The sequence below is a fragment of the Stenotrophomonas sp. STEN033 genome (genome assembly GCF_056856655.1).
On sequence record NZ_JBXFWM010000023.1, the window covers coordinates 1 to 57671 of the forward strand.

A 57671-nucleotide genomic window follows, 5' to 3' on the forward strand; every position below is an offset into this window, starting at 1 on the left:
AACGATAACCGGGCGATCGATATCGCCCTCCAGGAAGGCAACCAGCACTTCCTGACCGCGCCGAGGCAACACCACCCCGCCCCAGTTGTCGCCGGCCCAGGGGGTCATTACGCGCACCCAGGTCCAGGCGTTGCCGTCGGCGGGCGCGTTGTCATCACCGCCTGGGTGGGCGAGGCCGTTGCTGGCGTTGCCGCCACGCTGCCACGGGAATTGCACCTTGACCCGATGATCGCGATCAGAAAGCAGGGGATCGCCATCGCTGACCACGATCGCGCTCAATGTGCCGGTAATGCTGGGACGCGGGTGCAGGTGCACGCCGTGGCCATCCTCGGTCTGCGGACGATAGTTGACCTCGGCAGGAATCACCGCGAACTGGTTGTCGTAGAACCCCGTGTCGATGTCATTGCGTTCAGCGCCATGGGCGATGCCGACCAATGCGCTGGGTAGCGCCATCACCCGCTGATTGATTGGGCCCAGCGTATGTTCCAGCGCATCGAAGACGTCGGCATCCAGATTATTTCGGGCCTGGTGACGCACCGAGATGCACAGGAACGCCGCATCATCAGCCACTTGCGGATGCTGCGTCAGCGCCAGCCGTGCGCCAGGCGCCAGGGCGCGCCACTGGCCAATTCCTTCTATCAGGTGTGAACGCACCCGCAATGCATCAAGGTGCTGCTGTGCGCGGCGCTGGCCGCGGGCATTGTCCTGCCAGCCATAAGGCCCACTGGTGTCATGGTCAACAATGCCCAGATCCGCCGCCTGCTCCGCCTGCGCACTGGCTTGGCGGCGCTCCAGGCTTCGATAGTCCCAGGTGGCGCGTTCCACTTTCGCGGTGCACCACCTGCGGCCTTCCTGCCAACGCTGGATGGTGTCGCTGCGCTCGCTCTCATCCCTGCGATGGAAACGTACGCTGCCCAGGTCGGTGACGTCGTGGCTGTGGTCGGCGAGCACCAAGGCGTGTTTGCCGAATGCTGATGCCTCGACATCGCCCTCATGCTCAAACCAATAGAAGATGCCTTCTTCGGCCAGCAGGCGCTGCACGAACGTAAGGTCGCTCTCCTGATACTGCGTGGTCAGGCTGCGCTTGGCATATTGACTGGCATCGGTCAGCACCCAGCGCCACTCCGGCGCCAATGTTCCGTAGTCGGCGAAGATGTCTTCGATGATCTCAACCACGGTCTTGTCGTGGAATACATAGCTGTCCACGCGCTGCGACAGAAATGCCAGCCATGGCTGCAGCCGCAGGCGGTAACGGGCCAGGCCGCCATTACTGCCAATCCGTTCGGCGGCGTTGATGCGTCCGTGCAGGGGGCGATGGCTTCCATCAGCCTGCTGAAGCTGAAGCAGTGCCGGTTTGCCGATCAATGGTTGCAGCTGCAGAGCCGCATCAACAGATAGCGCGGTGATCGTCCATTGAAAGCCGATGCCGTCGATCTGCTCGACGCCATCCAGAGTTTCCGCGATCAATACTTCGCTGCCAAGCGCGGTATGCAGCTGCAGGAAGCGCTGTGTCTGTGCGGGCCCGGCCAGGGACGCCAATACGTTCTTTACCAAATCCATGGTAGTTATTTGCCTTCATGCGAAGAGGACGCTCCGGCGGGCCTGGATGGTCTGCTCACATCTACGCGGCGCGCTTAGTTACCGCGCTCCATGGCGCCTATTTCCAATCGATGATGGCCAATCTGTTCCAGGTCCGTTGCAGCCCTTGATCATCCCAAGCATGGTGCGCAGCTAAAACAGGAACAATCTCAAAATTCTGTAGGGAAACCTGCAGTGCAGTGATGGCAAATCACGGCCCTGATAAGCGCTGCACGCCAGGAAGAAAGCCTCTATTGGCATTTTCCGGCACGGTCATGTTGCCGGCCGAGTGAAGGTCAGCCGGGCGATTCCAGTCTGCCAAATGTGCTGTGCGTGGGTGGCTCGTGGTTGACCACGCGAACTTTTACAGGCGCGCGATTGGGCGAGGATTGAGAAACTGGCGCGGGCTGTGGCGGTGTTGCCGGGTTGATGCGGGGATTGAGAATTGAGGATTGGATCAAGATCAAGATCAAGAGCTGACCCCTCCCCAACCCTCCCCTTGCCTTCGGCAAAGGGAGGGGGCTGAAGCTGCAGTTGCGCTGGATGCCGCAGGCCGCCGGAACTTCCCCCTCCCTTTCGCGCAGCGAAGGGGAGGGCCGGGGAGGGGTGCTGTTGCTGTTGCTGTTGCTGTTGCTGTTGCTCAGCTTTAGAGCTTCAAGCGCCGATACAAGGTACTGCGGTTAACCCCCAACCTTTTCGCTGCCAGGCTCACATTGCCATCGCAGGCCACCAAGGTCTGCCGCATCACATCCAAGGCCAGTTCCTGCAGGCTGCCATCCACCACCGGCACAGCAGCAGTGCGTCGCGCAGCTTGATGCAGATACTCCGGCAGCAATTCCCTATCAATCACCGTCCCCGGCTCGGTCAACGCCACCAGGGTGCGCAGGCAGGCCGCTAGCTGGCGCAGATTGCCCGGCCAGTCGTACGCGACCAGCGAATGCTCTGCCTCCACGCTCAACACCCGCCCCTGGGCCAAGGGCTGCCACATCGCCTGCAGCAGCTGCGCGCGATCCTGCGCCTCACGCAGCGGCGACAAGCGCAGCACATGATCGGCGATGCGGTAGTACAAATCCGAACGGAACCGGCCTTCTTCCATCGCCTGCTGCAGGTCGCAATGGGTGGCGCAGATCAGCATGAAATCCAGCTTGACCGGCTTGCCGCCGCCCAACGGTGACAGCTCGCGGTCCTGTAGTACGCGCAGCAGGCGCGGCTGCAGCGCCAGCGGCATGTCGCCAATTTCATCGAGGAACAAGACGCCCCCCTGCGCCTGCCGCAGCAGGCCCTGGCTGCCTTGTCGACGCGCGCCGGTGAAGGCACCTTCCTCGTAACCAAACAACTCCGATTCGATCAGGCCTTCGGGCAGGGCCGCGCAGTTCACCGCGACGAAGGGCTTGCCGCTACGGCTGCCTTGCGCGTGCAGCGCGCGCGCCGCCACTTCCTTGCCGGTGCCGGTTTCGCCCTGCAGCAATACCGGCAGGCCTGCTTCCAACACGCGACCGGCGCGCAGCAGTTGTTCGCGCTGGCCTGCATCGAATACCACGGCGGGCGCGGCGACCGTGGATGGCGTCGGCCGTGCCAGCGGTGACGCGGCGCTGGCCGTCCGCGTGCGAGCTGCCGATGCTGGTACATCCAACTGGCCATGCAGCACGCGACCGCTGCGATCCTGCAACATGCCTTCATCGCGCATCCGCGACAAAGGCATCTCGAACAAGGCCTCATACGATGCGCGGCCGATATCGCCACGTTCCAGCCCGAACAGGTGCAGGCCAACGCCATTGGCGGCCACCAGTCGGCCATTGCGGAAGCCGAGCACCGCTTCGCCTGCGGTACCCAGCAAGGTGCGGTCGTGGTGCAGGCGCAATAGTTCGCAATCACCAAGACCATTCTCGAAGAAGCGGTGCTCGATGCGATTGGCGGCCAACCGCGCCAGGCCCATCGCATGCATCTGCTGCACGCTGGCAGGACCGCTGATGTCGAGCACGCCAGCCAATTGCCCATGCGGATCGTGGATGGGCATGGCCGAGCAGCTGAGGATGCCGTGGGGTGCGAAGTAATGCTCGCCGCCACGCACTTCCACCGCGCGGCCTTCCACGATCGCGGTGCCGATGGCATTGGTGCCGACGGCTGACTCACTCCAGCACACGCCCGGCATCAAGGCCACGCGCCCGGCCTTGTCGAGGAAGCCGGCGCTGCCCTCGGCATTGAGGATCCAGCCGCTCTCGTCGGTCAGCAGCACGATGCTGCCAGTGCTGGCGGTGTGTGCGGCCAGCCCGTCGAGCTCAGCGCGCGCCAGCCGCCACAAGCGTTCATGGCGCTCACGCAGTTCACGCAGGTTGTGGCCGGGCAGGGGTTCCAGCGCAGGTTCGGCATCCACCAGCAGGCCGCTGCGCTGGCAGCGCCGCCACGACTGCAGGATGGTGTCGGGCACGGTGCCCACGGGCGTGGTGCCGCGCTCGAAGAACGAGCGGCGGGCGTTGCCCACGCGATGCTGCAGTGCCAGTGCCATGAGCGCTCCTGTGTCGCATTTTGCGACAGCTGTTCAAACCACTGTTCCGATTAACACCACACCGGAGCGGGCGCTGCAATCACCTGCGATTTCGCAGTGCAGCAAATCTGCCGCCGAGCCTCCGTAGTCAATGGCGTTTCATCGTGCCGCAACGCAACAGGCAGAACTTGGCATCGCTCTTGCGCCTGTTGTAGCCACCGCCACACACGCGGCCCACACACCGCTGAACCGGAGATTCCACAGATGAACGCAGTCCTGTCCGCCAAACCGCATGCCACCGACCCGCAGTCCCTGTTCAAAGCCCGCTACGGCAACTACATCGGCGGCGAATGGGTGGCCCCGCGCAGTGGCCAGTATTTCGACAACATCACGCCGGTCACCGGCAAGGTGTTCACCCAGGTGGCACGTTCCAACGCCGAGGACGTGGAACTGGCGCTGGATGCCGCCCACGCCGCCAAGGACGCCTGGGGCAAGCGCTCCACCACCGAGCGCGCCAACATCCTCAACCGCATTGCTGACCGCATTGAGGAAAACCTTGAGCTGATCGCCCATGCCGAGACCTGGGACAACGGCAAGCCGATCCGCGAGACCCTCAATGCCGACGTGCCGTTGATGGCCGATCACTTCCGCTACTTCGCCGGTGCGCTGCGCGCGCAGGAAGGCAGCCTGTCGCAGATCGACAACGATACCGTCGCCTATCACTTCCACGAGCCGCTGGGCGTGGTCGGGCAGATCATCCCGTGGAATTTCCCACTGCTGATGGCAGCGTGGAAACTGGCACCGGCACTGGCCGCCGGCAACTGCGTGGTGCTGAAGCCGGCCGAGCAGACCCCGGCCTCGATCCTGGTGTTGATGGAAGTGATCGGCGACCTGCTGCCGCCGGGCGTTCTCAACATCGTCAACGGCTTCGGCCTGGAAGCCGGCAAGCCGCTGGCCAGCAGCCCGCGTATCGCCAAGATCGCCTTCACCGGCGAGACCAGCACCGGCCGGCTGATCATGCAGTACGCCAGCCAGAACCTGATCCCGGTAACGCTGGAGCTGGGCGGCAAGTCGCCGAACATCTTCTTCGCCGACGTGATGGCCGAGGACGATGATTTCCTCGACAAGGCGGTGGAAGGCTTCGTGATGTTCGCCTTCAACCAGGGCGAGGTCTGCACCTGTCCGTCGCGGGTGCTGATCCAGGAGTCGATCTACGAGAAGTTCATCGAGCGCGCCTTGGCGCGGGTGGCGGCGATCAAGCAGGGCAATCCGCTGGACCCGAACACCATGGTGGGCGCACAGGCTTCGCAGGAGCAGCTGCAGAAGATCCTGTCCTACATCGAGATCGGCAAGGCCGAGGGTGCCGAAGTGCTGATCGGCGGTGAGCAGAACCAACTTGGCGGCGACCTGACCGACGGCTTCTATGTGAAGCCGACGGTGTTCAAGGGCCACAACAAGATGCGCGTGTTCCAGGAGGAGATCTTCGGGCCGGTGGTGTCGGTGACCACCTTCAAGACCGAAGAGGAAGCGCTGGAGATCGCCAACGACACCTTGTACGGCCTCGGTGCCGGCCTGTGGAGCCGCGATGCTTCACGCCTGTACCGCATGGGCCGTGCGATACAGGCAGGGCGGGTGTGGACCAACTGCTACCACGCCTATCCGGCACATGCCGCGTTTGGTGGCTACAAGCAGTCGGGCATCGGCCGCGAGAACCACAAGATGATGCTCGACCACTATCAGCAGACCAAGAACCTGCTGGTCAGCTACTCACCGAAGAAATTGGGCTTTTTCTGAACCAGGCCCGGATGCGCCCCTTGCTGAATAGACGGGCGTGATCTGGATCAAGGCGCCAGGCCACGCTTGGCGCCAAGCTGGACTTATCCCCCCACAAAGGAGATCGATTGATGGACAAGACGATGAAGGCGGCAGTAGTCCGCGAATTCGGCAAGCCGCTGGTGATCGAAGAGGTCACCGTGCCGCGCCCGGCCGCTGGCGATATCCTAGTCAAGATCGAAGCCTGTGGCGTCTGCCACACCGACCTGCACGCCGCCGAAGGCGACTGGCCGGTGAAGCCCAATCCCCCGTTCATTCCCGGTCATGAAGGCGTCGGCCATGTCGTTGCGGTCGGTGCGGGCGTCACCCACATCAAGGAAGGCGACCGCGTCGGCATCCCGTGGCTGTATTCGGCCTGTGGCTACTGCGAGCACTGTCTGGGTGGCTGGGAAACCCTGTGCGAAGCGCAGCAGAACAGCGGCTACTCGGTGAACGGTGGTTTCGCCGAGTACGCGCTGGCCAATGCCAACTACGTCGGCCTGCTGCCCAAGGAAGTCGGCTTCGTCGAGATCGCGCCGATCCTGTGTGCCGGTGTCACCGTCTACAAGGGTTTGAAGGTCACTGACACCAAGCCCGGCGACTGGGTGGCGATTTCCGGTATCGGCGGCCTTGGCCACATGGCGGTGCAGTACGCCAAGGCGATGGGCTTGAACGTGGCCGCGGTGGATATCGACGACAGCAAGCTGGCCCTGGCCAAGCGCCTGGGTGCCAGCGTCACCGTCAATGCCCGCAACACGGATCCGGCCGCCTTCCTGAAGAAGGAAATCGGCGGCGCACACGGCGCGCTGGTGACGGCGGTATCGCCCAAGGCCTTCGAGCAGGCGCTGGGCATGGTGCGGCGTGGCGGCACGGTGTCGCTCAACGGCCTGCCGCCGGGTGACTTCCCGCTGGATATCTTCGGCATGGTGCTCAACGGCATCACCGTGCGCGGCTCCATCGTCGGCACCCGCCTGGACCTGCAGGAATCGCTGCAGTTCGCTGCCGAAGGCAAGGTTGCAGCGACGGTGAGCACTGACAAGCTGGAGAACATCAACGACGTGTTCAAGCGCATGCATGCAGGTGCGATTGAAGGACGCGTGGTGTTGGACTTCAACGTCTGACCGCAGCCGGCCGGCACATCCGCACCTCCCCCGGGGTGTGTTGGTCGGGTTGCTTTGAGGGCTTTGGCTTTGGCTTTGGCTTTGGCTTTGGCTGTGGCTGTGGCTGTGGCTGTGGCTGTGGCTGTGGCTTTGGCTGTAGCTTTTCTCCTCTCCCCTTGCGGGAGAGGATGCCGAAGGCAGGAGAGGGTGCGGCGAAGCCGCAAGAGCTCATGCACTTTCAGATTGCATACCCATCGGTAGCCAAGCGTTGCCAGCTTCGCGGCTGACGCCGCTCCCACAAAAGCCTCCCCACCTTCTTCCTAGCGTGCGTGCACCGCTGCTACCGGTATGCGGTCCAGCGCCAGCCATGCGTCTTCGACCAGGTCCCGCACCTGCTCCCAGCGCAGCCGTGAGCCGCCGCGTGCCTGCTCCCAATGCTCGGCAAGCTCGCCGTCGGTATCGCTGTTGCCACGCGGCCAGTCCGCCGCATGTGTGGCCAGTGCAAATGCATAGGCCGGTTGCAGGTCAAGCCAACCGCGCGCACCGCGTCGCCGCCGCGCATAGTCGTCCAGGCTGTACTGCACGAAATCCTGCGCCACCTCGTCGGCCGCATGTTGGCTGCGCCTGAGCCGGCCACGCCGCATCAGCTTGGGATGAGCACCAAACAACGTAGGCGCTAGCGGATGCTCCACTCGATCGGGGCGGTACATGGCACAACCCTCCCTGTTGGGCGGTCACAGATACGCCCGTGGCCGTTAGCGAGGGGTGAGCGGGATGTTCAGGTGGTTGTTGGGCTAGGTGCGACGACAAAAGCAAAGGCAAAGGCACCCCTCCCCAGCCCTCCCCTTCGCTACGCGAAAGGGAGGGGGCCAAGTGCGCGCGCTCAGCCACTCACCGCGCCCATTGCCACTGCAGGCCAACGGTAAAGGCACGATCCGGGCCCGGCTCGTAGTAGCGCTGGTTGCCGTCGTTGACGATCACCGAGCCGATGTAGCGCTGGTCGAGCAGGTTGTCCACGCGCGCGAAGGCGCGCAGCGGCCCACGAGCCGTCGTCCATTGCCGCGCCATCTCCAGATTCAGCAGGCCATAACCGGCTGCGCTGGCGCTGCCAAGATCGTTCGCGCCTATGTCGCTGGCAGCCACCACTTCAGTCGCCCACTGCCACGGACCCGGCTGCCATTGCCAGCGTGCGAACAGCTGCTGACGCGGCACGCCTGGCAGACGCGTGCCGGCAGTCACCACATTGCTGGGCTGGGTGCAGGGCGGGGGCAGGCCGGTGCAGGTCAGGTAGGCATCGCGCACGCTGGCCTGCAGCCAGGTGTAAGCCAGCTGCAGCTGCTGGTCGGGGGCAATCGGCTGCTGCCAGCTCAGCTCGACACCTTGCCGCCGGGTCGCGCCGATGTTGCGGTAGCTGCTGCGGCCACCGCTATTGGTCGCCACGGCCAACTCGTCATCGCTGTCGGCACGGAACAGCGCCAGTTCCAGCCGCGCGCCGCTCTGCGCGCGCCATTTGCTGCCGATCTCGTAGTTGCGTGTGCTGCCGGCCGCCAGGTCCAGCGCCAGACCTGCGCCGCCATCGGCGCGGTAGCCCAGCTCGTTGAAGGTAGGCGTTTCAAAGCCACGCCCAGCCGAGGCATACAGACGCAGATCGTCGCTGGCGCGGAACACCAGGCCCGCCACCGGCGTGGTCGCCGAGTAGTCGCGACGGCCGCTGTCATCGGGATTGGTGGCGGTGATGTAGCGGTCGCGCGAACGGAACTGCACCTCGCTGTGGCGCGCCCCCAACAATGCAGACCAGCGTGGACTGAACTGCCACCAGGCCTGCGCGAACTGGTCGATGTTCTGCACCCGGTCATTCTGGTCGCGACGCAGCCGGCCCTTGATGCCCAGGGTGCCACCGATGAAGTTCTCGTAGCCGGTACGGTGCTGCTGCTGACGGTCGGCATTTGCCCCAATCACCAGCTCCAGCGGCTGGCCCGCCAGTTGCCCATGCCAGGCCCAGCGCGCGTCCACGCCGCCGTAATCGCTGTCCAGATCAATGACCCCGCCGGAATGCAGCGGGCTGTTCTGCGGCCCCGGCGGAATCGCCAGGAACTGCTCCACCGCACGCTGCCCCGCATAGCCCATCAGCCGCCAGGTCTGTTGATCACGCTCGACGCTGTAGACAGCCCCCAACTGTGTCTGCCGCACCGACTTGCGGGTGTTGTACTGCGTGGCCACGGCGGTGGCCTGGCGTGGGTTCTCGCGCACCTGCTCGCGACTCAGCCCCAGCGGGTCCTGCGCGTGCGGTGCATCGAAGCCGTTGAACAGCAGCTCCAGCCGCTGGCCCGCCGCCAGATCAACGCCCAGCCGCGCATTCACCGATTCGCGGCGGGCCGCACTGTGCGCGCGCCAACCATCGGTACGGAAATGGTTGGCCGCCACGTTGTAGTGCATAACTCCGGCCAGGCCCTTGAGCTGCACGCCGGTGCTGGAGGTGTTGTTGCTGCCAAGGCTGCTGCGCAACCGCCACGGATCGCCGTCCTGCCCGTCCGCGCTCCACAGCTGCAGCACGCCGCCGGAGGAATTGCCGTACAGCGCCGAGAACGGCCCGCGCAGCACCTCCACCCGGTCGGCGCCGAACACGTTGAAGTGGGAGAGCTGGCCCTGGCCATCGGGCATGGTCGCCGGCACCCCGTCGAGCAGCAGCCGCACCCCGCGCACACCGAAGGTGGAGCGCGCGCCAAAGCCGCGCAGCGACAGCTGGGTGTCCTGTGCGTAATTCTGACGGTCACGTGCCAGTAAGCCGGGCACCGCTCCCAGCACTTCGGATACCTGCGCGCCACGGCCATTGCCGTCGGCGTCCAGCGCCAGCGTGGTGCTGGACGCGGGCAGGTCGAAATCATCCACCGCGTGGACCTTGGCCGCCTGGACCTGCACCCGATCCAGGGTTGCGGTGGGCAACTCGTCGGCCAGCGCCGGCAATGCCAGCATCAGCCCCGAAAACGCAAAAAAACGATTACAAGTACGCATCCGGCCATCATCTCCGATCCACGCAGGCAGCGTCATCGCCCCGCGCGCTGAAGTTCCAGCTGAAACCCTACGGCCAGCGGGCTCCAGCCCTGTTAGGATGACGCGGTTCTGAGCGCGTCGTTGCAGCATCCCGCGCCGAGCACCCCCACTCCCCGCCACTGATACGAGTATCGCCGTGTCCTTCTTTGCAAACGTGGAACAGGTACCTGGTGACCCGATTCTGGGTCTGACCGAGGCTTACAACGCTGACAGCCGCACCACCAAGGTCAACCTTGGCGTGGGCATCTACTACGACGAGAACGGCCGCATTCCGCTGCTGCGCGCCGTCAAGCAGATTGAGCAGACGCTGGCCGCCGAGGCCAAACCGCGCGGCTACCTGCCCATCGATGGCCTGCCGGCCTACACCCAGGCCACCCAGAAGCTGGTGTTCGGCGAGGGTTCGGACCTGCTGGCTGCTGGCCGCGTCGCGACCTCGCAGACCGTTGGTGGCAGCGGTGCGCTGCGCGTCGGCGCCGACCTGCTGAAGCGCCTGCTGCCGCACGCCACCATCGCCATCAGCAACCCGAGCTGGGAAAACCACCGCGCAGTGTTCGGTGCCGCCGGTTTCGACGTGGTCGACTACACCTATTACGACAACGCCGCCCATGGCCTGGACTTCGCCGGCATGCTGGCCGACCTGCAGAAGCTGCAGCCGGGCACCGTGGTGCTGCTGCACGCCTGCTGCCACAACCCGACCGGCGCCGACCTGAGCACCGAGCAGTGGAAGCAGGTTGCCGCGCTGATGAAGGACCGCCAGCTGTTCCCCTTCATCGACATGGCCTACCAGGGCTTCGACAAGGGCATCGCGCAGGACGGCCAGGCCGTGCGCATCGTCGCCGAGGCCGGCATCGACAGCTTCATCGTCGCCAACTCGTACTCCAAGTCGTTCTCGCTGTACGGCGAGCGCGTCGGTGCGTTGTCGGTGGTGGGTCCGGACGCGACCTCGACCAAGGCCGTGCAGTCGCAGGTCAAGCGCATCATCCGCACCATCTACTCCAGCCCGTCCACCCACGGCGCCGCGCTTGTCGCCGGCGTGCTGAACAGTGGCGAGCTGCGTGGCGTGTGGGAAGCCGAGCTGACCGAAATGCGTGAGCGCATCCACGCCCTGCGTGCCGGCATGGTGCAGAAGCTGGCCGCCCTGGGCGCGCCGGAGTTCGGCTTCATCCAGCAGCAGGCCGGCATGTTCTCCTACTCGGGCCTGAGCAAGGCACAGGTAGACAAGCTGCGTGACGACTACGGCATCTACGCTGTCGGCACCGGCCGCATCTGCGTGGCCGCACTGAGCCAGAACAACCTGGATTACGTGGCCAAGGCGGTTTACGACGTCAGCCGCGGCTGATGCAGCGTTGCTGCTGATGTACTGAAAAGCCTGGGGAAACCCGGGCTTTTTTGTGGTTTGCAGGTTGTGGATAAGGCTGTGGAGAAAGGGCTTTGGAGCTTTAAAGCACCCCTCCCCAACCCGTCCGGCCCGAAGGCGCAGCCTTCGGTCGTTCATCAGGCCGCGCGCCAACGGCGCGCTAGCGGGCCTTCTTCACCCCCTTGCCTGCGGCAAAGGGAGGGGGCAATAGCTGCGGCCCTCACCATTTCGCGAACTGCAGCTTTTACCCCCTCCCTTGCGCGAAGCGCAGGGGAGGGTTGGGGAGGGGTGCCCTTGCTCCGGCTCTTGCCGTTGCCGTTGCCACTACCCCCAGTCTTATCCACAACCTCCTGTGGATATCCCGATCAGCCCGCCAACAACCCGGTAACCACCGCCGCCGCAGCCACCATCATCCCCAGGCCGATCGCCACCCCGGCCCCATAGCGCGGGCCACCACTGGCAAAGGCCAGCACCGACTTGGCCAGCGATGCCGAGGCCAGCAAGGCCACCACGCCCCAGCGCGCCTGCGCCAGTTCCAGCCCGCCAGACGCGGTCAGCCCGGCGATGCTCGCTGCCGCTGCATGCAGCTCACCCAAAGCCGCAATCGTCGCCCCGGCCAATGCCCCGGCCTGGCCGAACAGCTGCCGCAAGCCTTCGGACAGCAACAGGACCACCGCAATCACCGCCGCAATCGCCAGCGCATGCTTCAGCTGGAAGGCCTTGCTCGCTGGTCCCTGCGGCACCGCTTCATCAGCCACATGGCGCAGCCCCAGCGCCGAGCACAACAGCAGCACCAGTGCCGCCGCCGCCAGCGGCCAAGCGGCGGCCTTCAGCAACGTCGCCGAACTGGTGCCGATAACGGCGACAAACAGCAGCAAAGATGCAAGATTGGCCAACAAAGCAGCGGATACCGACGGCATCACCAACGCCGCGGCATCGCGGCTGCTGCGGCCGAACCCGGCCACTGCCGCGGTCGAGGATGCGAAGCCGGAAAAGAACCCGGCTACCGGCAGACCCCAGCGCGCGCCCACCGCCCGCAGCGCCACATGGCCGAGCATGCCCACCGCCATCACCAGCACCACGATCTGCCACAGTTTGGATGGCACCAGCACGCCCCAGGGATCAACTGCGGTATCGGGCAGCATCGGCAGTACCACCAGCGCACAGGCGGCCAGCAGCAGGGCGTCACGCATCTCCTGGTCGCTGATCAGATCGCGGCTGAGTCGAGCCAGTGGCGCCTTGGCCCACAGCAGGATCGCCACCACCACGCCCAGCGCAGCCGCGAGCGCCGGCTGCTGCATGCCCAGGCCGCCCAGCAGCACCGTTATCAACAGGGCGATCTCGCCGGTCAGCCCCGGGTCTTCACGTGAGGTGACGCGGTAGCTGGTCCAGGCAAGCGCGGCTACCGCCAGCAGGGCGACCACGAAGACCGCCTGGCCCAGCAGCAGCCCGGCCGCGCCCAGCAAGGCCGCCAGCGCATGCGTGCGCAGCCCGGCCTGCAGGCTTTTCCGCCCGCCGTGCTGGCGTTCGCGCACCGCGCCGATCAGCAGGCCGATGCCCAGGGCAGTCAGCAAACCGTGTGTGGCCTGGTTCCAATCCATCGCGTTCTCCAGCAGGGCCCCGCATGGTACTGAGCCTGTGGATAAAGCCAATGCCCCCGGACTTATCCACATTTCATACCCAAAAGACGTTATCCCCAAACACTTGTGGATAACCTCGCCGATGCCCGTTGCAGCTTGGTTCTCCGCTGCGCGGATGCCTGCATGAAGCGCCGACCCCGCGCCGCTGTCCACTTTTGTCCACAGACGTTCCGAAACGCTCTAGTGCTGTCCTGCAGCACCCGATCTACCGCGCCGGGCTCTGCTCCAGCGGCTTCATGGCCTCGGCCAAGGGCTTGTAGACCAGGCCCAGGTAGTACATCTGGCCGCGGGGGTCGGGAATGATGGTGTTGGTCATGCTGATCACCGTGTCATCGATGATCCATTTGGTGTGCAGAACCACCGGCTGATCTTTCGGCCGCCGGCTGGTCTCGTTTACTTCGCCTGGCTCACCGTGCCGCTGGGCCAGCACCCGCTTCACCCGGTTGTATCGGAACTCGGCACCCTCTCCCTTGCGGATCTGCGCATTGGTCACGGTGGCCCCGCGGTCCAGGTAGATGGTGTTCAGCGTCTGCCCTTCGCCCGCCATGTTGAAGACCACCAGGAAAGTGATGCCGTCGATCGTGTAATCCTCGACATAGGGGCTGTCACACGCCCGCCGCGCGCCGCCGTCCGCCTCCGCCTGGCGTTGCGCGTCGCTGCAGGGGAGCAGCTTCAGCTGATCGCCAAATACCTCGCGGATCTGGCTCTGGGTCGCTCCCCATTGCAGCCCTTCAAACAGGGAGGGGGTAGCCATCACCACGCCGGTACACAGGCCCAGCGTGAGGCCAACAATCAGCCTGGCCGCGGTTCGGCTCCCGTATTGGAGGATTCCCTTCATTTACACCTTCTTCCCTGAGACGTTGCTTGATCGACCATTTTGCCGAAACATCCCTTCAACAGCGACAAGCCGGGCAGCGCGCAACGGGATGACCCGTCCTGTCCAGAACAGGACAAGTCCCGGCCATCGACTCGTAAAAAAGCGGACAACCCGCGACAATAGCGCCCCTTTCGTCTGAAGGTAGCTCCTGTCCATGTCCCGTACGTCGCTGACCCGCTTCCTGATCGAAGAACAGCATGCCAAGCGCATCAATGCCGACCTGCGTCAGCTGGTGGCCGTGGTCGCCCGCGCCTGCACCAGCATCTCGATCGCCGTCAGCAAGGGCGCCCTGGGCGGCGTGCTGGGCGATGCCGGCACCGGCAACGTGCAGGGTGAGGCGCAGAAGAAGCTGGACGTGATCTCCAACGAGATCCTGCTCGAGGCCAATGCCTGGGGTGGCCACCTGGCCGCCTGCGCTTCCGAGGAAATGGACCACAGCCAGCCGGTGCCGTCGGAATACCCGCTGGGCGACTTCCTGCTGCTGTTCGATCCGCTGGATGGCAGCTCCAACATCGATGTGAACGTCTCGGTCGGCACCATCTTCTCGGTACTGCGCTCGCCCAAGGGTGTGGATAAGCCGGGCGACGAGCACTTCCTGCAGCCGGGCACCCAGCAGGTGGCGGCCGGTTACTGCATCTACGGGCCCAGCACCATGCTGGTCCTGACTGTGGGCCATGGCACCCACGCCTTCACCCTGGACCGCGAGACCGGCGAATTCGTGCTGACCCAGCGCGGCATGCAGGTGCCGGCGGACACCAGAGAGTTCGCCATCAACATGTCCAACCAGCGCCACTGGGAAGCGCCGATGCAGGGCTACGTGGCCGATCTGCTGGCCGGCAAGGACGGCGTGCGCGGCAAGGACTTCAACATGCGCTGGATCGCCTCGATGGTGGCCGACGTGCACCGCATCCTGACCCGCGGCGGCATCTTCATCTACCCGTGGGACAAGAAGGATCCGTCCAAGGCCGGCAAGCTGCGCCTGATGTACGAAGCCAACCCGATGTCGCTGCTGGTGGAGCAGGCCGGCGGTGCCGCCACCAACGGCCGCGAGCGCATCCTCGACATCGCCCCGACCCAGCTGCACCAGCGCGTGCCGGTGTTCCTGGGCTCGAAGAACGAAGTCGCCGAAGCCACCCGCTACCACCGCGAGCACGACCTGCAGGGCTGAGCCGCGAATCCGCTTCTGCCCCCTCCCTTTGGCCGAAGGCCAAGGGGAGGGCTGGGGAGGGGTTGGCTTTTAAGGCCTTTCCGACTTTGCCGGGAAAGCCCGCTGCCGAGCATGGCTCGGCACTACTCCTTTGCCCCCTCCCTTTGCCGCAGGCGAGGGGAGGGCTGGGGAGGGGTGGCCTTTGAGGCCTTTCCGACTTTGCCGGGAATGCCCCTGCCGAGCATGGCTCGGCACTACACATGCGGGGCGGTTCGCGCCACCATCGACGCCAGCTCTCCGGAGATACCGTCGATGCGTAGATTGATCCTGCTGTTGCTGCTGCTTCCCGCCTGGGCCTGGGCACAAACACCGACGACACTCGAACAGGCCGATACGGCGTGGAACCAACTACGCCTGCAAGGCGATGCCAAAGCGCTAGCACCACTGCTTGCTGAAGACTGGCTGCTCACCCATTCCGACGGCCGCGTGCAGCACAAGGCCGACTATCTGCACGAGCTGACTACACGTCAGCGCCGCAACACCCGCATCGACAACGAAGACGTGCAGGTCCGCCTGCATGGCGATACAGCGGTGATCACCGGCACCAGCGTGCAAGCCGCCATCAGCGATGGCAAACCCTGGGAAGGCAGGTTCCGCTTCACCCGCGTCTGGCTGCTGCGCGACGGCCAATGGCAGATGCTGGCCTCGCATTCCTCACGGCTGGTGGAGACCGCGCAATGAGCGTGCCCGACTTCATCGAGGTCTACGACAACGCGCTGAGCAATGCCGACTGCGCCGCCATCGTCGAACGCCTGCGCCACAGCACCCAGCTCAAGCCCGGCCAGGTCGGCAGCGGCGTGTTCCCTGAACTCAAGCGCAGCCACGACCTGCGCATCAGCGGCAACGAGGGCTGGCGCGATGTCGAGCAGCGCCTGCAGCAGGCAGTGTTCAGCGGCATGCTGCATTACCTGCGGCGTTATCCACAGGTGCTGATTTCGCCATTGATGCTGCAGGTAGCCGATGCCGGCGGCCAAGCGCGACGATTGAGTGCAGATGATTTCCATGGCATGGACGACGCCGCGCTATCCGAACTCGCGCGTACCTGCCTGCGTCCTGGCGCGATCAACCTGCAGTGGTACACAGCAGGCGAGGGCGGCTATCCCTATTGGCACTGCGAGCTGTTTCCGCGCGATCCCGGCGGCGAAACCCTGCACCGCCATCTACTGTGGACGCTCTATCTCAATGACGGCTTCGCAGAGGGCGAAACCGAGTTCCTGTTCCAGCAGCGCAAGGTGGTGCCTCGCACCGGCAGCCTGCTGATTGCGCCGACCGCCTTCACCCACACCCATCGCGGCAATCGTCCGCAGGGTGGGGACAAGTTCATTGCGACGAGTTGGATCTTGTTCCAGTCGGCCCAGCGCTTGTATGGCGAGGCGACAGGCCACGGCGCTGCATGAGATTACTCCCGCTCGCTCTGAGTTCTCTGTTGTTGTCGGCCTGCGCTTGTCCACCGCCTCCAGAGATGAAACACGCCCCACCTGCGGTCAACAGCTTTTGTGAGCGCCACATCGGTGTTCCTCAGCCCGTTTCCCTCAGCGAGCTTCTCGCAAACGGCCAACAGTACGAAGGGCGCGCTGTCTCCGTCGCGGGCTACTACTCGCATGGTTTCGAATATTCCGCGCTGTATTCAGATGCAGGCGTGGATATCTACGCGCGCGATTACACCAAAGGCATCTGGATCGATGGCGTCGCACCTTTCTTCGCCGAGAAGGAAGCCCATGTACTTCTAGCCGGGGTCTACACACAAAAATCCGGAGGTCACCTGGCCCGGTGGCCGGGCAGTCTCTGCGTCGTGCAGATGAGGCCTGCATCCTGAGCAATGTGCCCTTGGTAGAGCGGAGCCATGCTCCGCTGGGGCTCTACCGGTCAGGCATCTGCCGAGCATGGCTCGGCACTACAGAGACTGCTGCAACCTTGCGTCATCACAGAGGTGCCCACCAATGAAATGGCTTGCGTTGTTTGCGCTGCTGGTAGTTCTTCTCAATGTGATAGCGAGCATCTTTGTCTTCCGCATCGACGGTCAGACCGGTACGCAACGCCTGCTCCAACTCGCTGTGGTCTGGCTGTTACCGGTCATTGGTGCGGTGCTCTGCCTGGCATTCGCCACATCCTTGCTGCCTGCCGCTGCACGCAGCCAGGCAACTGACGCCGGCATGATGGTTGGCGATATCCCCAGCCATCATGCCGGCGGAAGCGATTGCGGTGATGCAGTGTCCTGCGACGGAGGTGGCGGTGATGGCGGCGGGGACTGATAGATCTGCTTGCCTCATATCTCGTCGTAGCAGAGATCGTCCGCGTCAACGCCGACATGATCCGGCGAAGGCAGCTCCCGCAAACGTACTGCTGCGATCTCATTCTTCCCCAACAGCAATGCCTTGGCCGCGCGATGCATGCCATCCATCACCCGTCCCTGTGGGCAGAGGATGATCGGATACTGCAGGTCCGCTGCTTCAACCAGCTGCATATGCTCGATTACCTGCCTGCATGTCGGGGGCCGTGAATCGGCGTCCCACCAATAAGCTTCGTCCAGCTCGGCGACCGCTGATAGTGCGATGTAGGAAACGGGAAGATCATGGCTCAGTGCGATCAAACGATGCACGTCCCAGGCCAATAAACCTGCCTCGCTTTTACGGAAGTGGTATTGCCTGCGCATGAATCGCTCCGACTGCAGAATTCAACAGGCAGCGTAACCCACCAACTGTAGAACAACGCCACACCCGACAGAGGCATTACCGGCAATGCCCTGAATGCCTTGTAGGAGCGGCGTCAGCCGCGAAGCTGGTGATCCAACCGAGGTGGAAAAGATGCTCGCAGCTTCATTGCTGTCGGCTTCGCGGCTCACGCCGCACCCACAAGTGACATTGCCTGCTGCCGAGCATGGCTCGGCACTACCGGCGGGGCTTAGAACAACTCGCCTTGCAGGGACGGTTTCTTCGGGGGCAGCGGTGCAATGAACTTGCTGCAGTCCAGCCATGGCCATTGCTGTCGCGATGCGTTGAAGCCCAGGCGCTTGCTGGCCAGCTTGAAGCGGTTTGCCAGCAGGTCGGCATACACACCCTCACCGCGCATGCGCTTGCCGAACTGGCTGTCGTAATCCTTGCCACCGCGCAGTTGGTTGATGGTGCTCATCACGTGTTCCGCGCGCTGTGGGTAGTGCGCATCCAGCCAATCGCGGAACAGCGGTGCCACTTCATACGGCAGCCGCAGCAGTACATAACCCGCGCTGCTGGCACCGGCATCGCGCGCGGCCTCCAGCACCGATTCCAGTTCAGCGTCGTTGATCCACGGAATCACCGGCGCCACCATCACGCCGACCGGGATCCCGGCATCACTCAAGCGGCGCATCGCACGCAGCCGTGCATGCGGTGCCGAGGCGCGCGGTTCGAGCTTGGCTGACAGATGCGGGTCCAGCGAGGTCACCGAGAAGTGCACGCTGACCAGTTGCTGCTCGGCCAATGGCGCCAGCAGGTCCATGTCGCGTTCGACCAGGGCGTTCTTGGTGATCAGCGAGAACGGATGCCGGGTTTCCTGCATCACCTCGATCAGCTGGCGGGTGATGCCCAGCTTGCGCTCGATCGGTTGGTAGGCGTCGGTGTTGATGCCCAGCGCGATCGGCTGCGGTACGTAGCCGGGCTTGGACAACTCGCGCCGCAACACTTCGGCCGCATTGGTCTTGGCGAAGATCTTGGTTTCGAAATCCAGCCCCGGCGACAGGTTCAGATAGGCATGCGTGGGCCGGGCGAAGCAGTAGGAGCAACCATGCTCACAACCGCGATATGGATTGACCGATTGGCTGAAGCCCACGTCCGGCGAGCTGTTGCGGCTGATGATGCTGCGCGCGGTTTCCGGGCGCACATCGGTGCGCAACCGGGCGGCGGCGAATTCCTCGCTCTCATCAACCGCCCAGCCGTCGTCGACGGCTTCGCTGGTCTGGGTTTCAAAACGGCCGGGCAGGTAGGTGCTGGCACCGCGGCCCTTGATCGGGGTAGGCATATGCCTACGCTAACGCGCGGCTGTCGCAGGATCTGCGACGCCACGCATTCAGCCAGCGCGCGCTTCAGCCAGCCTTGGGCTTGATCACCAGGGTGGCGCTCATGCCGGCGCTGAGCACCGCTTCGGTAGGCACCGAGGCCGGATCAATGCTGACCCGCACCGGCACGCGCTGCGCCAACCGCACCCAGTTGAAGGTGGGCTCGACCTCGGCCAGCAGGTTGCTGCTGGTAGGGCCGGCCGCATCGGCAATACCGGTGGCGATGCCTTCGACCTTGCCCTGCAGGTGCACGCCACCGGCCATCAGGCGGATATCCACCGCGTCACCGCGATGGATCTTGGGCAGCTTGGTTTCCTCGAAGTAGCCATACACCCACATGCCTTCGCTGGCGACCAGCGCCATCCGTGCCTGGCCGGCAGCGGCGTAGTCGCCAATCCGCACGTCGAGGTTGGTGATGGTGCCGTCGGCGCTGGCGCGCACTTCGGTGCGGGCCAGCTCAAGCTGCGCCTGCTGCAGCGTCACCCGCGCCTGCTGCAGGGCGGCGCTGGCTTGCTGGCTGCTGGCAGCGTGCGCACTGGCCTGTGCCTGCTTCCAGCTGGCCTGTGCTGCCTGCGCCACGGCGCGGGCATCGGCCTGCGACTCACGTGAGACGATGCCGTCGAGCTGGGCGCGGCGCTGGGCCTGTTGCTGGCGCATCTGGTATTCGGCCTGGCTGGCACTGGCACCGGCACTGGCGGCGGAGATCGATGCACCAGCAGCGCGCGCAGCGGCTTCGGCGGCCTGCAGATCGGCTTCGGCCTTGGCCACGGCCAATGCATAGCGGTCGCGGTCGATGACGAACAGCAGATCGCCCTTCTTCACCAGTTGGTTGTCATGCACGGCCACCTCGGTGACCAGGCCGGACACATCCGGCGCAATACGCACCACCTCGGCCCGCAGCCGCGCATCGCGCGTCCAGGGCCTGAGCATGTATTGGTGCCAGACCACATAGGCAAGCACGGCGGCAAGCAGCACCACCACGCTGGTGACACCCCCTCGTATCAGGCTGGCGGTTTTCATCGGAACATCCTCAATCAGGAAAAGTGGGGCAGGAACAGGAGCAGGGCACTGCAATAGATGCTGGCGAACAGGGCCACGCGCACCATCGAGGGGTGCAGCGCGCGGCGGTACAGGCCGACCCGGCCCAGGCCGTAATCGAGCAGGCCGAACACCGGCAGCAACAGCACCACCAGCACCAGCGCGCCGGGGAAATAGATATCGCCGATGGATACTTCAAACGGCATGGCGGGCCTCCTTCAGGCGTTGCTGGCGACGGGAACGCTGCACGTAGGCGGCCAGCACCGAGGCGCTGTCGTCCAGGCTCATCTGCAACAGATGCAGGTGATCACGCACGGCGCGCAGCGCCTGCGTCTGCGGGCCGGACAGCTCGGCCAACGCGGCGTTTACGCTGGCCTTGGCGTCACCCAGGGTGCGTGCCTGCGGTTCGCGATAGAGCTGGCCCAGCTGTGCCAACGCCTGCTCGATCTGCGCGCGCAGCGCAGCGGGTAGTTGCTGTTCGGCCAGGTCATGGCGCAGGTCGATCGCGCAATGTCCCGCTTCATGCACCAGCAACGCCCATTCGAACAATTGGCGTGAGGGTCGGCTGCCCGGCGCGGTGCGGCTGGCTATCTGTTGGAACAGTTCGCGGCTGACGCTTTCAAACTTCGGCAGCAAGCCGGACAACGGCGCGCTCACCGCCAGTTGCACCTGTGCGCGCAGGCGCTCCAGCAGCCGGCGCTGGCGTTGCTTGCTGCCGGGCAGGCCCGGCACCAGCATGAACACGCCGGTGGCGATGAAGGCACCCACTGCCAGGGTCAGCGAGTTGTCCAGATAGGCCTGTGCGCTGGGATGGAAATGCGGCCCCATGTTCCATGAGACCAGGATGCCGACGTTCAGCGCCATGCCGATCACCGCGAAGCGCGGCCGGGTGGAGATGTACAGCGAGGCAATCATCGACGGCAGGGTCAGCAGTACCAGCATCGGGAAGTCCGATCCCAATGCCATCGCGATGAAGCCGGGTACCGCAAAGAACGGCGCTATGACATGGCCGATGGTGGCCCGACGCACTACCCACAACGGGTCTGGTGCAGCCGAAGACATCGCCACCAGCGCGGCCATGCCGAACACCGCCAAGCCGCCCTGGTTCCAGCTGCTGCTCAACCACAGCAGCGACAAGGCCAGCATCACTACGAAGCAGCGCACTGCAGCCAAGGCAATGGCATACCAGTCATTGGCACGGGTGAAGCGCACTTTGCTCAAGCGCGGCGCGCGTGCACGCAGGCGGCCGTTGCCGGTTTCCATCCGCGCCTTGGCGCTGAGATAGGCCTGCAGCTCCTCAGCGAAACGGCGCACCAGTAGCGTGCTGGCGTCGAAGCCGGGTTGCAGGTCTATCGGCAATGCGCGCCGTTCGCGGGCAAACACACCGTCGAGTTGTCCACACCAGTGCTGCAGCGCCTTGGCCAGGGCAGGGACGTCGTCACGCAGTGCACTGTCGTCGAGCAATTGCGACAACGGCTTCAGGCTTGCCCGGATGGCCGCGACCAGGCTTTCGTCCTTGCTTCGGTGCAGGCGATCGATGTGGTGGTGCAGTGCCTGGAAGCGTGACGTGGCAGCCATGAAGTGCTGGTTGATCAGCTTCAACTGGCCGTTGCTGCTGCGCAGGATCGGATCATCAAACCAGGCCATGGCGCGCAGGTCTTCGAAGTTGATCGCGCCTTGCACCACCCAGCTCTGGGTGCGCTCGATCACCTCGAACCCCTGCAGCCGTCCACCGATGGCATCGGCAACAAAGCCGAGGAAGTCGTTGAGGTTGCCGTCATCCGCCGCGCGCAGTCCGGCACGCAGTCGGTTGGGCCACAACACGTCGAACACCACGCTGGTCACCGCCATGCCCAGCAGCACTTCGCCGGTGCGCTCCAGCGCGCTGTTGAGGATATTCTGCGGGTGGTTCAGCACCGGGAAGACGATCATCGCCACGGTGTAGCCGGACAGCACGAAACCATATGAAGCCATGCCCCGGCTCCATACCGAACCACCGGCACAGAAACCGGCCCACAATGCCATCGCCGTCACCAGCATCACCGGGCTCTGCGGGAACAGCGACACCATCAGCACGGCCATCGCGCAGCCCACGACCGTGCCGAGGCCGCGGTAGAAGGCCTTGGCCAGCACCATACCGGTATTGCGGTTCATCACCACCAGCACGGTGATCATCGCCGTGCCCGGCGAACTCATGCCCAGCCGCATCGCCAACCAGCCGGACAGGTACAAGGCCACCAGCACCTTGCCGATGTAGGCCCACACCGCGCGCTCGCCACTCATGGCCTGGGCGACGGTCCGCAGCAACGTGTTGGGGGACTTCTGCGCGCCCGGCGCGTACTCAGCCGGTCGTGCACTCATGGCCGCTGTTCCAGCCCCATCAGGATGCGGGTCAGCACGGTTTCGGTCTGGCGCAGTTCCGCCGGCTCGACGCCGCTGAAGAACTGCTGCAGCTGCTGGATCACCGCCGGCATCACCTGTTCGATCAGCTGCTCACCGGCCGGACTCAGCCGCACCACCAGCTTGCGCCGATCCTCGGCGCTGGGCTCGCGGCTGACCAGACCCTTGGCCAGGAGCTGGTCGATCAGACGGGTGACATTGGAGGACTTCTCGCTGGCGGCCTCGCTGATCTCCGACGGGCTGAGGCCACGCTCGGAGCCGTCCAGCATCATCAGCACGTTGTACTCCGGGTGGGAGATGCCGTAGTCGCGCATCAGCTGGTTGCCGTGGTCGCAGAACAGCTTGTGCACCAGCTTGATCAGCCGCGCCAACATGGCCTGGTCACGCGGGAAGCCGGGATGGCGGGCGCTGCTGATCGCCAGCTTCTGGTCGATGCTGGCATAGCCGCCGGCGGCGGGAAGGGGTTTATCCATCCCGGTATATTACATTTATGTATAAATTGATGCAATGCACAAGTTGGAACCCGCTTTTTGTGGGAGCGGCGTACGCCGCGAAGCTGAAAATCCCACCGCGCAAAGTGCATACCCGATTCCATGGCCGCCGAGCGCTTTCGGCGCTGGATCCAGCAGTGGTTTCGCGGCTGACGCCGCTCCTACAAAAACAGGCGGCCCCTGCCGTCATTGGCCATGGCTAGAATCGACGGATGCGCGAAGCCCTCCAAGACCTGTGGACAAGTCTGTCCAGCATTCCCCACGTCGCCCAGATCCTGGCCGTCGCCTATGTCACCTATCTATTGGTGCTGGCCTGCTACATCGTGCTGCAGAAGCGCGAGCCGGTCGCCACCCTGAGCTGGATCCTGTCCCTGGCCGCGCTGCCGTACATCGGCCTGTTCGTGTTCTACCTGTTCGGCCCGCAGAAGATCGTGCGCCAGCGCCTGCGCCGCGGCCGCTCGCGCGAGGGCATGAGCACCTATGACGCGGTATGCCCGCCCGATGCCAGCTGTACCGAACTGGCGCGGGTGGGGCAGGCCACCACCGGGCTGTCGCCGAGCACCGCAACGGATGTCGATTGGCTGCTGGATGGTGCGGCGACCTATGCCGCCATCATCGACGCCATTGGCAAGGCGCAGCGCCACGTCAACCTGGAGTACTACATCTTCGAGCCCGACCACGCCGGCACCGCCATGCGCGATGCGCTGGTGGAACGTGCCCGCGCCGGCATCAAGGTGCGCCTGCTGCTGGACGCGGTAGGTTCGTCGAAGGTCCGCAAAGCCTTCCTGCGGCCCTTGCTGGATGCCGGTGCGGAGATGGCCTGGTTCCACCCACGCCAGCTGCTCAAGCCGCTGAAGCGACCTTGGTTGAACATGCGCACCCACCGCAAGCTGGTGGTGGTGGATGGCAACGTCGCCTTTACCGGCGGCATCAACGTCACCGATGAGGAAGACGACAGCCGCAATCCCAATGCCTACCGCGACCTGCATATGCGCATTCGCGGACAAGTTGTGCACAGCCTGCAGCTGGTGTTCCTGGAAGACTGGATCTACGCCACCGGTCAGGGCGCCGAGTTGTTCGAGCGCGTCGACCTGTTCCCGGCCGACGTGCCGACCCGTGCACAGGGCAGCATCGACGCGCAGGTGCTGGTGTCCGGCCCTGATTCCGCATGGGAGCCGATCCATCGCCTGCATGTGGCGGCCATCCAGGAGGCAAAGCATCGTGTCTGGCTGGTGACGCCCTACTTCGTTCCCGGCGAGGCCGCACGGATGGCGCTGACCTCGGCCGCACTCGGCGGCCTGGATGTACGGCTGATGGTGCCCAAGCAGAGCGACTCCAGGTTCGTGACGCTGGCTGCACGTTCCTACTTCGACGAGCTGCTGGAAGCCGGCGTGCGCATCTTCGAGTACGGCCCGCGCATGCTGCACAGCAAGGCCTTCATCGCCGACGACGATACCTGCATCGTCGGCACCGCCAACTTCGACCATCGCAGCTTCCGGCTCAATTTCGAGCTGTCGATGATGTATACCGACCGCAAGCTCACCGGCGAGCTGGAAGCCATCCTGCAGGCGGAGTTCGACAGCGCCGGGGAGGTACAGCCCATCCGCGACCGCTCGTTGTGGCGCAAGCGTCTGCCGGAAGCCTTTGCCCGCCTGGCCTCGCCCCTGCTCTAGGCGCGGCCGGCTGGAAATCCGTGCCTGCGGGAGTTGCCGGCGGCGTGGCCGTCTCGCCTGGTCGGAACCGCCATTTGACCGGTACAGCCGCCAGGCGCGAATACCTGCATGGAATCGGCGCTGCCAGCGCCGTTACACTGCACACCTCTGTCGGGGAGATCGTCATGTACTGGTTGTTCCTACTACTCGCACTTGGGGCGTTTTTTCTGGCCTTTTCCACCACGCATGCCTGGCTGTTGGTGCTGGCGCTGCTGGCCGCCTTGCTGTTTCTGCTGGCGTGGGCAAAAGGACTGTATGTGGCCCGCTTTGGCAGCGTGAACACGGTGCCGCGCCCGCTGCACGCCGCCGAGCTGCAGGCCCTGCGTGCGCAGTTGCAGCCCGCCGCCAGCCCTGACCCAACAGCGACGCCCGCGCCGACCGTGCAGGCAACTGCAACGCCTTCGGCCAGTTCCGGCGACCGCGAGCTGCCGCAGCCATGACCGTGCTCAGCGTCAACGTCAACAAGATCGCGGTGCTGCGCAATTCGCGCGGCGGCAACGATCCGGATGTAGTGCGTGCGGCAATGACCTGCCTGCGCGCCGGCGCGCACGGTATCACCGTGCATCCGCGCCCGGACCAGCGCCACATCCGTGCAGCTGACGTGCTGACGCTGTCTGCGCTTACCCAGCAGCATGGCGTTGAATTCAACATCGAGGGCAACCCGTTTGCGCCACCGCGTGATGGCTACCCGGGCTTGCTCGAATTGTGCGAACAGACCCGTCCGGCGCAGGCGACACTGGTGCCGGATGGCGACGGCCAGCTGACCTCCGACCACGGCTTCGATTTCGCCCGTGACGGTGAACGCCTGCGCCCGCTGATTGCAACGCTGAAGTCGTATGGCTGCAGGGTGAGCCTGTTCGTCGATGCAGACAATCCGGATATCGCCCAGGCCGCCGTACTGGGCGCCGATCGCGTCGAGTTGTACACAGGCCCCTATGCCGAAGCGTATGCGGCGGGTGATCCGTGGCAGGCACTGGCGCAGTTCGCCGATGCAGCCCGTCGCGCGCAGGCTGCAGGGCTGGGCGTCAATGCGGGCCATGATCTGTCGCAGGCCAACCTGGCCGCGTTCCTGTCCCACGTTCCCAACGTGCTGGAGGTCTCCATCGGCCACGCCTTGATCAGTGAAGCGCTCTATACCGGCCTGGAAGCGAGCGTGACAGGCTATCTTGCAGCCATTGCCGAAGCCGAAAGCCTGAGCCGCTGATCGCCGGTGGCGGGGCAGGGCCAGGGTCGCGGCGGTTGAGCATGCGCCGCCGCAAACCGTTGCTCTGGCCTATGGATGGGCGTGTAGCCCACAGAACGTTCCCGCGCGGCACAACGGGATGAAATTGCATCCACACACTTATCCACATACGTTTCCACAGCGTTTGGTAGGGATATTGCTGAACCGCTAAGCGTTGTGGATAAAGCGTTTGAGCGCTCCCTGCATGCAGCAGCACTCGGTGAGGCGCCCCCTGCTAGTGCTTCGTTGGGAGGCTTATCCACAGGCAGAAACCCGCAGAACGAGCTTCTTGGGGAGCCGATCCCGGTAGTCCCCGCTGGTGGGAGAACGCCAGTGGATCGTTGGATGTCACGCTGCTCGCAAACGGCTGATACCTGCCCTGACAGATCCGGGCCGGTAAAGTGCGACTCCGAAAAGTCGCCAAATAACCCTCAATTTGGCGCTATTTCGGCGATTTACTGAAATATCGGCTACTTCAACGGTCAAGGTCTTGCAGTTGCAAATGGCCAGTCGCGGCGCCTCCCCGTCCTGAGCGCGGGCCGCCCCTGCAACATGGCGATACGCCGGCACCGTCCTGGATTGCCGCAAAACATCCATAGCAGCCTGGCTTATCCACAAGCTGTAATCGCTGTCGCAAGGGCGAGGGTATGAGTGATGCGCGTCCATTGTTCTTGCAGAAGCACCCACACGCTGCGAGGGCACTGCACGCTTGCCGATCACAAGATCGGGCGACTTCCACGTGGATCATGGCAATGTAATCCACAGGCGGGGCAGGGTGATCCACCGCTTTGTTGGGATAACTGAGCGCTGATCTATCCACAGAGGGATGTGGACAAGCGTGCGCGCTGCGCAGGCAACTTATCCACATGCCGGGATCGATCAGGAAAGGGCGCTGATCTCTCGCCGCGATGCCCGGCAGATCGCGGCGACCAGTGTGCCGCAGGGCATACGGCAGGCGGTTGTGCCGCTCCAGAAAGGCAGCCGCGCATGCGCCGCCGTTCCGACAAGAGGGTAAGGCGCCTGGTCGCTTTCATTGAAGCGCTGCGCGCAGCAGGAGCATTGGCGCAGCGCATGCAGCAACGCCCAACAGAGAGGCCAAAAAAAACGCCCTCCAAAAGGAGGGCGTTTTCCAGTCGCGTCATGACTTGGTGTTGCAATGTTGCTTACTGCACGAAGCCAATCTTCTTCATCTGAGCGTTCTTCGCCTGGGCCAGGATCTTGGCCATGACGTCGTACTCCGAATCCGGGCTTGCTTCGATGCGAAGTTCCGGCTGGTTGGTCGGATCCTTCTGTACTTCTTCTTCCATCTTCTGCTGCAGGTCGCCCACGTTCACCGGACTGTTGTTCCAGTAAACCTGGTTGCTGGCGTCGACACGCAGGTCGATCGGCGGCGGCGGCTCACGCAGCTGCGGCGGCGGGTTGATCACACGCTGCGGCAGATCCACGGCGATCGGATACGTCATGATCGGCGCGGTAACGATGAAGATGATCAGCAGAACCAGCATCACGTCCACGAGGGGCGTGACGTTGATGTCGGCCATTGGGCCCCTGTTTCCACCACTACTGAATGCCATGGCTTATTGCCCCTTTTCTTTGGTGGCAACGAAACCGACGTCCAGCATGCCCTGGCCCTGCGCGATCTTGGTGACCTCGTTGATCACCTTCATCTTGGTGGTCTTGTCACCACGCAGGTTCAGCGGCGGCTGCGGCGTCTGCTGGGCAGCAGTCGCGAAACGCGACTCCAAGGTCTCCTTCGAGACCTCTTCGTCGTTCCAGTAGAGCTTGCCGTCTTCCTTGACCGCCACCGTAATCGGATTTTTGCGATCAGGCGCATCTTCCGGATTCTGGATCAGGTTGGCTTCCGGCAACTCCACCTTGACCTTGTGGGACATCAGGGGAGCCGTGATGATGAAGATGATCAGCAGCACCAACATCACGTCCACGAGGGGAGTGACGTTGATGTCGGCCATCGGGCCGCTGCTGTTACCACTACTGAAAGCCATAACGGGCTCCGTCTATATCGTTGCGAAGACTTACTCGACGTGCCGGATTAGCGAACGCGCGAACCGGTGGCGAAGAAGTCGTGCAGATCGTGAGCGAAGGTGTCGAACTTGCTGACAGTCGCGCTGTTGATCTTGCTGAAGAAGTTGAAGGCGAACACGGCCGGGATAGCCACGAACAGACCGATGGCGGTCATGATCAGTGCTTCACCCACCGGGCCGGCAACGGCGTCGATCGAGGCCGAACCGGTTGCACCGATCTTGATCAGCGCGCCGTAGATGCCCCACACGGTACCCAGCAGACCCACGAACGGAGCGGTTGCACCGACGGTGGCCAGCAGGATCATGCCGCCCTGCAGCTTGTTGGATTCGCGGGTCACGGCCTGACGCAGGGCGCGGTCAACGAATTCCGAACGGCTCAGGGTTTCCGAAGCACCAGCCTGCTGGTGGTGGGCAGCAGCCTGGGCTGCGTCCAGAGCGATCTTGGAGAACGGCTCCGAAGCCGGCTGTTCTTCCATGGCGCGGATGGCGTCCTGTGCGTTCGAGGCATCCCAGAACTGCGACGGCACGCGATCAGCAGCCGACTTCAGGCGAGCGGTGCGGAAGATGTTGATGACGGTCCAGTACCAGGACATGGCCGACATGATCACCAGGGTCAGCAACACCACCCAGGAAACGGCGAAATCGCCCGGCTTGGTGGTCATTTCGTGGATCAGATGCTCGAAGCCCATCTGCGAGAGAGCGTTGTTTGCGTTGCCCCCGGCAGCAGCGGCGATGAAAATTTCCTGCAGCATGACGCTTACCTTTGTTGTGTGTGGTGTTAAAGGGTGTAGCTAATGTTGACCTGACCTGGTGGCGGCTATCGAAGCCGCCCCCTGGATCAGCTCAGCGCAAAGTTGACCGGGACGCGTACGCGACCAGCTGCCTTCGATCCACCGCTCTGGGCGGGGTTGAACTTCCACTTGCGCGCCGCTTCCATTGCAGCTCGGTCGAGGTCGCGGTTGCGGCTGGACTTCTCGACAGACACATTGGTGACGTTGCCGCTGGCATCGACATCAATGATCAGGATGACCTCGCCCTGGATACCGGCACGGAATGCAGCCGGCGGGTAACGCGGCGGGTTCATGGCCTTGGACGAGATGTCCACGCTGGCCTGGATATCAACCGGCGGTGACGGCGGGGCAGGCGGAGCCGGCGGCGTAACCACGTCGTTCGGACGCGGTTCCGGCACGTCGATCACCGGTGCTTCCGGTGGCGGCGGCAGCGGCGACTGCTTCGGCGGAGCCAGATTCTTGACCGGCGGCGGCGGGGTGTCCTGCGGCGGCGGCGGCGGCGGCGGCGGCGGTGGCGGCGGCGGAGCGTCGACCAACGTCACCATGACGTTGCGTTCCTTCTCCGCAGCTGCCTTGGGGGCAACGGCCGGAATCAGGAGCATCATCAGGGCTGCGAGATGCAGTGCGATTACAAATGCGATACCCGCGATACGGGGCCAGCTCAGGCCCGTTTCTTTCTGGGTGTCATACCTGTGGTGGAAGACCAGTTGTTCCGTCATGCGCCAAGAACTCTTTAGTGGGGTCGGGGTGGTGGTGTGAAGCCACCCCTGATTCAGCGGTGCATGACACCGCAGGAACCTCCAAGCTTATACCAATCCTGACCAGCTGCGCATCTAAAATGCAGCTGTTCAGGCGTTATTCCTGCTTACTTCAGGTTGATGATTTTGTTTGCATCAGCCGGGTTTTTGATGCCCTTGGCCAGTGCGTCACGCGCGGCCTGCTTGGCTTCGGGAATACGACCTTCCGAATGCAAAACCCGGGCCAGATTCAGGTACGTTTCACCGTCCTTGGACAGCGGGGCCGCGTTCCTCCAGGCTTCGATCGCCTGCGGCACCTGCTCGGTGTAGTAGTACGACTGCGCCAGCGCCAGATAGGTCTGGTAGTCCGGCTTGAGGATGCCCTTGGAGATACCCTCGTTGATCACCGCAATGACGTCCCGTTCCTTGTTGTCGGTGTTGGCGTAGATCGAATACAACTGCTTGTATTCGCGCTCTTCGGTGAGCTGTCCAGCCGCGCGCAGCTTGTCCATCACTGCGGCAGCCTTGTCCATCTGGTCGGCCTGCATGTACATGCTGGCCAGATTGAGCTGGGCCTTCTTGTCGGCCGGATTCTTCGCCGCCAGTGCCTCGGCTTCCTTCACCGCTTCACCGGTCTGGCCGGCTTCGGAGTAGGCGGCCATCAGCAGCTGGTTCCAGTTGTCCTTCGGCTCGGGCGAGGCAGCGATGGCCGCCTTCAGCACCGGGATCGCCTCGGCGTACTTTTCACTCTGGTACAGCGCCTGGCCCTTGATGATCAGTTCTTCGGGCTTGTTCGACTTGGACTCGGCGAAGTACTTGTCCAGGTTGGCCAGGCCTTCAGCCAGCTGGTCGTCCTGCAACTGCAGCTGGGCCAGCATCAACATCGCCTGGAAGTGGCCATTGTTGTCCAGCTGGTTCAGCGCGATCGCCTGCTGCAGGTACTGCTTGGCAGCGGCGTTGTCGTCAAGGTTGTAGGCACCCTGCGAGGCCAGCTGGTTGGCGACGGCCTTGTCGTAATCATTGGCATCGGGCGAGGCGAGGATTTCATCAGCCAGCGTACGGGTCTCGGCGTACTCGCTCTTGTTGTACGCGGCAAACAGCTTGTTGAGCTTGCTGGCCATCTTCGAGGAAGCCTTGCCCTTGGGTTCGACACGGGTGGCTTCCGGGAACAGGACTTCCGCCTTTGCGCTGTCCCTGTTGCCACGACGCTCCGAGGAACGCGACTGTGCCGCAGCGTCAGCGATGACGACACCGCCCAATGCAGTGGCGATCAGGATGGAGAGCACGGCGTGCTTTTGGCTGCGGAAGATCATGTTTCACCTCGAAGGGGCCGCCGTGGCGGTAGAAATTCAAACTGTCGGAACGAAACCGAGCACACAAACGTATCAGAAATTATTTGACGGAGAAATCACTTCCGATTGTGTACTGCACAAAAACCCTACCCTCAGCCGCAGCGTGGGACTACACCAGAGCGCCTCGCCTGCTGATATACAGGTTCAAGCGCAGGGGTATCGCGTTGCAACTCACGGATGCGGTTGGCCGGGTCCGGGTGGGTGGAAAGCCACTGCGGGGTGCGATTTCCGCTGGCAGCCATCATGTTCTGCCATAGATTCACCGCTTGTGAGGGGTCAAACCCGGCCTGTGCCATCAGGCGTTGCCCCACCACGTCGGCCTCACTTTCCTGGGTCCGTGAACCGGGCAGCAGGATCAGGCCCTGGGCACCCATGCCACCGAATTGATTGACCGCGCTGGCGGCGGTATCGCCGTAGGCGGCACCAGCCAACGCTCCCAGGATGCCCAGCCCGAGCTGGGTGCCCTGCTGCCGGGTGAGGCGTTCTTCGTGGTGGCGCGAGATCACATGGCCGATCTCGTGGCCAATGACCGCTGCCAGCTGATCCTGGTTCCTGGCGACGGTGAAGATGCCGGTGTTCACGCCCACCTTGCCGCCGGGCAGGGCGAACGCGTTCGGTTCCTTCTCGACGAATACCGCGGTTTCCCACCGTACGCCATGGTATTGCTGCGGCAACTGCGCAACCAATGCATTCACCACGCATTGCACGTAGGCGTTCTGCTTGGCATCGCGGTTGAGGGTCTGCTTGGCCTTGGTTTCAGCAAAGGCCTGGGCACCGAGTTGATCGAGCTGTTGCTGCGAAACACCGCCAACGACCTGGCGCCGCCCGGTGGGAGAGGTTGTGGTTGCGCACGCGCTGAGCAGCAGCGCGGTAATTACGGCTAGTCCGATGGCTTTCATCAGGGATCCCCTCGTTCACATCTGCAGTGTGCGAGTGTCTTGCTTAATTTTTCGTCAACCGGTGCCGGCGTTATTGCGTGCCCAGCAGGACCATGGCGGCAAGGGCAATCGCGTTGTTCACCGCGTGCGCGACCACCGGCGCCCACAAGGTCCCGGTCTTGCGATACACCCAGGCAAACGCTGCCCCCATGCCGCCGTAGATCAACCACAGCTGCAGCATCGCCGGGAAGCTGTTGGGGCTGGTGCCGGGGATTTCATGCACCAGGGCGAAAGCGGCGCTGCTGAGCACGATACCCAGCAGGGGCCGCCCGGCCGCCCACAGGCGCCCAAACAGCACGCGCCGGAACAGCAATTCTTCATAGGCCGGCGCCAGCAGTACCGCAAAGGCAATCAGGAACAGCGGGTATTGCGCCCATGCCTGCTGCATCAACAGCAGGTTGGTGGGCACCGGCTCCACCCCCATCTGCTTGGCGGCCCAACCAATACCACTGCTGCCAAGAAATACCCCGGCAGCGACCAGCGCGGTCCAGCCCCAGGTCGAGGCACGACGTACTGCCTGATGCGATTGCGCACGTTCTGCCGGGCTGGCACGGCGACGCAGGAAGTACAGCAGCAGCGCAGCACCGCCGGTGGAAAACAGCGCGATCAGCATCTGCGCCAAGGCACCTGGCGTGCCCAGCGAGTTGGCCAACGCCGCCGCCCCCTGGGTGTTTCCCTCACGCGCAGCCTGCATTCCGACCTCGAAACCGCGGCCCAGGCCCCAGGCCAGTCCGCCCAGCACGCTGAGGAACAGCAAGGTGGCGATGCCGATCAGCAGGTCCAGGCTGAAACCGAGCAGCGGCGATCCGTTGGTGGGCGTCGGCGAGGAGGACGGGGAGAGCGGCACGTCGGGGAGGGTGGACATCGCGGACCTGGGAGTAGCGCGGAAAAAAGGTGGGCGCCGTTGTCGGCGCCCACGCGGATTGCTGCTCTGGATCAGATATCCAGATTCGTGACCTTCAAGGCATTGCTCTCGATGAAATCACGGCGTGGTTCCACCACGTCGCCCATCAAGGTGCTGAAGATCTGGTCGGCTTCCACCGCGTCTTCGATGCGGACCTGCAACAGACGGCGGGTATCCGGGTTCACGGTGGTATCCCACAGCTGTTCCGGGTTCATCTCACCCAAGCCCTTGAAGCGCTGGATCTGGCGACCCTTCTTGGCCTCTTCCATCAACCAGGCCTGGGCCTGGGCGAAGCCGGTGATCTCGGAGGACTTGTTGCCGCGGTTGATGGTGGCACCTTCGCGCACCAAGCCATGCAGCAACTGCGAGGCCACATGCAGCTGGCGCAGTTCGCCGGACTCAAAGGCAGCCAGCGGCAATACCTGGGTGTGTTCCTCGCCCATGTGACGACGGGTCACCAGCACGGCGGCCGGGCGGTGCTCGTTCGGCTCCTGCAGCACCAAGGTGAAACGCGGCGTCCCCAGGCTGCCCTGGTTCAGACGCTTGGCCAGGGCCTCCAGTCCTTCACCTTCCGGTGCGGAGCGCAGATGCTCCAGGTCCATCGGAGTGAAATCGACCAGCGCCTCGAGCAGGCTGCGATCGTAGCGATGCGCGTTGCGGGCAATGGTTTCCTGCGCCGCTGCATACGTCATCAGCAGCTTCTCCAGCGCCACGCCTTCGATCGGGGGCTCGCCGGCAGCCGGAATCAACGCCGCGTTTTCCACTGCGTTGTTGGCCAGGTAGGCGTCCAGCGCCGGGTCGTCCTTCAGGTACAACTCGGTCTTGCCCTGCTTGATCTTGTACAGCGGCGGCAGGCCGATATACACGTAGCCACGCTCGATCAGCTCCGGCATCTGCCGGTAGAAGAACGTCAACAGCAGCGTACGGATGTGCGCACCGTCGACGTCGGCGTCGGTCATGATGATGATCTTGTGGTAACGCAGCTTGTCCGGGTTGTACTCGTCACGGCCGATGCCGGTGCCCAGCGCGGTGATCAACGTACCGACCTGGTCGGAGGACAGCATGCGGTCGAAACGCGCACGTTCCACGTTGAGGATCTTGCCGCGCAGCGGCAGCACCGCCTGGTTCTTGCGGTTGCGGCCCTGCTTGGCCGAGCCACCTGCCGAGTCACCCTCGACGATGAACAGTTCGGACAGCGCGGGATCCTTTTCCTGGCAGTCGGCCAGCTTGCCCGGCAGGCCGGCGATATCCAGCGCGCCCTTGCGGCGGGTCAGGTCACGTGCCTTGCGTGCGGCTTCGCGCGCACGGGCGGCATCGACGATCTTGCCGGCAATGGCCTTGGCTTCGTTCGGGTTTTCCTGCAGGAACTCTTCAAGCTTTGCGCCGAAGGTGCTTTCCACCGCCGGCTTGACGTCCGAGCTGACCAGCTTTTCCTTGGTCTGGCTGGAGAAGCTGGGGTCAGGCACCTTCACCGACAGCACCGCGATCATGCCTTCGCGCATGTCGTCGCCGGTCAGGCTGATCTTGGCCTGCTTGGCGACGCCGTTCTGCTCGATGTAGTTGTTGAGCGTACGGGTCAGCGCGGCACGGAAACCGGCCAGGTGGGTACCGCCGTCCTTCTGCGGAATATTGTTGGTGAAGCAGTACATCGTTTCCTGGTAGGAATCGGTCCACTGCAGCGCGGCCTCGACCACGATGCCGTTGGTTTCGCCGGTCACCGCGATCACGTTCGGATGTAGTGGGGTCTTCACCTGCGCCAGGTGCTCGACGAAGCTTTTGATGCCGCCTTCGTAGTGGTAGTCGTCGCGACGGCCTTCGCCGCGCTCATCCACCAGGGTGATGTTGACGCCGGAGTTCAGGAACGAAAGTTCGCGCAGACGGCGCGCCAGGATTTCGTAATGGAACTCGACGTTGCCGTGGAACGCCTTCACCGACGGCCAGAACCGCAGCACCGTACCGCGGCGGTCACTGGTTTCCAGTTTGTTCAACGGGGTCAATGCAGCACCGTCGCTGTATTCCTGCTGGTAGTGGAAACCACCCTGGTAGATATCCAGCATCAGCTTCTGCGACAAGGCATTGACCACGCTGACGCCGACGCCGTGCAGGCCGCCGGAAACCTTGTAGCTGTTGTCGTCGAACTTGCCGCCGGCGTGCAGGACGGTCATCACCACTTCGGCAGCGGAGACTTCGCGGTCGAGCTTCTGGCTCATCTGCGCATGCTTGCCGACCGGGATACCGCGGCCGTTATCGGCCACCGATACCGAACCGTCGGCATGGATGGTGACCAGCACATTGTCGGCGTGACCGGCGAGGGCTTCGTCGATGGAGTTGTCGACAACCTCGAACACCATGTGGTGCAGGCCAGTGCCGTCATGGACGTCGCCGATGTACATACCGGGACGCTTGCGAACAGCCTCCAAGCCTTCCAATGCGGTGATGCTGTTGGCGTCGTAATTGCCGTTGTTGACCGGGGTGTTCTGTTCTTCGCTCATTGCGCTTGCCGTAGGCTCCGCAGGTCATGCGCCGTTCCGGGGAACGGGCATGAGAGATAGGGGATGACGTTCCGATTATACCTGCCGGGGGAATTTCCGCCCTGAAGGCTCAACTTGCGGCCTTGACGGTGCCATGTTCCACGTGGAACACAGCCGCCGGCTGCAGTTCTGCTTCCAGTGCGGCCGGTGTTTCGGTTGCCGTGATGAAGATCTGCGCCGGTGTTGCAGCCAGGAATTGCAGAACGCGCTGCTGGTGATTGCGATCCAGCTCCGAGCCAAGGTCATCCAGGGCGATTACCGGCCATTCGCCGCGTTGACTGGCGTAATCGTCTGCCTGACCCAACAAACAGGCCAGGGCAGTGAGTTTGGCTTGCCCGCGCGATAGAGCATCTCGGCCAGGGATCTGCGTGAAACCAACGCTCCAGTCGGCCCGGTGTGGCCCCACCGAGGTATAGCCTGCACTACGGTCGCGCTCACGGGCCAGCAACAAAGCATCGCCCAGCGACATTTCGTGCCGGCGCCAGCCCGGCTGCAGTTCCAAGGCACTCAATTGCAGCCCAGGTGCAAGATCTGCAGCAATTGCGACCGCCCGCTCCTGCAGGCGTTCCAGATAGTGCTGGCGACGTGAGGTGAGGGGAGTTCCGGCTTCAGCCAGCTCCCAATCCCAGGCATCCAACTGTTTCCCGGGCGCGCCCATCTTCAACAGCGCATTGCGCTGCTTCAACGCCCGCGTGTAACGCCGCCACAGGGGAAGGAAGTCAGGTTCCACGTGGAACAATCCCCAATCGATGAAGCGTCGCCGGGGTTCGCTACCGCCACTGACCAACGCATGGCTGCCTGGTTCAAAGGTAACAACGGCCAACGCAGCGCATAGATTGCCCAGTTGAGCCACATCTTCGCCGTCCAGACGGCCCTTCCAGGCCTGCCCACTGTGTCGTAGGCCGGCACGCCGCGTAGAAACGCCCAATTCTGCGTCGCTACGCTCCTGCCATTCGACAAAAACGTCCAGATTCTCGGCGCCTTTCTGCACCAGACCATCGCGCACGCGGCCACGGAAGCTGCGGCCGTAGGCCATCAGGTGCAGGGCTTCGAGCACGCTGGTTTTTCCCGCGCCATTGGCGCCGGTGATCAGATTGATGCCGGGGCGGGGGGCCAGTTCCACTGAATCGAACCGACGCACGCGGTTCAAGGCAACACGGACGATATGCATTGACGCTCGAAAGAAAGCACGACGCCAGCACGGGAGCCGTGGCTGGCCATGCGCAGCTTAAAGCATCCGTCCGGTTTGAGCAGGCCAAGCCTGCGCGCTGCCATTCCCCCGATCCACACCACGTGGAACATCGCAAGATTTCTTCAAATCTGATCGATGGGCACGGCAGTACCGCTGCAGATTTCACGAAATCTCGCGCTTTCAGAGGCCGGTATAGGTCGGGGTACAAACCCTGTGTATAAGTTGGGCAATCTGTGGATAAATTTGGGCCTGAGAGCCCATCCAGGCCTTATCCACAGATATCCACAGGCTAGAAGCCCTGTTTTACAGGGGGTTTCGGCACCAATAACCTTTTCTAAAACAACAACTTAAACTAGTTTTACATAAAATCTGCTCCTACCATCACCACCAAGCTTTTGATTTATTCTCAGATTTAAAGCATAGAGCTGAGAAAACCGGCAACCAGGAAAGGCGAAAAGCCAGAGCTTTGAATCCTTCAATTCTGGTGCCTGAGATCCAGTCCTCCGCTTCAGATTTGAAGAAATCCGGGCCCGGCCCGATTTGAACTCCGAGCTCGCGCTGTCCTCTGTTCCAGACAACGCTTTCACAATTCCAGATTTCTTGAAATCTGATCCATCGCGCAGGGTTCCTGGCCTGGAATTTCAAGGTTCACGCTGTTGGCTCAAGTCCCGCGTTTGGACTTCGCGTTGGAATCAGCGAAAGCAGGGGGAAACTTGCGCGGCTTCAAGCGCTACGGATTCAATCCGGCTGCGCACAACCGCGATCTTCACCAACCAGGCGCGTTCCACAGCAAGGGATACGTTTGCAGGGTAGGGCTTGCACGGAGACCAAGCTTCTAGCTGCCACTGGAGCGATCGGGCAAGAACTTCAGGAGGGGACGTTATGCCCGTCGAAATCGCAGATCCGAGCGTTTGGCCGATTGAAGCCGGTATCTGGTCGCAACAGCGGAATCATTGCCAACCACGTAGCCTGGCCGAAACCTGGGATTCCGCAGCCTGGGATTGGCCGCTTCTCCTTGCACGGCGAAAAGCGAGTAGACAGGCCTGGCTGAGCATCCAGAACCCAGTGACTTGTGGGGCATCGGCTCATCTGTTCCACGTGGAACCTCAGCCGGAAATAAAAAAAGCCCGGCAGTAGGCCGGGCTTCTTCGTGTTCCACGTGGAACCTGCAGGTCAGAGACGCAGCGGCATCACCACGTGACGTGACTTCTCGCTGCTGGCTTCACGCACCAGTGCCGAGGAGTTGGAATCACGCAGCTGGATGACAACATGCTCATCGCGCAACGCCGACAGCGCATCGAGCAGGTAGTTCACGTTGAAGCCGATGGCCAGGTCGCTGACCGTGGTGTCGGCCTCGATTTCTTCCTGCGCTTCTTCCTGCTCCGGGTTATGCGCGCTGATCTTCAGCTGGCCCGGGGTCACTTCGACGCGAACACCGCGGTACTTCTCGTTGGAGAGAATTGCCGCACGCTGCAGCGAAGCGCGCAGGGTTTCGCGCTCGACCTTCACTTCGCGGTCGGCGCCGATCGGAATCACTGCTTCGTAATCCGGGAAACGGCCGTCGATCAGCTTCGAGGTGAAGGTCACATCGTCGCGCTTCATGCGCACGTGGCTGCGGCCAACTTCCAGCTCGACTTCGCGCTCGCCGCCTTCCAGCAGACGCTGCAATTCGGTCACGCCCTTGCGCGGCACGATGATCTGACGCTTGGCGCCGTTATCGTTTTCCAGTGCGGTTTCGCACAGGGCCAGACGGTGGCCGTCGGTGGCAACGCAACGCAGGATACTGTCGCGCAGGTCAAACAGCAGGCCGTTGAGGTAATAGCGCACGTCCTGCTGCGCCATCGCGAACGCCGTGCGTTCGATCAGTTCCTTCAACGCGGCTTCCGGCACGACAACGCGTTCGGTGGCTTCAACCTCGTCAACCGACGGGAAGTCGTTGGCGGGCAACGTGGCCAGGGTGAAACGGCTACGGCCAGCCTGGACCGTGATCTTGTCGCCCGTCTGCGAAACCGTGATGCGGCTGCCATCGGGCAGGGCGCGGATGATTTCGAACAGCTTGCGCGCCGGAATCGTGGTTTCGCCGTCCTGGGCGTCTTCGACCGCAATGCGGGAGACCATTTCCACTTCCAGATCGGTACCGGTCAGCGAAAGCTGGCCGCCCTGAACCTGGACGAGGAAATTAGCCAGAACCGGCAGGGTCTGACGGCGTTCAACCACGTTGACGACCTGGGCCAACGGCTTGAGAAAGGCTTCGCGCTGCAGTGTGAAACGCATGTGGTTTCGTGCCCCTATGCTTTTAAAAGATGTGGATTAAATCAAAAGCTTGGTGGTGCTGGTAGAGCCAGATTTGGTTTAAAACACACCCAAGTGTTTGTTTTTAAAGGTTTTATTGAAGCTGAAACCCATGTATTACTGGTCCTGAGCAGGTGGGTGAACCTGTGGATAATTTTGATCCGGATCTGCCGGCCAATTTTATCCACAACTTCCCCAGAGCCTGCCCCCGAATCATGCACCGTTTTGTGCGATGACGCCGCAGTGGCGTCGGTGCATCATTCGCTGCACTTCCGGCCCAGACCTCGTTGCCCCAATGGTTTTCCCACCTGTTTCATCGATGAGCGTTTCCACAGGGCAGCGCCGGGGCTTACTCGCTGAGCTTGCGGATCAGCTTGTCCCAGTCCTCGCGCAGCTTGCCGTCGGTTTCCATCAACGTGCGGATCTGCCGACAGGCGTGCAGCACCGTGGTGTGGTCGCGGCCGGCAAAGGCGTCGCCGATTTCCGGCAGGCTGTGTTCAGTCAGTTCCTTGGTCAGCGCCATGGCCACCTGGCGTGGACGGGCCAGGGAACGGGTGCGCCGCTTTGACAGCAGATCCTTGATCTGCAGGCCGTAGTAGTCGGCAACCGTTTTCTGGATATTGGGGATGCTGATGGCTTGTTGCTGGGCACGCAGCAGATCGCGCAGGGTTTCCTGGGCAAACTCGGTGGTGATCGCGCGGCCGGTGAAATTGGCGCGGGCAGTCAGCGTATTGAGCGCACCTTCCAGATCACGCACGTTGGAGCGCATCTTCTTGGCGATCAGGAAGGCCACGTCGTCCGGAATCTCGGCGCCGCGTTCGCGGGCCTTGGCCAGCACGATGGCAGCACGGGTTTCAAAGTCCGGCGGCTCGATGGCCACCGACAAACCCCAGGCCAGGCGCGATTTCAGGCGGGCTTCCAGGCCTTCCACTTCGCGTGGATAGCGGTCGCAGGTCAGGATGATCTGTTGCTTGCCATCGAACAACGCATTGAAAGTATGGAAAAACTCTTCCTGGGTACGGTCCTTGCCGGCGAAGAACTGGATGTCATCGATCAGCAGCGCGTCGACCTGCTGGAACTGGCGCTTGAACTGGTCCATGGTCTTTTCCTGCAGCGCACGGATCATCGCGCTGAAGAACTGTTCCGACCGCAGATACAGCACTTTTGCCGCCGGATTGGCCTGGCGCATGGCATTGCCTGCGGCCAGCATCAGGTGGGTTTTACCCAGGCCGGTGCCGCCGTACAGCAGCAGCGGGTTGTGCGCACGATCGCCCGGCTTCTGCGCCGCCTGGAATGCCGCCGCCAGACCGAGCTGGTTGCTGCGGCCTTCGACGAAATTGGTGAAGGTGTAATGCGCATCGAGGTTGCCGTTGAACGGCACGACGGGAGCGGCAGGCACGGAACCGGTGCTTGGTGCGACCAGCGGCGCCGGCTCCGGTGCCCGCGGACGCGAGCCGATTTCGAGGATCACCTCGCCAAAACCGGCGAAATGGGTCAGCAGTTCGCCGATCCGCGACAGGTAGCGTTCGCGCACTTGATCGACAATAAAGGCGTTGGGCGCGTACAGCACAAGGCTGTCTGCGCGTTGGTCGGCCTGCAGCGGCTTCAACCAGGTGTGGACATCTTCGGGCGGAAATTCCGCCTCCAGACGTTCAAGACAACGTGTCCAGGCATCCATCAGCAATAATCGTCAAAGGCTTGCCAGCCGGGCGCAGAAAGCCGCCGGGCCACAGGCCGGAAGGGGGAAAGTGGATGACTCAGACTACCACCGCCGGCCCGATGCGGGAATGCTTGTCCCGGTTTTATTCACAGGCTCATCCACAAGATGTACACCGGCCTGTGGATAGCTTTGTCAAGCCAGACTTGACGGGACCCCGAGGGGGTCTATAGAATTTCCGGTTCTTTCCGTCCACTTCATACAGGTGCCCCAATGGCCACCAAGCGCACGTTCCAGCCCAGCAACCTCAAGCGCAAGCGCGATCACGGTTTCCGTGCTCGTATGAAGACCGCCGACGGCCGCAAGATCCTGTCGCGTCGCCGCGCCAAGGGCCGCAAAGTCCTCAGCGCTTGATTGCGTTGCCGCGTGAAGCGGCAAGCGCAACCCCGATCGTGATCAGTACCTGCCCGCGCAAGCGATTTCCTCGCTCTGCGCGGGTTCGTACGCGTGCCGAATATACAACGGTCTTCAACGGCGCCCGCCGTGTATCCGAGCCCTTGATGACACTCCACTGGTTGAAAGGGGATAGCCCTGCTCGACTCGGTCTGGCTGTGTCACGCAAGGTGGATACGCGTGCGGTCGGTCGTAACCGTATCAAGCGTGTGTTGCGGGATGCAACACGCCATCTACGGTCGTGCCTGAAAGGTGGCGATTACGTCATCGTGGCCCGGTCGGCGGCCAAGACCGCCAGCAATCAACAGATCCGTGAGGCGTTTGAGCGCCTGCTGCGCCGCGCTGGCGCATTGCCCCCTGTAGCTGCGGGCGGCACAATGCCGCCGCACGAGGGCGCTGACACCCCTCTTCCTTTGAACGTACCGGATACCTCCTCCGGTCGAGCCGAGCCTGCCTGCTGATGAACCAGACCCGTGTATTCCTGATTTTTGCCTGGCTGATGGTAGCCGTGCTGCTGTGGATGGAATGGGGTCGCGAAAAGGCCGCACCGGATCCGGCAACCGTGGCCACCGCCCAGGCGGCCGTGCCGGGCGCCAATGACGTTGATCTGCATGCGCCGGTCGCCGGTGATGTGCCGCAGGCTTCCGTCCCGGGCCAGCCGCCGGCCGCTGCCGCGCCGGCAGGCATGGAAGCGGCCGCCAGCGCACAGCGCGTGACCGTGACCACCGACGTATTGAAGCTGGTGCTCGATGGCCGCAGCGTGCTGGACGCCGATCTGCTGCAGTTCCCGCAGACCAAGGCCGCCGGTAGCCCGCCGGTGCAGCTGCTGACCGAAGACAAGGCGCATCCGTACAGCGCCACCGCCGGTTGGGCCAGCCAGAACAATTCGCCGGTGCCGGGCGCGAACGGCTTCCAGCCGGCGCAGGGCGTCACCGCCGTGGCCCTGGCCGATGGCCAGAACGAAGTGCAGGTGCCGTTCGTGTGGAATGGCCCGAATGGTGTCAGCATCCATCGCACCTACACCTTCAAGCGTGGCGATTACGCCATCAGCGTGAAGGATGAAGTGGTCAATACCGGTACTGCTCCGTGGCAGGGCTATGTGTTCCGCAAGCTGGACCGCGTGCCGCCGGTAATCAGCAAGGGCATGACCAACCCGGATTCCTTCAGCTTCAACGGCGCTACCTGGTTCAGCCCGGCAGATGGCTACCAGCGCCGTGCGTTCAAGGACTACATGGAAGACGGCCCGATCAACCAGACCATCAGTGGTGGCTGGGTGGCGATGCTGCAGCACCACTTCTTCACTGCCTGGATTCCGCAGGCTGACCAGTCGGCGCTGTACCTGCTGTCGCAGAACGGTCCGCGCAACGTGATCGAAACCCGTGGCCCCGGCTTCACCGTGGCCCCGGGCCAGAAGGTCAGCACCGAAGCACGCCTGTGGGTGGGCCCGAAGCTGGTGAACCAGATCGCCAAGGAAGACGTGAAGGGCCTGGACCGCGTGGTCGATTACAGCCGCTTCTCGATCATGGCCATCATCGGCCAGGGCTTGTTCTGGGTGATGAACCAGGTGCACAAGCTGGTCGGCAACTGGGGCTGGGCCATCATCGGCCTGGTGATCCTGTTGAAGATGGCGTTGTTCCCGCTGGCCAATGCGCAGTTCAAGTCGCAGGCCAAGATGCGCAAGTTCCAGCCGCGCATCGCGCAGCTGAAGGAGCGCTACGGCGACGACAAGCAGAAGTTCCAGACCGCGATGATGGAGCTGTACAAGAAGGAGAAGATCAATCCGCTGGGTGGCTGCCTGCCGCTGCTGATCCAGATGCCGATCTTCTTCGCCCTGTACTGGGTGCTGGTGGAATCGGTGGAACTGCGCCAGGCGCCGTGGCTGGGCTGGATCCAGGACCTGACCGCACGTGACCCGTACTTCATCCTGCCGATCATCAACATCGCGGTGATGTGGTTCACCCAGAAGCTGACCCCGGCTGTGGGCATGGACCCGATGCAGCAGAAGATGATGCAGTTCATGCCGCTGGTATTCGGCGTGATGATGGCCTTCATGCCGTCCGGCCTGGTCCTGTACTGGGTGGTCAACGGCGGCCTGAGCCTGCTGCAGCAGTGGTGGATGATCAAGAAGCACGGCGAAGACGCGCCGAGCAAGGTGATCGAAGCCAAGTAAGCAAAAGCCCGCCGCAAGGCGGGCTTTTCGCATCTGGGCCAAGCCGCGCGAAGACAGATCGTTCGGCTGTCTGTCTGTTCGGCTGTTTGTGGGAGCGGCGTAAGCCGCGAAGCTGACATTGCTGGAACCCTTGGAACCTATGCGATCTGACGCTGTGCTTGCTTCGCGGCTTACGCCGCTCCCACAAACAGCCCAACAGCCGAACAGCGCCGCAAGCTTGGGCTTTCGCCTGTGGCGTTAGAATCACCACATCTGCTGCACCCTTTCACCCCCGAGCCTGCCATGCCCCGTTCGTTGTCGTGCCGCCTGATTTTGCCTGCCGTGTTGCTTGCCGCGTTGACGGTCGCCGGCTGTTCCAAAAAGGACGAGGCAGGCACCGCGACGCCTACCCAGGCCAGCGCGCAGGCCGCAGCCGCAGCCAATCCAGCGGCGGCACCGTTGTTGACCGCACTGCAGAAACAGCTTGATGGCCATCGCCGCATCGTCGTGTTGCTGGCCGACGAAGCACAGCAATCGCCGACTGACCGCCAGACCTCCAGCCGCATCGGCCAGCAGTTGTTCCATGACGGGTTGGAACAACGCCAGGCCATTGCCGCACAGTTCGACGCCTTGCTGCGTGACCCCAATCCACAGCGCTTCGCCACCCTGGGCACGGTGCTGGATTACATCGAATCCTCACCCGAGCTCTACGACGCTGATCGCCTAGCTTTCCGCGAAATACTGCGCGAACTGCATCAACGCGTGGGCGCGGATTCGTCGCTGCCGGCGGTAAAGCTGCACCAGCGCATCGGCGAAGACCTGGACGCGCTGGATGAGATCGAGCGCAACTACAACCAGGAACTGACCCGCATCTTCAGCCGCTTCGAGCGCACCCGTGCGATCGAGCTCAAGCGCGAAAAGTGGGACGACTACGTCGCCCACCTCAACACGTTGTACAAGCGCGATGCCATCCTGCGCGACTTTGGCGTGATCGAGCCCTACCCGATGTCGATGCAGGACAGCGACCGCGAAATCTTCGGCCGCGACCTGCCCGCCAAGACCGTGGTGCTGACGTTCGACGACGGCCCGCACAAGGCCTATACCGATGAAGTCGTCGCCATCCTGCAGCGCTACGACGTCCCGGGCGTGTTCTTTGAAGTGGGCCGCAACCTGGGCGCGGTCGAGGCCGACGGCAAGGTCAAGCTCGGGCCGATGGCGGGCATCAGCCGCAGCCTGATGGAGCATGGTTATGCGGTCGGCAACCACAGCCTGACCCACGCGCAGCTCTCACGCACCACCGGCGATGCGCTGCGCCAGCAGGTGCTCGATACCGACACCTTGCTCAAGGGCGTGGATGCCAAGCGCGCACCGCTGTTCCGCTTCCCCTATGGGGCGCGCAATGCCGAAGGCCTGCAGCTGCTCAACGAAGCCGGGCTGAAATCCATCATGTGGAACATCGACTCGATGGATTGGGCCGACCCGGTGCCCGAATCCATCGTGCAGCGCGTGGTCGACCAGGTGCAGAAGGAACAGCGCGGCATCATCCTGTTCCATGACATCCACGACCGCGCGGTGAAGGCGCTACCGCAGATCCTCGACAAGCTGATCGCCGATGGTTACCAGTTCGCCGGTTGGAACGGCCGTGATTTCAGCGTCAGCCGCGCGCGCAAGGGCGCCGTCGCCGATACCACGGTCACCACCGGCTACGAAAAATCCTGGGCGATTGTCATTGGCATCGATGACTACGCCAAATGGCCCAAGCTCGAATATGCCGGCCGCGACGCGCAGTCCATCGCCGATACGCTGACCGGCCAGTTCGGCTTCCCGTCTTCGCAGGTGATCGTGCTGAAGAACCAGCAGGCTACCCGCAACAACATCCTGGCCGCCTTCCACGACCGCCTGGCCGATGAGCGCACCGGCAAGAACGACCGCGTGTTCGTGTTCTTCGCCGGCCATGGCGCGACCCGCCAGCTCGCCTCCGGCCGTGACCTCGGCTACATCATTCCGGTGGACTCGGACCCGAATGAGTTCGCCACCGATGCGATCGCGATGACCGATATCCAGAACATCGCCGAGAGCATGCAGGCCAAGCACGTGCTGTTCGTGATGGATGCCTGCTACAGCGGTTTGGGGCTTACCCGCGGCGGCAGTTCGTCATCGTTCCTGCGCGAGAACGCACGCCGCAGCGCGCGGCAGATGCTGACCGCCGGCGGTGCCGACCAGCAGGTCGCTGACAGCGGCCCGAACGGGCATTCGGTATTCACCTGGGTGCTGCTGCAGGCGCTGGCCGGCAAGGGCGACCTCAACGGCGATGGCCTGATCACCGGCACCGAGTTGGCTGCGTATGTGGCGCCGGCAGTATCGGCGGTATCGCGGCAGACCCCGGCCTTCGGCAGCCTGCCCGGTTCGCAGGGCGGCGAGTTCGTGTTCCAGGTGCCGGACAGCCAGGAATTCCTCAACGCCGATACCCGCCAGCTGTCGGCTGACGCCATCGCCCTCAACAGCCGCGTCGATGCGGCACAGGAGTCCAAGCCTGCAGGCAAGACCGAAGCGCCGGTAACGGTTGCCGATCTGCAGGGCGGCAAGAGCACCCTGGTGGTGCCGGCCGCCGTACCGACCTCGGACCGGCAGCGCGCACAGCAAGCCAATGACCGCGGCCTGCAGCTCTACCGCGAGAAGCGCTATGACGAAGCCGCCGTGCAGTTCACCGAGGCACTGAAGCTGCGGCCGGATTTCGCCCAGGCGGCCAACAACCTCGGCTTCGTCTATTACCGCCAGCAGCGGTACGCCGAAGCCGCGCGCTGGCTTGAGAACACCTTGAAGATCGACCCTTCGCGCGCTGTGGCCTATCTGAATCTTGGCGACGCCTACTTCAATGCCGGCGACAAGGCCAAGGCCAAGCAGGCCTATACGACCTACCTGGAGCTGCAGCCACAAGGCAGCGGCGCTGCCCAGGCCCGCGCGCAACTGCAGAAGCTGTAAGCCATGACCGATTTATCCACAGCCCAGACCATTGTTGCCATCGCCAGCGGTGCTGCTGCCGGTGGCGTCGGCATGCTGCGCGTGTCCGGCCCGCAGTCGCTGCGCATCGCGATTGCCCTGGGTTGTCCACAGCTCAAGCCGCGTCACGCCCATTACGCCAGGTTCCGCGATGACGCCGGCGAGGTCATCGACGACGGCATCGCGCTGTACTTCCCCGGCCCGCGCAGCTTTACCGGCGAGGACGTGGTGGAACTGCAGGGCCACGGCAGCCCGGTGGTGCTGCGCCAGCTGCTGGCCCGCTGCATCGAGCTGGGCGCGCGCCAGGCCCGCGCTGGTGAGTTCAGCGAGCGCGCCTTCCTCAACGGCAAGCTCGACCTGGCCCAGGCCGAAGCCATCGCCGACCTGATCGCCGCTGGCGACGTACGCGCCGCGCGTGCCGCGCGGCGTTCGCTGGACGGCGTGTTCTCACGCCGGGTGGAAGAGGTGGGCGAGCAACTGGTGCGGCTGCGCATCCACGTCGAAGCGGCCATCGACTTCGCCGACGAGCCGCTGGACACGCTCGGCGGCGCGCAGGTGCGCGCCGGCATCGAGCAGGCCAAGGCCTTGCTGGCCCAGCTGCGCATCGACGCCGAACGCGGCCGCAAGCTGCGCGATGGCCTGCACGCGGTGCTGATCGGCCCCCCCAATGCCGGCAAGAGCTCGCTGCTCAATGCCTTGGCCGGCAGCGAGCGCGCCATCGTCACCGATATCGCCGGCACCACCCGCGACACCTTGCGTGAGACCATCCGCATCGACGGCCTGGAGCTGGAGCTGGTCGACACCGCCGGCCTGCGCGAAGGCGGTGACGCCATCGAACGCGAAGGCATGCGCCGCGCCCGCGCCGAGATGCAGCGCGCCGACCTGGCCATCGTCGTGCTCGATGCCCGCGATCCGGAGGCGGGCAGGGCCGCGATTGGCGATGCCGCAGCACAGGCTGCCCGCCAGCTGTGGATCTACAACAAATGCGATCTGCTGCCGGACTGGCCGCAGGCGCTGGACGCCGACAGCATCGCCCTGTCCGCCGCCAATGGTGTGGGCCTGGAGCAGCTGCATGCGCGCCTGCGCGATATCGCCAGCGATGGCGCAGGCGAGGGCATGCAGGGCGAGTTCTCCGCGCGCCTGCGCCATGTCGAAGCGCTGGCCCTGGCCAGCGAACACCTCGACGCGGCCGATGGGCAATTGCACTACGACCAGCTGGAACTGGCCGCCGAGGAACTGCGGCTGGCGCATGATGCGCTCGGCGAAATCACCGGCCGCATGACCGCCGACGACCTGCTGGGCAGGATTTTCTCGAGCTTCTGCATCGGCAAATAATGCCGCTGTGGAGCCATCGGCCCGCAGGGGCCAGCCAACGCAATAGTCAGGAGGTAGTTGATGTTTTCGCACATCGTGGTGGGGGCAAATGACATCGAGGCATCCAAGGCGTTCTATGACGCGCTGCTGTCCACGCTCGGCGCAAAGCCGGGTTTCGTCGATCCCAAGGGCAACGTGGTGTACCGCCATGGCGGCGCGCTGCTGATCGTCGGCCATCCGCGCAACGGCGAGCCCGCAACGCACGCCAATGGCGGCACCATCGGCTTCAGCTGCGCCTCGCCGGAGGTGGTCGAGGCCTGGCATGCGGCAGGTGTTGGCAACGGTGGTGTGAGCGTGGAAGACCCGCCGGGACCGCGGCAAAGCCCATTCGGCCCACTCTACCTCGCGTATCTGCGCGATCCGGCCGGTAACAAGCTGTGTGCCACGCACCGTGCGGCCCAGGCCTGAGCATCAGCTTTCCCCACAGCGGCGGCGCGGACCACTACGCGCCGCCGGTTACTGACAGTTCTGTTTGCCGCCGTTAGGCTAGGCCCTGTTACGGGATCCCCCCGCCAACGGAGTCAGTCCAATGCGCCATTGATGCCACCGTCTTGATGACGGTCCCTACCAGTCCCTGCTGCCGCTGGCGGCCGGGTGCTTCGGGCATCGATGGAATACCGCATGACCAACTCAATTTCCGTGACGCTGGATGGCGTCGCGTGGCACACGCCCGATGGGCGCAGCCTGTTCTCCAACCTCACCGCACAGTTCGATGACCGGCCCACCGGTCTGGTCGGCCGCAACGGCGTGGGCAAATCCGTACTCGCGCAGATACTGGCTGGATTGCGTCAGCCCAGTGCCGGGCATTGCCGTCGCATCGGTGAGGCCTACTACCTCGCACAGCAGGTACAGCCACGAGCAGGACAGCGTGTAGCCGAACTCGCGGCTGTGGATAAGCGTGTGGATGCATTGCGCAGGATTGAAGCCGGAAGCACGCAGCAAGCGGATTTCGACGCGATTGGCGAGCAATGGAGCCTGTGCGAAACCCTGCAGCAGGCCTTGGCTGATGCTGGCTTGCACGGCGTTGATGCCGATACACCTGTGGATAAGCTCAGTGGCGGGCAATGCATGCGCGTCGCTTTGGTGGGTGCGTTGCTGCAGCCGGTGGAGTGGCTGATCCTCGACGAACCCAGCAATCATCTCGATCACGCAGGCCGGCACTGGTTGGCCGAGCAGCTGCGCGCGAGAAAGCAGGGCCTGATCCTGGTCAGCCATGACCGGCTGCTGTTGCAACAGGTGGAGCGCATCGTCGAACTGTCGCCGCAGGGGCTGCGCAGCTACGGCGGCAACCATGCCTTTTATGCACAGGCGCGCGCTGGCGAACGTGCCGCAGCCGAAGCTTTGTTGCAGCAACGCCGGCATGAGCGGCGCAAGGGCGAGCAGGTTCTGCGCGATCAACGGCAGCGGTTGGAACAACGCAGCGCGCGCGGCAACCGCGAGGCCGCCAACGCCAATCAGGCGCCGATCCTGCTTGGCTTGCAGCGGCAACGTGCCGAAGCCAGCCTCGGCAAGGCACGCGCGCAGCTGGATCAGCGGCAGGTGCAGCTGCACGACGCCGTGCGCGAGGCACAGGCCGACAGCGAAGCCGCCGCCCCGGTGTTGCTGGTCCCAAATGTGCAAACCAGCGGGCCGGAGTGGGTGGTGCGTTCCAGCGGACTGCAGCTGCCGCATGTGGCACCGGCGCTGCGCGCGCTGGACTTCAACCTGCGCCGTGGCGAACGCGTTGCCATCACCGGTGCCAACGGTGTGGGTAAGTCGACATTGCTGAAGGTGTTGGCAGGACAGCTGCCAGTGCGGGCTGGCAAGGTGAGCGTGCAGGTACCTGCTGCCTTGCTGGATCAGCAGCTGCAGCTGCTACCCGCGCACAGCAGCGTGCTGGACGCCTTGCGTCTGCGTAATCCAGCCATGGCCGAGGGCGAGTTGCGTGGCCGGCTGGCCCTGCTTGGCCTGGATGCAAACCACGTACAGATGCCTTCTGGCCTGCTCAGCGGCGGGCAGCGACTGAAAGCCGGCCTGGCCTGCGCGCTGTATGCCGATCCACCGGCACAGCTGCTGTTGCTGGACGAACCCGGCAATCACCTGGACCTGGATGCGCTGGCGGCTCTGGAAGACCTGTTGCGCCAATACCAGGGCAGCCTGTTGCTGGTCTCGCATGACGAGGCACTGCTGCAGGCCATCGGCATCACCGCGCGCCTGCAGGCCGACGCGGATGGCTGGCAGTGGCAACGCAATCAGTGACGCGGTGTTCTTACGCGCGTCACATGCAGCCGTCATGCTGCGCGCCTTGTTTTCGATTGGAGTAGTGACGGTGCGAAGCTGGGCCTGGTTGATGGCGGTGGGGGTTGGCGTGGCATGCTGTTGGGCAATGGACAGCTCAGCCGCGCAGACTTATCCCCAGGTTTCGGTGTACGCGCACCGTGGTGCCAGCGCACTGCTGCCCGAGCACACCCTGGCCGCTTATGCACAGGCCATCAGCGACGGCGCCGATTACATCGAGCCGGACCTGGTGATGAGCAAGGACGGGGTGATGCTGGCCCGGCACGAGAACGAGATTGGCTCGACCACCGATGTCGCCAGCCACCCCGAGTTCGCCAGCCGCCGCACCCGCAAGCTGATCGACGGCCAGCAGGTCGAAGGCTGGTTCACCGAAGACTTCACCGTCGCCGAGCTGAAGACGCTGTACGCGCGTGAGCGCCTGCCGCAGATCCGCGGCACCGCCTTCGACGGACAGTTCCGCATTGCCACCCTGGACGAGATCATCAGCTTCCTGGTGCAGCAGGCCGGGCGTGCCAACCGCGGTATCGGCCTGGCGCCGGAGATCAAGCACGGCAGCTACTTCAAGAGCATCGGCCTGCCGATGGAAGACAAGCTGCTGGCCAGTCTGCAGGGCAACAGCTACACCAAGGTCGCGCCGATCCTGCTGCAGTCCTTCGAGACGGCCAACCTGCGCCAGATCCGCAGCAAGCTCGGCAAGGACAGCAATATCCGCCTGCTGCAGTTGCTCGATTCCAGCGACGAGAAGCCGGCTGACATTGCCTTGGCCGGTGGCAGCCTGACTTATGCACAGATGATGACGCCAGCCGGCCTGCGCGATATCGCCGGCTATGCCGACGCAATCGGCGTAGAACGGCGCGCGCTGGTGCCGCTGGACGCGCAGGGCAAGTTGGCCGCACCCACCGCTCTGATCGGCGACGCGCATGCCGCCGGCCTACAGGTAGTGGCCTACAGCTTCCGCCCGGAAAACCCGTTCCTGCCACCGGCATTGCGCCAAGGGGCGGAGAATGCGCGCAATCCGGAAGCCTCGGTGGCCGAGATCCGCGCCTATCTGCAGGCGGGTATTGATGCGTTCTTCACCGATGATCCGGCGCTGGGACGACGGGCGGTGGATGGCGGTTCTTAAAAGCTGAAGAGCGACCCCTCCCCAACCCGTCCGGCCCGAAGGCACAGCCTTCGGTCGTTCATCAGGCCGCGCGCCAATGGCGCGCAAGCAGGCCTTCTTCACCCCCTTGGCTGCGCCAAAGGGAGGGAGCCAAGCGGCTGCCTTGCATGCTGTCAGTCGCCAAGAACCGCCCCCTCCCTTTGGCGTAGCCAAGGGGAGGGCTGGGGAGGGGTTGGCTTTTAGGCCTTTCAAGCATCGGCAGCTTCGCGGCTGATGCCGGCCCAGCAGGTTGATGGATTGCTGGTAGAGCCTCTGCCGAGCATGGCTCGGCACTACCGCTTCTGCTCTTAGGACGGTTCGTTCGAATCCCGGCGTCGCAGCGGCACCACTACCTCATAGTCACGGCCTTCGCGCGGCTGCCACAGCACCGGCACCTGGCCCGGTGCGGGCGGTTCCAGTTCGTTGTCGGCTTCGGCCAGCTGCTCGGCGTCTTCCTCGTCTTCCCAGCTGTAGCGCTTGCGCTCAGCGCGCGGGTCGGCGTTGCGGAACAGCAGCGCGGCGATCACGCCGGCGGCGGCACCGCCCATATGTGACTGCCAGGACACGCCCGGCTCATGCGGCAGGATGGTGATCAGCATGCTGCCGTAGAACAGGAAGCCGATCAGGCTGGCGGCAATTGCCGGCCGGTCGCGCCGCAGCAGGCCGAGCACGAACACCAGGAACATCAGGCCGTGGGTCAGGCCGCTGGCACCGAGATGGCGGCTGCCGGCCTCGCCCAGCATCCACGCGCCCAGGCCGGAACCTATCCACAGCAAGGGCAGGGCACGCAGGGTGGCTTTGGGATAAACACTGCCAGCCAACGTACCAAGAATAAGCAGGGCGACCGCGTTGGCGCCCAGGTGTTCGATCGACCCATGCAGCAGGGGCGCGCCAAGCAGGCCGGCCAGACCGCTGGCTTCCAGCGGCGCTACCGCCCACGGCCGCCAATCCCAGCCGCTGCTCTGCAGGGCGAACATCGCCACCAGCAGCAGGACGAAGCCCAGGCTGATGTTGAACGCGCGCAGCACCCGGCTGCGGTCGTTGCGGGCGACGGTGGCCGGCGTGTCGCCGGTATCGGGCAGAGTTGGCGTGTCCATGTTCAAGGGATTGCGGCGCCTTGGGCGAAAGCCAAGGGCGCCGCGCTTGGGATCTGGCGTGCCACCGGCGGGACAATCCCGCCGGTGGTGCTGACATCAGGCCTTGTGTCCGCCCTTCGGCGGGATCTTCAGGCTCAGGATCACCGTGGCCACCAGGATCGCGGCCACCACACCCAGCGAAACCGGGACCGGGATCTTGAAGATGTCGATCAGCAGCATCTTGGTACCGATGAAGGCCAGGATGACGGCCAGGCCGTAGGGCAACAGGTGGAAACGGTCGGCCATGCCGGCCAGCAGGAAGAACATCGCGCGCAGGCCCAGCACCGCGAACACGTTCGAGGTCAGCACGATGAACGGGTCGGTGGTGATGGCGAAGATGGCCGGGATCGAGTCCACCGCGAAGATCACGTCGGTGACCGCGATCAGGATCAGCACCACGAACATCGGGGTGAACCAGCGCACGCCGTCCTTCTCGGCGACCAGGCGGTTGCCGTTGTACTCGTGGGTGATACGCAGGTGCTTGCGCATGAACTTCAGCGCCGGGTTGTTATCCAGGCTGGGCTCCTCGCTGGCGGCGAACCACATCTTCCAGCCGGTGTAGAGCAGGAAGGCGCCGAACACGTAGAGCAGCCAATGGAACTGGGTAACCAGCACGGAACCGGCGAAGATCATGATCGTACGCAGCACGATCGCGCCCAGAATGCCGATGATCAGTACACGCTGGCGCTGCGTCTCGGGCACCGCGAAGTAGCCCATGATCAGCAGGAACACGAAGATATTGTCGACCGCCAGCGCCTTCTCGATCAGGTAGCCGGTCAGGAATTGCAGACCCACTTCATTGGCAACGGCCGCGCCTGCGGTCTCATGCAGGTAGTACCAGAGGCCGGCATTGAAGGCCAAGGCCAGCGCCACCCAGCCCAGTGACCAGTAGATGGCCTCCTTGAAGGTGACTTTGTGCGGACCACCGTGGCGCATCAGCACCAGGTCGATCAACAGCGCGGCAATGACGACGACGATGAAGCCGCCCCACAGCCAAGGATTACCAATTGTCTGCATCATGATGAAATTCCGGTCGTGAACGGGGGTATCTCGGAACCACAAAGGCCAAGAGCTGGACACGGAATCGGGGAGACCGGGGACAGAGCTTCGCCAATGCGGCGAAGGTCTTGCTCACAGTCCCGATGGGCGGGACTGCCGTTGCACCGGAGTCTTGCGACTCGAATTGACGGCGACAACGTCTGGGAGCTACTCCCCTTCTGGGGCGAATAGTGCGGCCTGTGCCCATTACAGTCAATGAATACGCTGCAGGCAGGGGGCAGCGCCCGGCTACAATAGCGGCCATGAATACCCCACTCCCCGTCGTACGCCTGAAGAACGCGTGGCGCTCCAGCCACCCGTGGATTTTCCAGAAACTGGTCGAAAAGCCGACCGTCAAGCCCAAGTCCGGCACCATCGTCGATGTGGTCGGCGTGGACGGCGAGTGGATTGGCCGCGGCTTCTACAACGGCCACTCGCGCATCGCCGTGCGCATCCTGGAAACCAACCCGGACGTGGCGGTGGACCAGGCCTGGTTCGCGCAGAAGCTGGCGCAGGCGGTGTCGCTGCGTCGTGACGTGCTGAAGCTGGACGCCATCTCCAATGCCTGGCGCGTTGTCCACAGCGAAGGCGACGGCCTGTCCGGCCTGGTGGTGGACCGCTATGACGACCTGCTGGTGGTGGAATTCTTCGCCGCCGGCATGTTCCGCCACCGCGAATGGATCTACGAGGCGCTGCGTGACCTGTTCCCGGGCTGCCGCTTCCACAGCTTCGCCGACGAACACGTGCAGAAGCAGGAAAGCTTCGATTTCCACGGCAACACCACCACCGAACCGGCCGTGATCACCGAGTACGGCATCAAGTTCCGCGCCGACCCGGCCGGCGCGCACAAGACCGGTTTCTTCGCCGACCAGCGCGAGAACCGTGAGTGGTTGAGCCAGCAGGTGGAAGGCAAGAGCGTGCTCGACCTGTGCTGCAACACCGGTGGCTTCGCGGTGTATGCCGCAGCGCGCGGTGCCGCCGAGGTGCTGGGCGTGGACATCGACCAGGACGTGATCCACATTGCCAAGGGCAATGCGCGTTTGAACAACGCCAAGCCCAAGTTCGTGCAGGCCGACATCTTCCCGTGGCTGCGTGATGCGGCCAACCGTGGCGACCAGTACGACGTGGTGATCCTGGACCCGGCCAAGATGACCCGCGACCGCGACCAGGTGATCACCGCGCTGAAGAAGTACCTGGACATGAACAAGCTGGCCTTGGGCGTGGTCAAGCCTGGCGGCCTGTTCGCCACCTTCTCCTGCACCGGCCTGGTGGCCGAGGACCAGTTCCTCGACATGCTGCGCCGTGCCGCGTACTTCTCCGGCCGCACCATCCAGATCCTGAAGGTAGCCGGCGCCGGCCCGGACCATCCGTTCATGGCCCACGTGCAGGAATCGCGTTACCTCAAGGCGGTGTTCTGCCGCGTGCTGGACTGAGGCAAAAGCGACCCCTCCCAACCCTCCCCTTCGCTACGCGAAAGGGAGGGCTCCGCACCGTGTAGTGCCGAGCCATGCTCGGCAGCGGCCTTCCCGGTAGAGCTCCAACCGAGCATGGCTCGGCACTACAAGAGCCGCCTCCATGCCGTCCGTCACTGGCCCGCGGCTCCACTACAGCGCTAAGGTCTGGCCTTTCCCTTCACGGTGAGGCCTCATGACGCTGCGTCCCCTGTCCCTGCTGGTATCCCTGTCGTTGTGCGTTCCGCTGGCCGCCTCGGCGGTGGAGTTCAGCCAGGCTGAGCTGAGCAAGGCCACCGCTCTGCAGCAGAAACTGCTGACCCTGGATTCGCATCTGGATACGCCGGCCAACTTCGGTCGTGCCGACTTCAACATCATGCAGCGTCACGACCACAATGCGCTGTCGCAGGTGGACTACCCGCGCATGGTCGAAGGTGCGCTGGATGGCGGCTTCTTCGCCATCTACACCGACCAGGGCGACCGCAGCCCGGCCGCGCATATCGCCGAGCGCGACCACGGCCTGCAGCGCATGCAGGAAATCCACGAGATGCTGGCCGCCAACCCGGATAAGTTCCAGCTGGCACTGACGGCTGACGATGCTGCAAGGATCAAGGCCGCCGGCAAGCGCGTGGTCTACATCAGCATGGAGAACGGCAGCCCGCTGGTCGCCGACCCGACCTTGCTGAGTTACTACTACAAGGCCGGCCTGCGGCTGATGTCGACGGTGCACTTCGCCAACAACGAGTTCGCCGATTCGGCCACCGATCCCAAGGGTGCGGAGTGGAACGGCCTGAGTCCGGCCGGCAAGGCGCTGGTCAACGAGGCAGTGAAGCTGGGCATCGTGATCGACCAGTCGCACGCCTCCGATGCGGTGTTCGACAACCTGATCGAGATGATGCCGGTGCCCTTCATCCTGTCGCACAGCTCGGCCAAGGCGGTGTTCAACCACCCGCGCAACCTGGACGACGCGCGCCTGCGCCAGCTGGCCGCCAAGGGCGGCGTGGTGCAGGCCAATGCCTACGGTGGTTACCTGGTCGACGAGACCAAGAGCGCCGAGCGCAAGCAGGCCGAAGAAGAACTGGAAAAGCGCCTGGGCGGTTGGGAAAACATGACCATGGCCAAGGGCGTGGAACTGCGCAAGGCGATGGCCGAGCTCGACCAGAAATACCCGCGCCGCAAGGCCACGCTGGATGACTTCTTCCAGCACTTCGGCCACATGCTCGACGTGGTCGGCCCGGATCATGTCGGCATCGGCATGGATTGGGACGGCGGTGGCGGTGTGACCGGCATGGAAGACGCGGCCGACCTGCCCAAGATCACCGCGTGGATGCAGCGCCGTGGACTGAGTGATGCGCAGATTGCCAACATCTGGAGCGGCAACGTGCTGCGGGTGATGCGCCAGGCGCAGGACTATGCGGCGGCACAGAAGAAGTCCTGATCGCGCGCTGGTGGATAAGTGGAATGACAAAGCGGGCTTAGTGCCCGCTTTGTTTTTATCCACAACTTGGTGGGGATAAGTGGGTTATCCACAGGTGGGGAGCTGCAAGGCTTTAAAGCTTTAAGGCAAAGGCACCCCTCCTCAACCCTCCCCTGCGCTAAGCGCAAGGGAGGGGCGGCTCTGCTCCCTCCCTTTGCCGCAGGCAAGGGGAGGGCTGGGGAGGGGTGCTCTTCAAGCAGAACCCACAAACCCCCAAAAACAAAAAGCGGGCCGACGCCCGCTTTCTGCGTTATCCACAACAGCTTGTGGATTACTTGCCACGTCCCAGCACCGCATTGCGGCGGCTGTACACGGCATAGACCAGCAGGCCGAACACGTTCCAGGCCAGGAACCACAGCTGGGTGCGCATCGGCAGGCTGATGAACAGGTAGATGCAGCCGCCGATCGCCAGCGGCCCGACCACCCAGGCCAGCGGCGTGCGGAAGGTGCGCGGACGGTTGGGCTCGCGCTTGCGCAGTACCAGCAGGCACAGGCCCACGGCGGTGAACGCGGCCAGGGTGCCGGCATTGGCCAGCGCGGCGATTTCATCCAGGCGCGCCACACCGGCCAGCGCGGCCACCAGCACGGCGGTGAACAGGGTGATGACCACTGGCGTGCCGGTGCGCTGGTTGACCTTGGACAGGCCGCGCGGCAACAGGCCATCACGCGACATCACGAAGAAGATGCGGCTCTGGCCGTAGAAGAAGGCCAACAACACGGTCGGCAGGGCGATGATGGCGACAATGCCGATCACCAGCGCGGCAGTGCCGTGGCCGAGTTCGCGCATGATCAGCGCCAGCGGCTCGGCGCTCTTGCCGAACACCGTGTAGCTCATCGCACCGACTGCGGCCAAGGCCACCAGCAGGTAGATGATGGTGCAGCCAACCATCGAACCGATGATGCCGATCGAAAGGTCGCGCTTGGGGTTCTTGGTTTCCTCGGCGGCGGTGGAGATCGCATCGAAGCCGTAGAAGGCGAAGAAGATGATCGCCGCCGCCGCCATCACCCCGCGTTCCACGCCATCGGCGCTGATCGACTTGGGGAAGCCATAGGGCATGAACGGCTGCAGGTTCTCGGCGTTGAAGGCCGGCAGCGCAACCGCAACGAACACCGCCAGCGCGATCAGCTTGAACACCACCAGCACCGCATTGAGGGTGGCGCTCTCCTTGGTGCCGACCATCAGCATGCCGGCGACCAGGAAGGTAATGACGATGGCCGGCACGTTGAGGAAGCCGCCTTCCACGTGCGGACCGGCAGCCAGGGCTTGCGGCAGGGCGACGTTCCAGCCGAACGAGGTGTGCAGCCACTCCAGGAAGCCGACGAAGTAGCCGGACCAACCGACTGCTACCGTACTCACCACCAGCGAGTACTCCAGGATAAGGCTCCAGCCCACCACCCAGGCGATGGTCTCGCCCAGTGCGCTGTAGCTGTAGGTATAGGCGCTGCCGGCGGCCGGCATCATCGTCGACAGCTCGGCATAGGCCAGTGCCGCACAGGCGCAGATCGCACCGGCGATGATGAAGGACAGCAGCACCGCAGGGCCGGCCTTGTCCGCACCCACGCCGATCAGCGTGTAGATGCCGGTGCCGACGATGGCGCCGATGCCGAGCGCCACCAGGTGAGGCCAGCTCAGCGTTGGAACAAGCCGACGGCCTTCTTCGTGTTCGGTGAGTTGGTCGATGGGCTTGCGCCGGAGCCAGGACTGCATGCGGACCTCACGGTTCGTGGTGGTTCGGGGA

Annotated in this window: 47 protein-coding genes; 21 read left to right on the forward strand and 26 right to left on the reverse strand. The window is 63.8% G+C overall.

From position 1 onward, the window contains the following. Both AC1VXC_RS09935 and AC1VXC_RS09940 read right to left on the reverse strand, forming a co-directional pair. On the reverse strand, nucleotides 1-1560 hold a 1560-nt coding region (locus AC1VXC_RS09935; protein WP_481538422.1), incomplete at its 3' end, for a type VI secretion system Vgr family protein. 664 nt (nucleotides 1561-2224) lie between these two features. Then, nucleotides 2225-4084 carry a sigma-54-dependent Fis family transcriptional regulator gene (locus AC1VXC_RS09940; protein ID WP_481538423.1) on the reverse strand — a complete coding sequence of 620 codons (1860 nt, stop codon included), beginning with the start codon at nucleotides 4082-4084 and terminating at the stop codon, nucleotides 2225-2227. Between the two features lie 243 nt (nucleotides 4085-4327). On the opposite strand from AC1VXC_RS09940, the gene adh reads away from it, so the two are divergent. Beyond that, nucleotides 4328-5857, forward strand: coding sequence for an aldehyde dehydrogenase (adh, locus tag AC1VXC_RS09945; protein WP_313495130.1), 1530 nt, complete (start codon nucleotides 4328-4330; stop codon nucleotides 5855-5857). Nucleotides 5858-5967: 110 nt separating this feature from the next. Beyond that, nucleotides 5968-6996 (forward strand): alcohol dehydrogenase AdhP, encoded by a 1029-nt coding sequence (adhP, locus tag AC1VXC_RS09950; RefSeq protein WP_481538424.1) that lies wholly within the window; start codon nucleotides 5968-5970, stop codon nucleotides 6994-6996. A gap of 299 nt (nucleotides 6997-7295) precedes the next feature. Here the strand turns inward: adhP and AC1VXC_RS09955 are convergent, their stop codons facing one another. Continuing rightward, complete coding sequence (locus AC1VXC_RS09955; RefSeq protein ID WP_313172864.1) at nucleotides 7296-7619, reverse strand: hypothetical protein; 324 nt, start codon at nucleotides 7617-7619, stop codon at nucleotides 7296-7298. A 247-nt stretch (nucleotides 7620-7866) separates the two neighbouring features. Beyond that, nucleotides 7867-9987, reverse strand: coding sequence for a TonB-dependent receptor family protein (locus tag AC1VXC_RS09960; protein ID WP_481538425.1), 2121 nt, complete (start codon nucleotides 9985-9987; stop codon nucleotides 7867-7869). Nucleotides 9988-10162: 175 nt separating this feature from the next. Between AC1VXC_RS09960 and AC1VXC_RS09965 the strand changes: the two genes are divergently transcribed. Then, nucleotides 10163-11365, forward strand: coding sequence for an amino acid aminotransferase (locus AC1VXC_RS09965; RefSeq protein ID WP_313172857.1), 1203 nt, complete (start codon nucleotides 10163-10165; stop codon nucleotides 11363-11365). A gap of 383 nt (nucleotides 11366-11748) precedes the next feature. Here AC1VXC_RS09965 and AC1VXC_RS09970 read toward each other — a convergent pair whose 3' ends face one another. Both AC1VXC_RS09970 and AC1VXC_RS09975 read right to left on the reverse strand, forming a co-directional pair. Further along, nucleotides 11749-12984 carry an MgtC/SapB family protein gene (locus AC1VXC_RS09970; RefSeq protein WP_313172858.1) on the reverse strand — a complete coding sequence of 412 codons (1236 nt, stop codon included), beginning with the start codon at nucleotides 12982-12984 and terminating at the stop codon, nucleotides 11749-11751. Between the two features lie 244 nt (nucleotides 12985-13228). Continuing rightward, on the reverse strand, nucleotides 13229-13777 hold the full coding sequence (locus AC1VXC_RS09975) for a hypothetical protein (RefSeq protein ID WP_482995040.1): 549 nt from the start codon (nucleotides 13775-13777) through the stop codon (nucleotides 13229-13231). 277 nt (nucleotides 13778-14054) lie between these two features. Between AC1VXC_RS09975 and AC1VXC_RS09980 the strand changes: the two genes are divergently transcribed. The 5 genes from AC1VXC_RS09980 (at nucleotide 14055) to AC1VXC_RS10000 (ending at nucleotide 17359) form a co-directional block, all read left to right on the forward strand. Next, entirely contained in the window at nucleotides 14055-15068 is a 1014-nt protein-coding gene (locus AC1VXC_RS09980; RefSeq protein ID WP_313172860.1) for a class 1 fructose-bisphosphatase, read from the forward strand. Nucleotides 15069-15359: 291 nt separating this feature from the next. Further along, nucleotides 15360-15788 carry a nuclear transport factor 2 family protein gene (locus AC1VXC_RS09985; RefSeq protein WP_481538426.1) on the forward strand — a complete coding sequence of 143 codons (429 nt, stop codon included), beginning with the start codon at nucleotides 15360-15362 and terminating at the stop codon, nucleotides 15786-15788. Then, complete coding sequence (locus AC1VXC_RS09990; RefSeq protein WP_481538427.1) at nucleotides 15737-16504, forward strand: 2OG-Fe(II) oxygenase; 768 nt, start codon at nucleotides 15737-15739, stop codon at nucleotides 16502-16504. Before AC1VXC_RS09985 ends, AC1VXC_RS09990 begins: the two co-directional genes overlap by 52 nt. A 65-nt stretch (nucleotides 16505-16569) precedes the next feature. Beyond that, nucleotides 16570-16923 (forward strand): hypothetical protein, encoded by a 354-nt coding sequence (locus AC1VXC_RS09995; protein ID WP_313495518.1) that lies wholly within the window; start codon nucleotides 16570-16572, stop codon nucleotides 16921-16923. 124 nt (nucleotides 16924-17047) lie between these two features. Then, nucleotides 17048-17359: a hypothetical protein gene (locus AC1VXC_RS10000; protein ID WP_313173748.1), complete on the forward strand. Its 312-nt coding sequence runs from the start codon at nucleotides 17048-17050 to the stop codon at nucleotides 17357-17359. A gap of 14 nt (nucleotides 17360-17373) precedes the next feature. On the opposite strand, the gene AC1VXC_RS10005 is transcribed toward AC1VXC_RS10000, so the two are convergent. From AC1VXC_RS10005 to AC1VXC_RS10030, 6 genes are all read right to left on the reverse strand, one after another. After that, entirely contained in the window at nucleotides 17374-17760 is a 387-nt protein-coding gene (locus AC1VXC_RS10005) for a hypothetical protein (protein WP_481538428.1), read from the reverse strand. Nucleotides 17761-18008: 248 nt separating this feature from the next. After that, nucleotides 18009-19100: a PA0069 family radical SAM protein gene (locus AC1VXC_RS10010; protein WP_481538429.1), complete on the reverse strand. Its 1092-nt coding sequence runs from the start codon at nucleotides 19098-19100 to the stop codon at nucleotides 18009-18011. 64 nt (nucleotides 19101-19164) lie between these two features. Further along, nucleotides 19165-20157, reverse strand: a complete 993-nt coding sequence (locus AC1VXC_RS10015) for an HlyD family secretion protein (RefSeq protein WP_481538430.1) — start codon at nucleotides 20155-20157, stop codon at nucleotides 19165-19167. A 14-nt stretch (nucleotides 20158-20171) separates the two neighbouring features. Next, the gene (locus AC1VXC_RS10020; protein ID WP_313173744.1) at nucleotides 20172-20381 is read right to left on the reverse strand and encodes a DUF1656 domain-containing protein; all 210 of its coding nucleotides are present in this window, start codon (nucleotides 20379-20381) and stop codon (nucleotides 20172-20174) included. Beyond that, on the reverse strand, nucleotides 20371-22536 hold the full coding sequence (locus AC1VXC_RS10025; RefSeq protein ID WP_481538431.1) for an FUSC family protein: 2166 nt from the start codon (nucleotides 22534-22536) through the stop codon (nucleotides 20371-20373). Before AC1VXC_RS10025 ends, AC1VXC_RS10020 begins: the two co-directional genes overlap by 11 nt. After that, a complete protein-coding gene (locus tag AC1VXC_RS10030) occupies nucleotides 22533-23048 on the reverse strand; it encodes a MarR family winged helix-turn-helix transcriptional regulator (RefSeq protein ID WP_293706688.1) in 516 nt (171 codons plus the stop codon). The genes AC1VXC_RS10025 and AC1VXC_RS10030 overlap by 4 nt, the downstream gene beginning before the upstream one ends. A gap of 230 nt (nucleotides 23049-23278) precedes the next feature. Between AC1VXC_RS10030 and cls the strand changes: the two genes are divergently transcribed. The 3 genes from cls to AC1VXC_RS10045 all read left to right on the forward strand — a co-directional run bounded on the left by cls (nucleotide 23279) and on the right by AC1VXC_RS10045 (nucleotide 25982). Continuing rightward, nucleotides 23279-24739 carry a cardiolipin synthase gene (gene cls / locus AC1VXC_RS10035; protein ID WP_313495530.1) on the forward strand — a complete coding sequence of 487 codons (1461 nt, stop codon included), beginning with the start codon at nucleotides 23279-23281 and terminating at the stop codon, nucleotides 24737-24739. Between the two features lie 164 nt (nucleotides 24740-24903). Continuing rightward, a complete protein-coding gene (locus tag AC1VXC_RS10040; protein ID WP_313495532.1) occupies nucleotides 24904-25218 on the forward strand; it encodes a hypothetical protein in 315 nt (104 codons plus the stop codon). Next, entirely contained in the window at nucleotides 25215-25982 is a 768-nt protein-coding gene (locus tag AC1VXC_RS10045) for a pyridoxine 5'-phosphate synthase (protein ID WP_313173740.1), read from the forward strand. The genes AC1VXC_RS10040 and AC1VXC_RS10045 overlap by 4 nt, the downstream gene beginning before the upstream one ends. A 1181-nt stretch (nucleotides 25983-27163) precedes the next feature. Here the strand turns inward: AC1VXC_RS10045 and AC1VXC_RS10050 are convergent. From AC1VXC_RS10050 to dnaA, 11 genes are all read right to left on the reverse strand, one after another. Further along, entirely contained in the window at nucleotides 27164-27574 is a 411-nt protein-coding gene (locus AC1VXC_RS10050) for an ExbD/TolR family protein (RefSeq protein ID WP_282268368.1), read from the reverse strand. Nucleotides 27575-27577: 3 nt separating this feature from the next. Next, nucleotides 27578-28003: an ExbD/TolR family protein gene (locus AC1VXC_RS10055; protein WP_282268370.1), complete on the reverse strand. Its 426-nt coding sequence runs from the start codon at nucleotides 28001-28003 to the stop codon at nucleotides 27578-27580. A gap of 47 nt (nucleotides 28004-28050) precedes the next feature. Next, nucleotides 28051-28794: a TonB-system energizer ExbB gene (gene exbB, locus AC1VXC_RS10060; RefSeq protein ID WP_313173739.1), complete on the reverse strand. Its 744-nt coding sequence runs from the start codon at nucleotides 28792-28794 to the stop codon at nucleotides 28051-28053. A gap of 86 nt (nucleotides 28795-28880) precedes the next feature. Further along, the gene (locus tag AC1VXC_RS10065; protein ID WP_481528197.1) at nucleotides 28881-29552 is read right to left on the reverse strand and encodes an energy transducer TonB; all 672 of its coding nucleotides are present in this window, start codon (nucleotides 29550-29552) and stop codon (nucleotides 28881-28883) included. Nucleotides 29553-29698: 146 nt separating this feature from the next. After that, nucleotides 29699-30883: a heme biosynthesis protein HemY gene (locus AC1VXC_RS10070; RefSeq protein WP_313173737.1), complete on the reverse strand. Its 1185-nt coding sequence runs from the start codon at nucleotides 30881-30883 to the stop codon at nucleotides 29699-29701. Between the two features lie 131 nt (nucleotides 30884-31014). Further along, nucleotides 31015-31821, reverse strand: coding sequence for a M48 family metallopeptidase (locus AC1VXC_RS10075; RefSeq protein WP_481538432.1), 807 nt, complete (start codon nucleotides 31819-31821; stop codon nucleotides 31015-31017). Between the two features lie 70 nt (nucleotides 31822-31891). Continuing rightward, nucleotides 31892-32725 carry a CPBP family intramembrane glutamic endopeptidase gene (locus tag AC1VXC_RS10080; protein ID WP_313173735.1) on the reverse strand — a complete coding sequence of 278 codons (834 nt, stop codon included), beginning with the start codon at nucleotides 32723-32725 and terminating at the stop codon, nucleotides 31892-31894. 71 nt (nucleotides 32726-32796) lie between these two features. Continuing rightward, the gene (gyrB, locus tag AC1VXC_RS10085) at nucleotides 32797-35256 is read right to left on the reverse strand and encodes a DNA topoisomerase (ATP-hydrolyzing) subunit B (RefSeq protein WP_313173734.1); all 2460 of its coding nucleotides are present in this window, start codon (nucleotides 35254-35256) and stop codon (nucleotides 32797-32799) included. Nucleotides 35257-35365: 109 nt separating this feature from the next. Next, nucleotides 35366-36466: a DNA replication/repair protein RecF gene (gene recF / locus AC1VXC_RS10090; RefSeq protein ID WP_481538433.1), complete on the reverse strand. Its 1101-nt coding sequence runs from the start codon at nucleotides 36464-36466 to the stop codon at nucleotides 35366-35368. A 1194-nt stretch (nucleotides 36467-37660) separates the two neighbouring features. Beyond that, on the reverse strand, nucleotides 37661-38761 hold the full coding sequence (dnaN, locus tag AC1VXC_RS10095; RefSeq protein WP_313173732.1) for a DNA polymerase III subunit beta: 1101 nt from the start codon (nucleotides 38759-38761) through the stop codon (nucleotides 37661-37663). Nucleotides 38762-39128: 367 nt separating this feature from the next. Further along, nucleotides 39129-40457 (reverse strand): chromosomal replication initiator protein DnaA, encoded by a 1329-nt coding sequence (dnaA, locus tag AC1VXC_RS10100; protein ID WP_313173731.1) that lies wholly within the window; start codon nucleotides 40455-40457, stop codon nucleotides 39129-39131. Nucleotides 40458-40709: 252 nt separating this feature from the next. Between dnaA and rpmH the strand changes: the two genes are divergently transcribed. The 8 genes from rpmH (at nucleotide 40710) to AC1VXC_RS10140 (ending at nucleotide 50812) form a co-directional block, all read left to right on the forward strand. After that, nucleotides 40710-40850: a 50S ribosomal protein L34 gene (rpmH, locus tag AC1VXC_RS10105; protein WP_006404565.1), complete on the forward strand. Its 141-nt coding sequence runs from the start codon at nucleotides 40710-40712 to the stop codon at nucleotides 40848-40850. A gap of 5 nt (nucleotides 40851-40855) precedes the next feature. After that, nucleotides 40856-41350 (forward strand): ribonuclease P protein component, encoded by a 495-nt coding sequence (rnpA, locus tag AC1VXC_RS10110; protein WP_481528215.1) that lies wholly within the window; start codon nucleotides 40856-40858, stop codon nucleotides 41348-41350. Continuing rightward, nucleotides 41350-43059, forward strand: a complete 1710-nt coding sequence (gene yidC, locus AC1VXC_RS10115; protein WP_313495435.1) for a membrane protein insertase YidC — start codon at nucleotides 41350-41352, stop codon at nucleotides 43057-43059. Before rnpA ends, yidC begins: the two co-directional genes overlap by 1 nt. Nucleotides 43060-43341: 282 nt before the next feature. Beyond that, nucleotides 43342-46020 (forward strand): polysaccharide deacetylase family protein, encoded by a 2679-nt coding sequence (locus AC1VXC_RS10120; protein ID WP_481538434.1) that lies wholly within the window; start codon nucleotides 43342-43344, stop codon nucleotides 46018-46020. Nucleotides 46021-46023: 3 nt separating this feature from the next. After that, on the forward strand, nucleotides 46024-47373 hold the full coding sequence (mnmE, locus tag AC1VXC_RS10125; protein ID WP_313495439.1) for a tRNA uridine-5-carboxymethylaminomethyl(34) synthesis GTPase MnmE: 1350 nt from the start codon (nucleotides 46024-46026) through the stop codon (nucleotides 47371-47373). A 60-nt stretch (nucleotides 47374-47433) separates the two neighbouring features. Continuing rightward, nucleotides 47434-47820 carry a VOC family protein gene (locus AC1VXC_RS10130; protein WP_313173727.1) on the forward strand — a complete coding sequence of 129 codons (387 nt, stop codon included), beginning with the start codon at nucleotides 47434-47436 and terminating at the stop codon, nucleotides 47818-47820. 213 nt (nucleotides 47821-48033) lie between these two features. Next, on the forward strand, nucleotides 48034-49650 hold the full coding sequence (locus tag AC1VXC_RS10135; protein ID WP_313495442.1) for an ATP-binding cassette domain-containing protein: 1617 nt from the start codon (nucleotides 48034-48036) through the stop codon (nucleotides 49648-49650). A 127-nt stretch (nucleotides 49651-49777) separates the two neighbouring features. Next, nucleotides 49778-50812 (forward strand): glycerophosphodiester phosphodiesterase, encoded by a 1035-nt coding sequence (locus tag AC1VXC_RS10140; RefSeq protein ID WP_313495444.1) that lies wholly within the window; start codon nucleotides 49778-49780, stop codon nucleotides 50810-50812. A gap of 326 nt (nucleotides 50813-51138) precedes the next feature. On the opposite strand, the gene AC1VXC_RS10145 is transcribed toward AC1VXC_RS10140, so the two are convergent. Together AC1VXC_RS10145 and AC1VXC_RS10150 are read right to left on the reverse strand one after the other, a co-directional pair. Beyond that, nucleotides 51139-51927 carry a rhomboid family intramembrane serine protease gene (locus AC1VXC_RS10145; protein WP_313173724.1) on the reverse strand — a complete coding sequence of 263 codons (789 nt, stop codon included), beginning with the start codon at nucleotides 51925-51927 and terminating at the stop codon, nucleotides 51139-51141. Nucleotides 51928-52023: 96 nt separating this feature from the next. Next, nucleotides 52024-52983, reverse strand: coding sequence for a TerC family protein (locus tag AC1VXC_RS10150; RefSeq protein WP_313173754.1), 960 nt, complete (start codon nucleotides 52981-52983; stop codon nucleotides 52024-52026). Between the two features lie 284 nt (nucleotides 52984-53267). On the opposite strand from AC1VXC_RS10150, the gene AC1VXC_RS10155 reads away from it, so the two are divergent. Together AC1VXC_RS10155 and AC1VXC_RS10160 are read left to right on the forward strand one after the other, a co-directional pair. Next, nucleotides 53268-54437: a class I SAM-dependent rRNA methyltransferase gene (locus tag AC1VXC_RS10155; protein WP_313173723.1), complete on the forward strand. Its 1170-nt coding sequence runs from the start codon at nucleotides 53268-53270 to the stop codon at nucleotides 54435-54437. 214 nt (nucleotides 54438-54651) lie between these two features. Then, nucleotides 54652-55893, forward strand: a complete 1242-nt coding sequence (locus tag AC1VXC_RS10160; RefSeq protein ID WP_313173722.1) for a dipeptidase — start codon at nucleotides 54652-54654, stop codon at nucleotides 55891-55893. A 310-nt stretch (nucleotides 55894-56203) separates the two neighbouring features. Here the strand turns inward: AC1VXC_RS10160 and AC1VXC_RS10165 are convergent, their stop codons facing one another. Then, nucleotides 56204-57640, reverse strand: a complete 1437-nt coding sequence (locus tag AC1VXC_RS10165; RefSeq protein ID WP_313173721.1) for an amino acid permease — start codon at nucleotides 57638-57640, stop codon at nucleotides 56204-56206. Between the last annotated feature and the right edge of the window lie 31 nt (nucleotides 57641-57671).

Bases quoted from the DNA above. Each gene is read 5' to 3' on its own strand.
- AC1VXC_RS10165 (WP_313173721.1), bottom strand. From the start codon at position 57,640: ATGCAGTCCTGGCTCCGGCGCAAGCCCATCGACCAACTCACCGAACAC.
- AC1VXC_RS10055 (WP_282268370.1), bottom strand. From the start codon at position 28,003: ATGGCTTTCAGTAGTGGTAACAGCAGCGGCCCGATGGCCGACATCAAC.
- dnaN (WP_313173732.1), bottom strand. From the start codon at position 38,761: ATGCGTTTCACACTGCAGCGCGAAGCCTTTCTCAAGCCGTTGGCCCAG.
- AC1VXC_RS10050 (WP_282268368.1), bottom strand. From the start codon at position 27,574: ATGGCATTCAGTAGTGGTGGAAACAGGGGCCCAATGGCCGACATCAAC.
- gyrB (WP_313173734.1), bottom strand. From the start codon at position 35,256: ATGAGCGAAGAACAGAACACCCCGGTCAACAACGGCAATTACGACGCC.
- AC1VXC_RS10120 (WP_481538434.1), top strand. From the start codon at position 43,342: ATGCCCCGTTCGTTGTCGTGCCGCCTGATTTTGCCTGCCGTGTTGCTT.
- AC1VXC_RS09980 (WP_313172860.1), top strand. From the start codon at position 14,055: ATGTCCCGTACGTCGCTGACCCGCTTCCTGATCGAAGAACAGCATGCC.
- AC1VXC_RS09990 (WP_481538427.1), top strand. From the start codon at position 15,737: ATGGCAGATGCTGGCCTCGCATTCCTCACGGCTGGTGGAGACCGCGCA.
- AC1VXC_RS09960 (WP_481538425.1), bottom strand. From the start codon at position 9,987: ATGCGTACTTGTAATCGTTTTTTTGCGTTTTCGGGGCTGATGCTGGCA.
- mnmE (WP_313495439.1), top strand. From the start codon at position 46,024: ATGACCGATTTATCCACAGCCCAGACCATTGTTGCCATCGCCAGCGGT.
- AC1VXC_RS10140 (WP_313495444.1), top strand. From the start codon at position 49,778: ATGGACAGCTCAGCCGCGCAGACTTATCCCCAGGTTTCGGTGTACGCG.
- exbB (WP_313173739.1), bottom strand. From the start codon at position 28,794: ATGCTGCAGGAAATTTTCATCGCCGCTGCTGCCGGGGGCAACGCAAAC.
- AC1VXC_RS09955 (WP_313172864.1), bottom strand. From the start codon at position 7,619: ATGCGGCGTGGCCGGCTCAGGCGCAGCCAACATGCGGCCGACGAGGTG.
- AC1VXC_RS10145 (WP_313173724.1), bottom strand. From the start codon at position 51,927: ATGGACACGCCAACTCTGCCCGATACCGGCGACACGCCGGCCACCGTC.
- AC1VXC_RS10075 (WP_481538432.1), bottom strand. From the start codon at position 31,821: ATGAAAGCCATCGGACTAGCCGTAATTACCGCGCTGCTGCTCAGCGCG.
- AC1VXC_RS10150 (WP_313173754.1), bottom strand. From the start codon at position 52,983: ATGCAGACAATTGGTAATCCTTGGCTGTGGGGCGGCTTCATCGTCGTC.
- rpmH (WP_006404565.1), top strand. From the start codon at position 40,710: ATGGCCACCAAGCGCACGTTCCAGCCCAGCAACCTCAAGCGCAAGCGC.
- AC1VXC_RS10030 (WP_293706688.1), bottom strand. From the start codon at position 23,048: ATGGATAAACCCCTTCCCGCCGCCGGCGGCTATGCCAGCATCGACCAG.
- adh (WP_313495130.1), top strand. From the start codon at position 4,328: ATGAACGCAGTCCTGTCCGCCAAACCGCATGCCACCGACCCGCAGTCC.
- AC1VXC_RS09940 (WP_481538423.1), bottom strand. From the start codon at position 4,084: ATGGCACTGGCACTGCAGCATCGCGTGGGCAACGCCCGCCGCTCGTTC.
- adhP (WP_481538424.1), top strand. From the start codon at position 5,968: ATGGACAAGACGATGAAGGCGGCAGTAGTCCGCGAATTCGGCAAGCCG.
- AC1VXC_RS10160 (WP_313173722.1), top strand. From the start codon at position 54,652: ATGACGCTGCGTCCCCTGTCCCTGCTGGTATCCCTGTCGTTGTGCGTT.
- AC1VXC_RS10015 (WP_481538430.1), bottom strand. From the start codon at position 20,157: ATGAAAACCGCCAGCCTGATACGAGGGGGTGTCACCAGCGTGGTGGTG.
- AC1VXC_RS10025 (WP_481538431.1), bottom strand. From the start codon at position 22,536: ATGAGTGCACGACCGGCTGAGTACGCGCCGGGCGCGCAGAAGTCCCCC.
- AC1VXC_RS09970 (WP_313172858.1), bottom strand. From the start codon at position 12,984: ATGGATTGGAACCAGGCCACACACGGTTTGCTGACTGCCCTGGGCATC.
- AC1VXC_RS10005 (WP_481538428.1), bottom strand. From the start codon at position 17,760: ATGCGCAGGCAATACCACTTCCGTAAAAGCGAGGCAGGTTTATTGGCC.
- AC1VXC_RS10135 (WP_313495442.1), top strand. From the start codon at position 48,034: ATGACCAACTCAATTTCCGTGACGCTGGATGGCGTCGCGTGGCACACG.
- dnaA (WP_313173731.1), bottom strand. From the start codon at position 40,457: ATGGATGCCTGGACACGTTGTCTTGAACGTCTGGAGGCGGAATTTCCG.
- AC1VXC_RS10020 (WP_313173744.1), bottom strand. From the start codon at position 20,381: ATGCCGTTTGAAGTATCCATCGGCGATATCTATTTCCCCGGCGCGCTG.
- AC1VXC_RS10045 (WP_313173740.1), top strand. From the start codon at position 25,215: ATGACCGTGCTCAGCGTCAACGTCAACAAGATCGCGGTGCTGCGCAAT.
- AC1VXC_RS10130 (WP_313173727.1), top strand. From the start codon at position 47,434: ATGTTTTCGCACATCGTGGTGGGGGCAAATGACATCGAGGCATCCAAG.
- AC1VXC_RS09995 (WP_313495518.1), top strand. From the start codon at position 16,570: ATGAAACACGCCCCACCTGCGGTCAACAGCTTTTGTGAGCGCCACATC.
- AC1VXC_RS09975 (WP_482995040.1), bottom strand. From the start codon at position 13,777: ATGGCTACCCCCTCCCTGTTTGAAGGGCTGCAATGGGGAGCGACCCAG.
- AC1VXC_RS10070 (WP_313173737.1), bottom strand. From the start codon at position 30,883: ATGATCTTCCGCAGCCAAAAGCACGCCGTGCTCTCCATCCTGATCGCC.
- AC1VXC_RS10000 (WP_313173748.1), top strand. From the start codon at position 17,048: ATGAAATGGCTTGCGTTGTTTGCGCTGCTGGTAGTTCTTCTCAATGTG.
- AC1VXC_RS09985 (WP_481538426.1), top strand. From the start codon at position 15,360: ATGCGTAGATTGATCCTGCTGTTGCTGCTGCTTCCCGCCTGGGCCTGG.
- AC1VXC_RS10080 (WP_313173735.1), bottom strand. From the start codon at position 32,725: ATGTCCACCCTCCCCGACGTGCCGCTCTCCCCGTCCTCCTCGCCGACG.
- AC1VXC_RS10040 (WP_313495532.1), top strand. From the start codon at position 24,904: ATGTACTGGTTGTTCCTACTACTCGCACTTGGGGCGTTTTTTCTGGCC.
- yidC (WP_313495435.1), top strand. From the start codon at position 41,350: ATGAACCAGACCCGTGTATTCCTGATTTTTGCCTGGCTGATGGTAGCC.
- AC1VXC_RS10065 (WP_481528197.1), bottom strand. From the start codon at position 29,552: ATGACGGAACAACTGGTCTTCCACCACAGGTATGACACCCAGAAAGAA.
- AC1VXC_RS10010 (WP_481538429.1), bottom strand. From the start codon at position 19,100: ATGCCTACCCCGATCAAGGGCCGCGGTGCCAGCACCTACCTGCCCGGC.
- cls (WP_313495530.1), top strand. From the start codon at position 23,279: ATGCGCGAAGCCCTCCAAGACCTGTGGACAAGTCTGTCCAGCATTCCC.
- recF (WP_481538433.1), bottom strand. From the start codon at position 36,466: ATGCATATCGTCCGTGTTGCCTTGAACCGCGTGCGTCGGTTCGATTCA.
- AC1VXC_RS10155 (WP_313173723.1), top strand. From the start codon at position 53,268: ATGAATACCCCACTCCCCGTCGTACGCCTGAAGAACGCGTGGCGCTCC.